The 57,479-nt window shown below is 68.0% G+C and carries 52 protein-coding genes and 3 tRNA genes (1 of these 55 running past the window's edge); 25 read left to right on the top strand and 30 right to left on the bottom strand.

The window, feature by feature from the left end; genetic code table 11:
- Positions 1–80: 80 nt before the first annotated feature.
- Positions 81–163: transfer RNA gene (locus tag ACJH5R_RS19915), tRNA-Leu, on the bottom strand.
- 257 nt (positions 164–420) lie between these two features.
- Here ACJH5R_RS19915 and ACJH5R_RS19920 point away from each other — a divergent pair.
- From ACJH5R_RS19920 to pknB, 7 genes are all read left to right on the top strand, one after another.
- Positions 421–1,905 carry an FhaA domain-containing protein gene (locus tag ACJH5R_RS19920; protein WP_406759464.1) on the top strand — a complete coding sequence of 495 codons (1,485 nt, stop codon included), beginning with the start codon at positions 421–423 and terminating at the stop codon, positions 1,903–1,905.
- Positions 1,906–2,056: 151 nt separating this feature from the next.
- The gene (locus ACJH5R_RS19925; protein WP_406759465.1) at positions 2,057–2,524 is read left to right on the top strand and encodes an FHA domain-containing protein FhaB; all 468 of its coding nucleotides are present in this window, start codon (positions 2,057–2,059) and stop codon (positions 2,522–2,524) included.
- Complete coding sequence (locus ACJH5R_RS19930; RefSeq protein ID WP_406759466.1) at positions 2,521–3,972, top strand: PP2C family protein-serine/threonine phosphatase; 1,452 nt, start codon at positions 2,521–2,523, stop codon at positions 3,970–3,972. The genes ACJH5R_RS19925 and ACJH5R_RS19930 overlap by 4 nt, the downstream gene beginning before the upstream one ends.
- A gap of 50 nt (positions 3,973–4,022) precedes the next feature.
- Positions 4,023–5,432, top strand: a complete 1,410-nt coding sequence (locus tag ACJH5R_RS19935; RefSeq protein ID WP_406782710.1) for an FtsW/RodA/SpoVE family cell cycle protein — start codon at positions 4,023–4,025, stop codon at positions 5,430–5,432.
- Entirely contained in the window at positions 5,429–6,910 is a 1,482-nt protein-coding gene (gene pbpA, locus ACJH5R_RS19940; protein WP_406759467.1) for a D,D-transpeptidase PbpA, read from the top strand. The genes ACJH5R_RS19935 and pbpA overlap by 4 nt, the downstream gene beginning before the upstream one ends.
- Positions 6,907–8,139: a protein kinase domain-containing protein gene (locus tag ACJH5R_RS19945; protein WP_406782668.1), complete on the top strand. Its 1,233-nt coding sequence runs from the start codon at positions 6,907–6,909 to the stop codon at positions 8,137–8,139. The genes pbpA and ACJH5R_RS19945 overlap by 4 nt, the downstream gene beginning before the upstream one ends.
- A complete protein-coding gene (pknB, locus tag ACJH5R_RS19950; protein WP_406759469.1) occupies positions 8,136–10,010 on the top strand; it encodes a Stk1 family PASTA domain-containing Ser/Thr kinase in 1,875 nt (624 codons plus the stop codon). The genes ACJH5R_RS19945 and pknB overlap by 4 nt, the downstream gene beginning before the upstream one ends.
- A 21-nt stretch (positions 10,011–10,031) precedes the next feature.
- Here the strand turns inward: pknB and ACJH5R_RS19955 are convergent, their stop codons facing one another.
- Positions 10,032–10,700, bottom strand: coding sequence for an aminodeoxychorismate/anthranilate synthase component II (locus ACJH5R_RS19955; RefSeq protein ID WP_406759470.1), 669 nt, complete (start codon positions 10,698–10,700; stop codon positions 10,032–10,034).
- A gap of 92 nt (positions 10,701–10,792) precedes the next feature.
- Positions 10,793–11,542: a DUF881 domain-containing protein gene (locus tag ACJH5R_RS19960; protein ID WP_406759471.1), complete on the bottom strand. Its 750-nt coding sequence runs from the start codon at positions 11,540–11,542 to the stop codon at positions 10,793–10,795.
- A 92-nt stretch (positions 11,543–11,634) separates the two neighbouring features.
- On the opposite strand from ACJH5R_RS19960, the gene crgA reads away from it, so the two are divergent.
- On the top strand, positions 11,635–11,919 hold the full coding sequence (crgA, locus tag ACJH5R_RS19965; RefSeq protein WP_406782669.1) for a cell division protein CrgA: 285 nt from the start codon (positions 11,635–11,637) through the stop codon (positions 11,917–11,919).
- A gap of 141 nt (positions 11,920–12,060) precedes the next feature.
- Complete coding sequence (locus ACJH5R_RS19970; RefSeq protein WP_406782670.1) at positions 12,061–12,492, top strand: PH domain-containing protein; 432 nt, start codon at positions 12,061–12,063, stop codon at positions 12,490–12,492.
- Between the two features lie 19 nt (positions 12,493–12,511).
- Here the strand turns inward: ACJH5R_RS19970 and ACJH5R_RS19975 are convergent, their stop codons facing one another.
- Complete coding sequence (locus tag ACJH5R_RS19975; protein WP_406759473.1) at positions 12,512–13,060, bottom strand: peptidylprolyl isomerase; 549 nt, start codon at positions 13,058–13,060, stop codon at positions 12,512–12,514.
- A 40-nt stretch (positions 13,061–13,100) separates the two neighbouring features.
- Between ACJH5R_RS19975 and cwsA the strand changes: the two genes are divergently transcribed.
- Positions 13,101–13,526 carry a cell wall synthesis protein CwsA gene (cwsA, locus tag ACJH5R_RS19980; protein WP_406759474.1) on the top strand — a complete coding sequence of 142 codons (426 nt, stop codon included), beginning with the start codon at positions 13,101–13,103 and terminating at the stop codon, positions 13,524–13,526.
- A gap of 30 nt (positions 13,527–13,556) precedes the next feature.
- Here the strand turns inward: cwsA and ACJH5R_RS19985 are convergent.
- From ACJH5R_RS19985 to dnaA, 9 genes are all read right to left on the bottom strand, one after another.
- Positions 13,557–13,629, bottom strand: a tRNA-Ala gene (locus tag ACJH5R_RS19985).
- A 12-nt stretch (positions 13,630–13,641) separates the two neighbouring features.
- Positions 13,642–13,715: transfer RNA gene (locus ACJH5R_RS19990), tRNA-Ile, on the bottom strand.
- A gap of 84 nt (positions 13,716–13,799) precedes the next feature.
- Positions 13,800–14,627 (bottom strand): DUF3566 domain-containing protein, encoded by an 828-nt coding sequence (locus ACJH5R_RS19995; RefSeq protein ID WP_406759475.1) that lies wholly within the window; start codon positions 14,625–14,627, stop codon positions 13,800–13,802.
- 55 nt (positions 14,628–14,682) lie between these two features.
- A complete protein-coding gene (gene gyrA, locus ACJH5R_RS20000; protein WP_406759476.1) occupies positions 14,683–17,178 on the bottom strand; it encodes a DNA gyrase subunit A in 2,496 nt (831 codons plus the stop codon).
- An 82-nt stretch (positions 17,179–17,260) separates the two neighbouring features.
- Positions 17,261–19,276 carry a DNA topoisomerase (ATP-hydrolyzing) subunit B gene (gene gyrB, locus ACJH5R_RS20005; protein ID WP_406782671.1) on the bottom strand — a complete coding sequence of 672 codons (2,016 nt, stop codon included), beginning with the start codon at positions 19,274–19,276 and terminating at the stop codon, positions 17,261–17,263.
- A 234-nt stretch (positions 19,277–19,510) separates the two neighbouring features.
- Positions 19,511–20,089, bottom strand: a complete 579-nt coding sequence (locus ACJH5R_RS20010; protein ID WP_406782672.1) for a DUF721 family protein — start codon at positions 20,087–20,089, stop codon at positions 19,511–19,513.
- Complete coding sequence (gene recF / locus ACJH5R_RS20015; RefSeq protein WP_406782673.1) at positions 20,086–21,246, bottom strand: DNA replication/repair protein RecF; 1,161 nt, start codon at positions 21,244–21,246, stop codon at positions 20,086–20,088. The genes ACJH5R_RS20010 and recF overlap by 4 nt, the downstream gene beginning before the upstream one ends.
- A gap of 39 nt (positions 21,247–21,285) precedes the next feature.
- Positions 21,286–22,482, bottom strand: coding sequence for a DNA polymerase III subunit beta (gene dnaN, locus ACJH5R_RS20020; RefSeq protein ID WP_406759480.1), 1,197 nt, complete (start codon positions 22,480–22,482; stop codon positions 21,286–21,288).
- A 533-nt stretch (positions 22,483–23,015) separates the two neighbouring features.
- Positions 23,016–24,485, bottom strand: a complete 1,470-nt coding sequence (gene dnaA, locus ACJH5R_RS20025; RefSeq protein ID WP_406759481.1) for a chromosomal replication initiator protein DnaA — start codon at positions 24,483–24,485, stop codon at positions 23,016–23,018.
- A gap of 618 nt (positions 24,486–25,103) precedes the next feature.
- Here dnaA and rpmH point away from each other — a divergent pair.
- The 9 genes from rpmH (at position 25,104) to ACJH5R_RS20070 (ending at position 31,537) form a co-directional block, all read left to right on the top strand.
- Positions 25,104–25,247, top strand: a complete 144-nt coding sequence (rpmH, locus tag ACJH5R_RS20030; protein WP_024442093.1) for a 50S ribosomal protein L34 — start codon at positions 25,104–25,106, stop codon at positions 25,245–25,247.
- 17 nt (positions 25,248–25,264) lie between these two features.
- Positions 25,265–25,663 carry a ribonuclease P protein component gene (gene rnpA, locus ACJH5R_RS20035; protein ID WP_406759482.1) on the top strand — a complete coding sequence of 133 codons (399 nt, stop codon included), beginning with the start codon at positions 25,265–25,267 and terminating at the stop codon, positions 25,661–25,663.
- Positions 25,663–25,986 carry a membrane protein insertion efficiency factor YidD gene (gene yidD, locus ACJH5R_RS20040; protein WP_406759483.1) on the top strand — a complete coding sequence of 108 codons (324 nt, stop codon included), beginning with the start codon at positions 25,663–25,665 and terminating at the stop codon, positions 25,984–25,986. The genes rnpA and yidD overlap by 1 nt, the downstream gene beginning before the upstream one ends.
- Positions 25,987–26,029: 43 nt before the next feature.
- Positions 26,030–27,070, top strand: a complete 1,041-nt coding sequence (gene yidC, locus ACJH5R_RS20045) for a membrane protein insertase YidC (protein ID WP_406782711.1) — start codon at positions 26,030–26,032, stop codon at positions 27,068–27,070.
- A gap of 54 nt (positions 27,071–27,124) precedes the next feature.
- Positions 27,125–27,682 (top strand): protein jag, encoded by a 558-nt coding sequence (locus tag ACJH5R_RS20050; RefSeq protein WP_406759484.1) that lies wholly within the window; start codon positions 27,125–27,127, stop codon positions 27,680–27,682.
- 80 nt (positions 27,683–27,762) lie between these two features.
- Positions 27,763–28,488, top strand: coding sequence for a 16S rRNA (guanine(527)-N(7))-methyltransferase RsmG (gene rsmG / locus ACJH5R_RS20055; protein WP_406759485.1), 726 nt, complete (start codon positions 27,763–27,765; stop codon positions 28,486–28,488).
- The gene (locus tag ACJH5R_RS20060; RefSeq protein ID WP_406759486.1) at positions 28,485–29,483 is read left to right on the top strand and encodes a ParA family protein; all 999 of its coding nucleotides are present in this window, start codon (positions 28,485–28,487) and stop codon (positions 29,481–29,483) included. The genes rsmG and ACJH5R_RS20060 overlap by 4 nt, the downstream gene beginning before the upstream one ends.
- A 43-nt stretch (positions 29,484–29,526) precedes the next feature.
- Positions 29,527–30,525: a ParB/RepB/Spo0J family partition protein gene (locus ACJH5R_RS20065; RefSeq protein WP_406759487.1), complete on the top strand. Its 999-nt coding sequence runs from the start codon at positions 29,527–29,529 to the stop codon at positions 30,523–30,525.
- A gap of 223 nt (positions 30,526–30,748) precedes the next feature.
- Positions 30,749–31,537, top strand: a complete 789-nt coding sequence (locus ACJH5R_RS20070) for an acetyltransferase (protein WP_406782674.1) — start codon at positions 30,749–30,751, stop codon at positions 31,535–31,537.
- An 11-nt stretch (positions 31,538–31,548) separates the two neighbouring features.
- Here the strand turns inward: ACJH5R_RS20070 and ACJH5R_RS20075 are convergent, their stop codons facing one another.
- The 8 genes from ACJH5R_RS20075 to ACJH5R_RS20110 form a co-directional block, all read right to left on the bottom strand.
- A complete protein-coding gene (locus ACJH5R_RS20075; RefSeq protein ID WP_406782675.1) occupies positions 31,549–32,769 on the bottom strand; it encodes an N-acetylmuramoyl-L-alanine amidase in 1,221 nt (406 codons plus the stop codon).
- 167 nt (positions 32,770–32,936) lie between these two features.
- A complete protein-coding gene (gene trxA / locus ACJH5R_RS20080; protein WP_308485036.1) occupies positions 32,937–33,266 on the bottom strand; it encodes a thioredoxin in 330 nt (109 codons plus the stop codon).
- On the bottom strand, positions 33,263–34,264 hold the full coding sequence (trxB, locus tag ACJH5R_RS20085) for a thioredoxin-disulfide reductase (RefSeq protein ID WP_406782676.1): 1,002 nt from the start codon (positions 34,262–34,264) through the stop codon (positions 33,263–33,265). The genes trxA and trxB overlap by 4 nt, the downstream gene beginning before the upstream one ends.
- An 85-nt stretch (positions 34,265–34,349) precedes the next feature.
- Positions 34,350–34,859 carry a hypothetical protein gene (locus ACJH5R_RS20090; RefSeq protein ID WP_406782677.1) on the bottom strand — a complete coding sequence of 170 codons (510 nt, stop codon included), beginning with the start codon at positions 34,857–34,859 and terminating at the stop codon, positions 34,350–34,352.
- A 46-nt stretch (positions 34,860–34,905) separates the two neighbouring features.
- Entirely contained in the window at positions 34,906–35,478 is a 573-nt protein-coding gene (sigM, locus tag ACJH5R_RS20095) for an RNA polymerase sigma factor SigM (protein WP_406782678.1), read from the bottom strand.
- Between the two features lie 86 nt (positions 35,479–35,564).
- A complete protein-coding gene (gene murJ, locus ACJH5R_RS20100) occupies positions 35,565–38,948 on the bottom strand; it encodes a murein biosynthesis integral membrane protein MurJ (RefSeq protein ID WP_406782679.1) in 3,384 nt (1,127 codons plus the stop codon).
- On the bottom strand, positions 38,945–41,221 hold the full coding sequence (locus ACJH5R_RS20105) for a hypothetical protein (RefSeq protein ID WP_406782712.1): 2,277 nt from the start codon (positions 41,219–41,221) through the stop codon (positions 38,945–38,947). The genes murJ and ACJH5R_RS20105 overlap by 4 nt, the downstream gene beginning before the upstream one ends.
- Positions 41,222–41,298: 77 nt before the next feature.
- Complete coding sequence (locus ACJH5R_RS20110) at positions 41,299–42,063, bottom strand: NUDIX hydrolase (protein WP_406759494.1); 765 nt, start codon at positions 42,061–42,063, stop codon at positions 41,299–41,301.
- A 317-nt stretch (positions 42,064–42,380) separates the two neighbouring features.
- Between ACJH5R_RS20110 and ACJH5R_RS20115 the strand changes: the two genes are divergently transcribed.
- The 3 genes from ACJH5R_RS20115 (at position 42,381) to ACJH5R_RS20125 (ending at position 45,372) form a co-directional block, all read left to right on the top strand.
- Positions 42,381–43,838 carry a CCA tRNA nucleotidyltransferase gene (locus ACJH5R_RS20115; protein WP_406759495.1) on the top strand — a complete coding sequence of 486 codons (1,458 nt, stop codon included), beginning with the start codon at positions 42,381–42,383 and terminating at the stop codon, positions 43,836–43,838.
- A 25-nt stretch (positions 43,839–43,863) separates the two neighbouring features.
- Positions 43,864–44,394 carry a pullulanase gene (locus ACJH5R_RS20120; protein WP_406782680.1) on the top strand — a complete coding sequence of 177 codons (531 nt, stop codon included), beginning with the start codon at positions 43,864–43,866 and terminating at the stop codon, positions 44,392–44,394.
- Positions 44,395–44,496: 102 nt separating this feature from the next.
- On the top strand, positions 44,497–45,372 hold the full coding sequence (locus tag ACJH5R_RS20125) for a PE-PPE domain-containing protein (protein ID WP_406782681.1): 876 nt from the start codon (positions 44,497–44,499) through the stop codon (positions 45,370–45,372).
- A gap of 64 nt (positions 45,373–45,436) precedes the next feature.
- Here ACJH5R_RS20125 and ACJH5R_RS20130 read toward each other — a convergent pair whose 3' ends face one another.
- Complete coding sequence (locus ACJH5R_RS20130) at positions 45,437–46,210, bottom strand: TIGR03084 family metal-binding protein (RefSeq protein ID WP_406782682.1); 774 nt, start codon at positions 46,208–46,210, stop codon at positions 45,437–45,439.
- The gene (locus ACJH5R_RS20135; protein ID WP_406782683.1) at positions 46,197–47,501 is read right to left on the bottom strand and encodes an MFS transporter; all 1,305 of its coding nucleotides are present in this window, start codon (positions 47,499–47,501) and stop codon (positions 46,197–46,199) included. The genes ACJH5R_RS20130 and ACJH5R_RS20135 overlap by 14 nt, the downstream gene beginning before the upstream one ends.
- 132 nt (positions 47,502–47,633) lie before the next feature.
- On the opposite strand from ACJH5R_RS20135, the gene ACJH5R_RS20140 reads away from it, so the two are divergent.
- The gene (locus tag ACJH5R_RS20140) at positions 47,634–48,239 is read left to right on the top strand and encodes a YqgE/AlgH family protein (RefSeq protein WP_406759500.1); all 606 of its coding nucleotides are present in this window, start codon (positions 47,634–47,636) and stop codon (positions 48,237–48,239) included.
- Between the two features lie 27 nt (positions 48,240–48,266).
- Here the strand turns inward: ACJH5R_RS20140 and ACJH5R_RS20145 are convergent, their stop codons facing one another.
- The gene (locus tag ACJH5R_RS20145) at positions 48,267–48,716 is read right to left on the bottom strand and encodes a hypothetical protein (protein WP_406782684.1); all 450 of its coding nucleotides are present in this window, start codon (positions 48,714–48,716) and stop codon (positions 48,267–48,269) included.
- 25 nt (positions 48,717–48,741) lie between these two features.
- The gene (locus tag ACJH5R_RS20150; protein WP_406782685.1) at positions 48,742–49,680 is read right to left on the bottom strand and encodes an LpqN/LpqT family lipoprotein; all 939 of its coding nucleotides are present in this window, start codon (positions 49,678–49,680) and stop codon (positions 48,742–48,744) included.
- 183 nt (positions 49,681–49,863) lie between these two features.
- On the opposite strand from ACJH5R_RS20150, the gene leuS reads away from it, so the two are divergent.
- The gene (gene leuS, locus ACJH5R_RS20155) at positions 49,864–52,740 is read left to right on the top strand and encodes a leucine--tRNA ligase (protein WP_406782686.1); all 2,877 of its coding nucleotides are present in this window, start codon (positions 49,864–49,866) and stop codon (positions 52,738–52,740) included.
- A gap of 5 nt (positions 52,741–52,745) precedes the next feature.
- Positions 52,746–54,254 carry a hypothetical protein gene (locus ACJH5R_RS20160; RefSeq protein ID WP_406782713.1) on the top strand — a complete coding sequence of 503 codons (1,509 nt, stop codon included), beginning with the start codon at positions 52,746–52,748 and terminating at the stop codon, positions 54,252–54,254.
- 251 nt (positions 54,255–54,505) lie between these two features.
- Here the strand turns inward: ACJH5R_RS20160 and ACJH5R_RS20165 are convergent, their stop codons facing one another.
- The 5 genes in view from ACJH5R_RS20165 to ACJH5R_RS20185 are tightly spaced (at most 26 nt apart) and all read right to left on the bottom strand, a layout consistent with a single transcriptional unit that may run on beyond the window.
- Positions 54,506–55,099, bottom strand: coding sequence for a hypothetical protein (locus ACJH5R_RS20165; RefSeq protein WP_406759504.1), 594 nt, complete (start codon positions 55,097–55,099; stop codon positions 54,506–54,508).
- On the bottom strand, positions 55,096–55,710 hold the full coding sequence (locus tag ACJH5R_RS20170; RefSeq protein ID WP_406782687.1) for a hypothetical protein: 615 nt from the start codon (positions 55,708–55,710) through the stop codon (positions 55,096–55,098). The genes ACJH5R_RS20165 and ACJH5R_RS20170 overlap by 4 nt, the downstream gene beginning before the upstream one ends.
- Positions 55,711–55,734: 24 nt before the next feature.
- Positions 55,735–56,424: a sensor domain-containing protein gene (locus ACJH5R_RS20175; protein WP_406782688.1), complete on the bottom strand. Its 690-nt coding sequence runs from the start codon at positions 56,422–56,424 to the stop codon at positions 55,735–55,737.
- A gap of 26 nt (positions 56,425–56,450) precedes the next feature.
- Complete coding sequence (locus ACJH5R_RS20180; protein WP_406782689.1) at positions 56,451–57,266, bottom strand: sensor domain-containing protein; 816 nt, start codon at positions 57,264–57,266, stop codon at positions 56,451–56,453.
- Positions 57,263–57,479, bottom strand: partial view of a sensor domain-containing protein gene (locus ACJH5R_RS20185; RefSeq protein WP_406782690.1) — the 3' portion only. It continues 506 nt past the right edge of the window; only the last 217 of its 723 coding nucleotides appear in the window; its start codon lies off the right edge, out of view — the gene reads right to left on this strand; it ends in the stop codon at positions 57,263–57,265. Before ACJH5R_RS20185 ends, ACJH5R_RS20180 begins: the two co-directional genes overlap by 4 nt.

A 57,479-nucleotide genomic window follows, 5' to 3' on the forward strand; every position in this document is an offset into this window, starting at 1 on the left:
AAAAACCCCGGCAAAAGCCGGGGCAATCTGTAACCGATGACGCGACTCATGTGTAACCCATGACCCGACTCATCACACTGTGGGCGAAGGGGGACTTGAACCCCCACGTCCCGAAGGACACTGGCACCTGAAGCCAGCGCGTCTGCCATTCCGCCACTCGCCCGAGCAACCGGGGGAGCGTATCACGGGTCCCCTTACCCCTTAAAAATCGGCTCCGGACCTGCGGCCCAGCACCGCCCGGCTCCCATCTAAGCCGCCGTGATCCCTTCGTGACCTGGTCTTATCCGATTCTCCGCCGTAGAAGGGTGCCGCCGTGGCACCCCGGGTCGATACCATGTCCAGGGCGGATGCAGCTGAGCGACACGCCGCAGCAGCGTCCCGATACGGCTAGTGGCGGCGGAGAGTAAGGCGGGTAGCAGCTTGGACAGCCAGCGTGGGCTGGTTCATCGCATCGAGCGCAAACTCGAATCCGCTGTGGAGGATGCGATGGCCCGGGTCTTCGGAGGGGAAGTTCTCCCCGAGGAAGTCGAGGCTGCGCTGCGCCGCGAAGCCGCCGCCGGGGTGCGCTCACTAGCGGGAAATCAACTTTTGGCACCCAACGAATACGTCATTACCCTCGGTAGAGACGACTACGACAAAATGGGCGCCGACCAGGATCTGACGTCGAAGGCTTTCGCCCGGCACTTGGCCGGCTACATCGGCGAACAGGGGTGGCAAACGTATGGTGATGTGGTTGTCCGGTTCCAGCAGTCGCCGAACCTGCGTACCGGACAGGTCCGCGCACGGGGTGGCGTCAATCCTGACGCCAGCCCCCTCAAGACGCTCAACGAATCCCGCCCGCCACAATCAGTTCATGCGTTTACCGCAGAATCAGGAGTGCCACCGATGACCGATAACCCGAGCTACCGCGGCGCCCACGGGCAGGATCGTCCCGGGGACGACTATTACGACCCCCGCTACGGCCGGCCCGCCGACGATGCTCGCGGCGGTCAGGACCCCCGTGGCCCCTACGGCCCCGAAGGGGACCACTACCAGCAGCATGAGCAGCGCGGCGCCTACCCCGACCAGGGCCAGGGCGGCCCCGGCGGGTACGCCCCGCCCCGCCACCCCGAGCAGGGCGGCTACCCCGAGCAGGGCGGCTACCCCGGCCAGGGCGGCGGCTATGCCCCTCCCGCCCCGCCGGCCCAGCCCTACGAGCAGCGTCCGCCCAGCGGCTACGGCGCGCCCGCCGGTTACGAGCAGGGCTACCCCCAGCACCAGCAGCCCGCGGCACCGGCCTACCCGGCCGGCGGCCAGCCCGGCTACGGCGAATACGACCGCCCGCCGGCCCGCCAGGATGACTACGCCTACCCCGAGGGCCAGTACGAGCAGCGCCCCGCCTACCCGGACCAGGGTGGGTATGACCAGGGTGGCCAGTACGGTCGGCAGGACTACGGCCAGCCCGGCTACGGCTACGGCGAGGCCCCGCCTGCTCCGGCCGGCTACGACTACGGCCAGCCCGCGCCCGGCGGCTACGGCGAGGGTCAAGGCGCCCAAGGGGGCTACGACTACGGCCAGCAGGCTCAAGGCGGTTACGGCGAAGGCCAGGGCGGCTACGGCCAGCGCGCCTACTCCGCACCGGCGTCGGTCACCCTGCAGCTCGACGACGGCAGCGGCCGGACCTACCAGTTGCACGAAGGTGCCAACGTGGTGGGCCGCGGCCAGGACGCCCAGTTCCGGTTGCCGGACACCGGGGTGTCGCGCCGTCACCTCGAGATTCGCTGGGACGGCCGGGTGGCCCTGCTGTCGGACCTGAACTCCACCAACGGCACCACGGTGAACAATGCCCCGGTCCAGGAGTGGCAGCTGGCCGACGGTGATGTCATCCGGCTGGGCCACTCCGAGATCATCGTCCGGGTCCACTAGGCACGGCGGCAGCGTCCACTCGACCGACAATCTGAACTAGCAAAGCGCTGCCGCTTTGCCCTACGGCCCCCCGCGCCCAAGTATCGTGACTTTGCCGAAGTGCTCCGCAAGGAGCACGCCATGGGCTGCGCGACGACGGAGAGGACGCCGGATGCAGGGACTGGTGCTGCAGCTGACGCGAGCCGGTTTTTTGACGTTGTTGTGGCTGTTCATCTGGTCCGTGCTGCGGATATTGCGGACGGACATCTACGCACCCACCGGTGCGGTGATGGTCCGCCGGGGGCTGTCGATCCGCGGGGTGCTGCTGCCGCCGCGCCAGCAACGGACCGGCGCGCGGCACCTGGTGGTGACCGAGGGACCGCTGACCGGGGCACGCATCGCGCTCAGCGATCAGCCGGTTCTGGTGGGCCGCGCCGACGATTCGACACTGGTGCTTACCGACGATTACGCCTCCACCCGGCACGCTCGGCTATCTCAGCGAGGCACGGAATGGTATGTCGAAGATCTGGGTTCGACCAACGGCACCTACCTTGACAGGGTGAAGGTGACCACTGCGGTACGGGTTCCGGTCGGCACGCCGATACGAATCGGCAAGACCGCGATCGAGCTCCGCCGGTGAGCCTGGTTCTGCGGTACGCCGCCCGCAGCGACCGCGGTCTGGTGCGCTCCAACAACGAGGACTCCGTCTACGCCGGAGCCCGGCTGTTGGCGTTGGCCGACGGCATGGGTGGGCACGCGGCCGGTGAAGTCGCCTCCCAGCTGGTGATCGCCGCGCTGGCGCATCTCGACGACGACGAGCCCGGCGGCGACCTGCTGGCGAAGCTGGAAAGCGCCGTGCAAGAGGGCAACTCGGCGATCGCGGCCTATGTCGAAGAGCATCCCGAGCTCGAAGGCATGGGCACCACACTGACCACGATCCTGTTCGCCGGCCCCCGGCTGGGGCTGGCCCACATCGGCGACTCCCGGGGCTACCTGCTGCGCGATGGCGAGCTCACCCAGATCACCAAGGACGACACCTTCGTACAGACCCTGGTCGACGAGGGCCGCATCACCTTGGAGGAGGCGCACAGCCATCCACAGCGCTCCCTGATCATGCGCGCCCTGACCGGCCATGAGGTGGAGCCGACGCTGATCATGCGCGAGGCGCAGGCCGGCGACCGGTATCTGCTGTGCTCTGACGGTCTGTCGGACCCGGTGAGCACCGAGACCATCCACGAGGCGCTGGAGATCCCCGACGTCAACGACTGCGCGCTGCGGCTCATCGAGTTGGCGCTGCGCGGCGGCGGCCCCGACAACGTCACGGTGGTGGTGGCCGACGTCGTCGACGTCGACTACGGCCAAACCCAGCCGATCCTGGCCGGGGCGGTCTCCGACAACGACGACGACCACCTGATCTCCCTGGACACCGCCGCCGGTCGGGCGTCGGCGATCTCCCCGCGCAAGACCGTCGCCAAGCGCGTGCTGCCGCGCATCGAAACCCCGGACCGGCCGCCCCGTTCCCGGCGCCGCAAGTTCCTCGTCGCGGCGCTGCTGCTGGCACTGCTGGGCGCCGGGTTATTGGTCGGGCGCGCGGTCGTCCGCACCAATTACTACGTCACCGCCTACGGCGGCACGGTGGCGATCATGCGCGGTGTGCAGGGTTCGATCCTGGGTGTGCCGCTGCAGGAGCCGTATCTGCTCGGCTGTCTGGACAGCAAGGGCGAGCTGGTGCAGATCAGTTTCAGCCAGTCCGGTGACAAGCTGAGCTGCCGGCTGATGACGTTGCAAGACCTCCGCCCGCCGGCTCGCCAGCAGGTCAGCAACGGCCTGCCCGCCGGCACCCTCGATGACGCGATCACCCAACTGCGCAATCTGGCGCGCGATTCACTGCTGCCGCCGTGCCCGCACGGCACCACCGCCGGTACCAGTTCGACGCCGTCGCGCACCCCGGCCCCGGGGCTGGTGCCGACCGGTCCGCGGCCCGGACCGCCGCCCCCACCGACCTCCGGAAAGTCGCGCCTGCCCACCCTGACCAACCTGCCGCCGGCCCCTCCAGAACCGGGGACCGACTGCCGGGCGGCCTCATGACCCGCGCCGGCGACGATGCCGTGGGGAGCGAGGAGAAGGAGCGGCGCGAGGTGAGCACGGCGCCGCAGCCACCGGTGGCGCTGACCCCGGCGCTGCCGGATCGACGCAACGCCGAACTGCTGCTGCTGTGCTTCGCGACCGTGATCATCGCGGTGGCGATGCTGATCGTCGAGGCCGGTCACGAGCAGGGCCTGCGCTGGGACCTGGTCGGCTACGGGGTGGCGTTTCTGGTGCTGTTCGGCTTCGCGCACCTGGTGATCCGCCGGTCGGCGCGGTACGCCGACCCGCTGCTGTTGCCGGTGGTCGCCCTGCTCAACGGCCTGGGTCTGGTGATGATCCACCGCATCGATCTCGGGGTCGGGATCGACGGCGCCGACGCCCGTCCCGGCGCCAGCGCGCAGATGCTGTGGACACTGGTCGGCGTCGGAGTCTTCGCCCTGGTGCTGGTCGCGCTCAAGGACCACCGCCAGCTCTCCGGCAGCGGCTACGTCTGCGGCCTGGCCGGCCTGGTGCTGCTGGTGATCCCTGCCCTGCTGCCCGCGTCACTGTCCGAGCGCCAGGGTGCCAAGATCTGGATTCGGTTGCCGGGCTTCTCAATTCAGCCCGCCGAGTTCTCCAAGATCTTGCTGCTGATCTTCTTTGCCGCGGTGCTGGTGTCTAAGCGCCGATTGTTCACCAGCGCCGGCAAGCACGTGTTGGGCATGAACCTGCCCCGACCCCGCGACCTGGCACCGCTGCTGGCCGCCTGGGTGATCTCGGTCGGGGTGATGGCGTTCGAGAAGGACCTCGGTACCTCACTGCTGCTGTATGCGTCGTTCCTGGTGGTCGTGTACCTGGCCACCCGCCGGTTCAGCTGGATGGTGATCGGCATGCTGCTGTTCACCGCCGGCAGCGTGGCCGCCTACTTCCTGTTCAGCCACGTCCGGGTGCGGGTGCAGACCTGGCTGGACCCGTTCGCCGACCCCGAAGGCGTCGGCTATCAAATGGTGCAGTCGCTGTTCAGCTTCGCCACCGGCGGCATCTTCGGCACCGGGCTGGGCAACGGGCAGCCCGGTTATGTGCCCGCGGCGTCGACAGACTTCATCATCGCCGCGTTCGGGGAGGAGCTGGGTCTGGTCGGGCTGGCCGGCGTGCTGATCCTGTACACCATCGTGATCGTGCGCGGCATGCGGACGGCGATCGCGGTGCGCGACAGCTTCGGCAAACTGTTGGCCGCCGGATTGGCCGCCACCTTGGGAATCCAGCTGTTCATCGTGGTCGGGGGCGTGACGAAGCTGATTCCGCTGACCGGGCTCACCACCCCGTGGCTGTCCTACGGCGGATCGTCCTTGCTGGCCAACTATGTGCTGCTGGCGATCGTGCTGCGTGTCTCGCACGCCGCCCGCCGGCCGCTGAGCACCCAGCCCGCACGCCCGGCCCCGATCGGTGACACCGGCACGGCGGTGATCGAGCGCGTATGAATACCTCCCTGCGCCGCGTCACGATGACCCTGATGGCGCTGATCGTGCTGCTGTTGGGCAACGCCACCCTGACCCAGGTCTTCGCCGCCGACGGGCTTCGCGCCGACCCGCGCAATCAGCGGGTGCTGCTCGACGAATACTCCCGGCAACGCGGCCAGATCACCGCTGCCGGCCAGCTGCTGGCCTACTCGGTGGCCACCGACGATCGGATCAAATACCAGCGCATCTACCCCGACCCCGCGGTGTACGCGCCGGTCACCGGTTTCTATTCGCTGCGGTATTCCAGCAGCGGCCTGGAGCGCGCCGAGGACACCGTGCTCAACGGTTCGGACCCGCGGCTGTTCGGGCTGCGGTTGGCCGACTTCTTCACCGGCCGCAGCCCGCGTGGCGGCACGGTGGAGACCACCATCCGACCCCGCGTGCAACAAGCCGGCTGGGAGGCGATGCAGAAGGGTTGCACCGGCGGCTGTCGCGGTGCGGTGGTGGCCCTGGAGCCGAGCACCGGCAAGGTCTTGGCGATGGTATCGGCGCCGTCGTATGACCCCAACCTGCTGTCCTCGCACGATTCAGCCCTGCAGGGACAGGCCTGGCAACGGCTGCGCGACGACCCCGCCTCACCGCTGACCAACCGCGCCATCAGCGAGACCTACCCGCCGGGTTCGACGTTCAAGGTCATCACGACGGCCGCCGCGCTGCAGGCCGGAGTCAGTGAGAACGACCAGCTGACCAACGCGGCGCGCATCGCGCTGCCCGACAGCACCGTCACGCTGGAGAACTACGGCGGCAACACCTGCGAGGGCGGCAACGAGCAGACCGTTCCCCTGCGGGTGGCGTTCGCTCGATCGTGTAACACCGCCTTCGTCCAGTTGGGTATTCGTACCGGCGTGGACGCCTTGCGCAGTACCGCCCAGGGGTTCGGTCTGGACATCACCCCCGAACCGATGCCCCTACAGGTCGCGGAGTCCACCATCGGCCGGATCGGCGACGCTGCCGCACTCGGCATGACCAGCATCGGCCAGAAGGATGTCGCGGTGACACCGCTGAAGAACGCGGTCATCGCGGCGACCATCGCAAACGGCGGCCTGACGATGCAGCCATACCTGGTCGGCGGGCTGGAGGGTCCCGACCTGGCGGGCATTGCCACCACCCAACCGCACGAGCAGCGCCGTGCAGTGTCCTCGCAGGTCGCGGCTAAGCTAACTGAACTAATGATCGACGCCGAAAGAGTGACCCAGCAGGAGGGGGCCATCCCGGGCGTACAGATCGCGTCGAAGACCGGCACCGCCGAACACGGTCCCGATCCGCGGAACACCCCGCCGCACGCGTGGTACATCGCCTTTGCCCCGGCCAACGCCCCGAAAGTGGCCGTTGCCGTCCTGGTCGAAGACGGCGGCGATCGCTTGGCCGCCACCGGCGGTGCGCTGGCCGCACCGATCGGACGAGCCGTCATTCAAGCCGCCCTGCAGGGGCGATCATGAGTCCCCAGGTCGGCGCGGCACTGGCCGGGCGTTATCGGTTGCAGCGACTCATCGCCACCGGCGGTATGGGCCAGGTGTGGGAGGCCGTCGACAACCGGTTGGGCCGCCGCGTCGCGGTCAAGGTGCTCAAGCCGGAGTTCTCCTCCGACCCGGAGTTCATCGAGCGGTTCCGGGCCGAGGCCCGCAACACCGCCATGCTCAACCACCCGGGTATCGCCAGCGTGCACGACTACGGTGAGACCGAGCTGGACGGCGAGGGCCGCACCGCGTTCCTGGTGATGGAGCTGGTCAACGGTGAGCCGCTGAACTCGGTGCTCAAGCGGACCGGCCGGTTGTCGCTGCGGCACGCCCTGGACATGCTGGAGCAGACCGGGCGCGCCCTGCAGGTGGCGCACAGCACCGGACTGGTGCACCGCGACGTCAAGCCGGGCAACATCATGATCACGCCCACCGGCCAGGTGAAGATCACCGACTTCGGCATCGCCAAGGCCGTCGACGCCGCGCCGGTCACCCAGACCGGAATGGTGATGGGCACCGCCCAGTACATCGCCCCCGAACAGGCACTCGGCCAGGACGCCACGGCCGCCAGCGACGTGTACTCCCTGGGCGTGGTCGGCTACGAGGTGCTCTCCGGCCGTCGGCCGTTCACCGGCGACGGCGCGCTGACCGTCGCGATGAAGCACATCAAGGAGCCGCCGCCACCGCTGCCGGCCGAGTTGCCGCCGAACGTGCGCGAGCTGATCGAGATCACGCTGGCCAAGAACCCGGGGACGCGCTACCGCAGCGGCGGCCCGTTCGCCGACGCCGTGGCCGCGGTGCGATCCGGCCGGCGTCCCACCCGGCCCAGTCAGGCACTGCCGGCCGGGCGTGCCGCCCCGTCGGCCATCCCATCGGGTGCCGCCACCCGCGCCGCACCGCCGGTGTCGGCCCGGGCCACCGCGGCGCGCCGGGCCCGGCCCAGCACCGGCAACCATCGCACGCCGCCACCCCGACGCACATTCACCGCCGGACAGCGCGCGCTGCTGTGGGCGGCCGGCGTGCTGGGCACGCTGGCGATCATCATCGCGGTGCTGATCGTGGTCAACGCCAAGAGCCCGGGCGGCTCCCTGGCGCCGGCCACCGTCACCGACACCGGGGCGCCACTGACCAGCTCGTCGAGCTCTGAATCGCCGTCGGCGACACCACCCGCGCACCCGTCGGGATGGACCTGGCACAGGACCGCGCAATGACCACGCCGCAGCGGCTCTCCGACCGCTACGAACTCGGCGAGATCCTCGGCTTCGGCGGGATGTCAGAAGTGCACCGCGCCGTCGACACCCGCCTGCACCGCGAGGTCGCCGTGAAGGTGCTGCGCGCCGACCTGGCCCGCGATCCCAGCTTCTACCTGCGCTTCCGGCGGGAGGCGCAGAACGCCGCCGCCTTGAACCACCCGGCGATCGTCGCCGTCTACGACACCGGTGAAGCCGAGACCCCGGCCGGGCCGCTGCCCTACATCGTGATGGAACTCGTCGAGGGCGTCACGCTGCGCGACATCGTGCACAACGACGGCCCGATGCCGCCCATCCGGGCCATCGAGGTGATCGCGGACGCCTGCCAAGCGCTGCACTTCAGCCACCAGCACGGCATCGTCCACCGCGACGTCAAGCCGGCCAACATCATGATCGACACGCACAACGCGGTGAAGGTCATGGATTTCGGCATCGCCCGCGCGGTCGCCGACGCCGGCAACAGCGTCACCCAGACCGCCGCGGTGATCGGCACCGCTCAGTACCTGTCGCCCGAACAGGCTCGCGGCGACACCGTCGATGCGCGCTCCGACGTGTACTCGCTGGGCTGCGTGCTGTATGAAATCCTCACCGGCGACCCACCTTTCGTCGGCGACTCACCGGTGGCGGTGGCCTACCAGCACGTCCGCGAAGACCCGGTACCCCCGTCGCAGCGGCTCCCGAGCCTGCCCGCGGACCTGGACGCCGTGGTGCTCAAGGCGCTGGCGAAGAATCCCGACAATCGCTATCAGACGGCCGCCGAGATGCGCGCCGATCTGGTGCGGGTGCACAACGGGGAGACCCCCGAAGCCCCCCGGGTGCTGACCGCGGCCGACCGTGCCTCGATCATGACGCCGCGGTCCGGCGACAGCATCGGGGCTCAGACCGACCCGCTGCCCCGCCAGGAGCTCGACTTCGGCCACGAGCGGCCGGGCTCGGTGGGCCGCTGGCTGATCGCCGCGATCGTGCTCGCCGTGCTGACCGTCATCGTGACGGTCTCGATCAACACCTTCGGCGGACGCACCCACCAGATCCAGGTTCCCGACGTGAGCGGCCGTGCCTCGGTCGACGCGATCGCCGAACTCCAGAACAAGGGCTTCAAGACCCGCACCGAGCAGCGCGCCGATTCCACCGTCCCGCCGGACCATGTGATCGGCACCGATCCGCCCGCCGGCGCGCCGGCCAACAAGGGCGACAAGATCACCGTCGACGTGTCTTACGGGCCCGAACAGCGCCAGCTTCCCGATGTGGCGACCTTGAGCTACGCCGACGCGGTCAAGAAGCTGACCGCCGCCGGGTTCGGCAAGTTCAAACAGGTCAACTCGCCGTCGACGCCGGAGCTCAAGGACAAGGTGGTCGGCACCAACCCGCCGGCGAATCAGACCACGGCGGTCACCAACGAGATCATCATCGTGATCGGCAGTGGCCCGGCCACCAAGCCCGTTCCGGACGTCACCGGCCAGACCCTGGACCTGGCGCAGAAGAACCTGACCGTCTACGGCTTCACCAAGATCACCGAGGTGACGGTGGACAGTCCGCGGCCGGCCGGTGAGGTGATCGCCACCAGTCCGCCCAGCGGTGAGACGGTGCCCGTCGATGCGGTGATCGAACTGCGGGTGTCGCGGGGCAACCAGTTCGTGATGCCGGATCTGGCCGGCATGTTCTGGACCGACGCCGAACCGCAGCTGCGGGCACTGGGCTGGACCGGGATGTTGGTCAAGGGCGCCGACGTCGACGCCGGCGGTTCCGGCCACAACCGGGTGCTCTACCAGAGCCCGGCGGCAGGTCAGGGTGTGAACACCGACGGCAACATCACGTTGCGCTTCGGCCAGTAGCGCGGCTCTGCCCGCGACCGGCTACACGACGGGCGCGGGTGGGCGGGCCGTCTGCACGGTCGCGGCGATCTCCTCCTCCAGCCGGCGCACCAGGGCGTCGTCGCAGGAGTAACCGCAGTAGCCGAGCCAGTTGGCCAGCATCCGGTGACCGCCCTCGGTGAGGATGGACTCCGGGTGGAACTGCACCCCGTGGATGGGCAACTCGGTGTGCCGGACCGCCATGATGACCCCGCCGCGGGTGCGCGCCGTGGCCTCCAGAACCGGCGGCAGCGTCTCGGGCAGGATCGTCAGCGAGTGGTAGCGGGTGGCCGTGAACGGGTCCGGCAAACCCTTGAGCACCCCGGCATCGGTGTGGAAGACCGTGCTGGTCTTGCCGTGCAGCAGCTCCGGCGCCCGACCCACGGTGCCGCCGAATGCGACGCCGATCGCCTGATGCCCCAGGCACACTCCCAACACCGGGATCCCGGCGGCCGCACACGCACCGACCAGGGCGATCGAGGCGCCGGCGCGTTCCGGCGTGCCCGGTCCGGGGCTGAGCAGCACTCCGTCGAAGTCGGCCACGGCGGCGGCCGGGTCGGCAAGGCGGGCGTCGTCGTTGCGCCAGACGGCAGCCTGCACACCCAACTGGCCCAGATACTGGACCAGGTTGAACACAAAGCTGTCGTAATTGTCGACGACGAGGATCCGCACGCCCAACAGGCTACCGCCGTGTTAATGGCGACGACCCGCTGCGCCCGGCTCCGCCGCGCTGGCGATCGGCGCTTGCGGCGCGGGTACCGGTGTCAGTAGTCGACCGGCCCGGCCGGCACGGCGTAGCGCATCCGGGCGACGGCCGGCGTCTCGGCCACCTCCAGGTCGGTACTGACCTGCTCGCTGTAGCCCAGACCGAAACGGATCACGTACTGCTTGTAGAGGGTGATCAGGGGATCTGCGGCCAAGGCGGCCTGCATCGCGGCCGGGTCACCGATCGCGGTCACCACGTAAGGCGGGCTGTAGGTTCGGCCCTCCAGCAGCAGGGTGTTGCCCACACAGCGCGGTGCCGACGCCGCGGTGATCCGCTGGTCCTGCATCTGCACGGCTTCGGCGCCGGAACTCCACAACGCGTTGAGCACGGCCGAGATGTCCTGCTGGTGCACCACCAGGTCGTCGGGGGAGGCGTCCCGGGGGAACCGGCCATTGGCGTCGCGCTGGGCGTCGGTGAGCGTTACCACCAGGCCCGGTCCGTGCATCGCCTCCAAACCCGCCGCCGCGGCGAGCTGCTCGGTGCGTTTGCGCATCGCCGACAGCGCAACGCCGGAGCCTCGGCCGTGTACGGATCCCACACCGGTTGCCAGCGTGTCGCGCTCGGCGGTGAGTTCTTCCACGGTGGCCTGCGTCGAGCGGACCAGATCGACCAGCCGGGGGGCATCCCCGCGTCGAATCTCTTTGCCGCCGGAGACCCCGTGGGTGGCCGCCAGCAGCAAGCCGGCCAATAGGCAGACCAGCGGAACTCCGACCCGCCACGGGGAGGACGGCGGCCCGTTGCGCTCCATCGGCTCTCCCGTTCTCGGCTGGGTTATCCTGCTGGGCTAATCTCGTACCGACCCATACTCGCAGCTTCACGCCGCACTTTCCCGAGGTACTGATGCCCAAGTCCAAGGTTCGCAAGAAGACCACCAGCTTCACCCCCTCGGCGGTGAGCCGTACCCCGGTCAAGGTCAAAGGTGGCCCATCGAGCACATGGTTCGTCGCACTGTTCCTGGGGCTGATGCTCCTCGGCTTGGTGTGGCTGATGGTGTATCAGCTGGGCGCCACCGGGCTGGACGCTCCCGCGGCACTCAACTGGATGGCTGAGCTGGGCCCGTGGAACTACGCCATCGCGTTTGCCTTCATGATCACCGGGCTGTTGCTCACCATGCGCTGGCACTGAGCTGCGCAGACGCGGTATTTCGGTGATTCCGGGCCGCCGTCGATGCCAGCGAGGCAACCAAGCAATTGCTCAATCACATCGATGTGATTTATCCCCACTGTGGACAACTCCTGTAGATAACTTTGAAACCCGCAGGTAGAAATGACTCAGTACAGGCACGAGCAAACGGAATGGTCGCCGCCGGCCGGCGGAATCGCTGGTTGCGCGCTTATCGGGGCATTGTTAGCTATCAGCACTGTGACGCTCGCCACAGACACGCCCGGACGTGTTCTGGCCGGCATCGCCGGAGTCGGCCTGCTGTTGTTTGCCGGGCTCTCCTGGCGGGCCCGGCCCAAGCTTGCGCTGACATTCGAAGGCCTGGCGGTGCGCGGTTGGTGGAGCACCACAGTGCTGGCCCCGGACAGCCTCACCCGGCTCCGGGTCACGGAGTATCAGCGCATCGGGCGCAAGCACCGGCTCCTGGAGATCGAGACGCGCGATGACCAGATGCTGATCTTGTCGCGGTGGGATCTGGGGACCGACCCGCGCGATGTGTTCGAGGTACTGTCAGCGGCCGGTTACACCGGCCGCTGACAACAGCCGCGCGTCGCTGCTAGGCGACGGTGATCGACTCGATGACGACGGGCTCGGTGGGCCGGTCGGCACGGTCGGTTGCGGTGGTGGCGATGGCGTCCACAACGGCCTGCGAGTCCGCGTCCACGACCTCACCGAAGATGGTGTGCTTGCGGTTCAGGTGCGGGGTCTGGCCCACGGTGATGAAGAACTGCGAGCCATTGGTGGCCGGGCCCGCGTTGGCCATGGCCAGCAGGTAGGGCTTGTCGAACACCAGCTCGGGGTGGAACTCGTCCTCGAACTTGTAGCCGGGGCCGCCGCGACCGGTGCCGGTCGGGTCGCCGCCCTGGATCATGAAGCCGTTGATCACCCGGTGGAACACCGCGCCGTCATAGAACGGCCCCGACGAACCGCCGGAGGCGTTGGTGGTCGAGTACTCCTTGGTGCCCTGGGACAGGCCGACGAAGTTGGCGACGGTCTTGGGGGCGTGGTTGCCGAACAGCGCGATCTTGATGTCGCCGCGGTTGGTGTGCAGCGTGGCAGTTGCGGTGGCAATGGAGCTGGAGGTCATGGGATCACAGTCTGCCATTCGCGGCGTGGTGGGCTACGTCACGGGTAGCGTTGTGCCCATGCGCCTGGCGACCGAGACCCCGCTGACCCACCGAGAGCGCCTGACGCGCGGGCTGGCCCATACCGCTGCCGGGCCGGTGGACGTGGCCCGTGGCGCCGTGGGGCTCAGTGGCGACGCAGTGCGCCGCGGCGCGGTGGAATTGCGTCGACGCTATCGGGAGAGCCAACTGTCCGACCGGGTCGCCGAGGCCGCCGAGGCCGCGGCCCGGGAGCTGGCCGCCGCCCAGGAAGCCGTCGCCGCTTTTCCGGAGCTGTTGGAAGGTAGCGCCCCGCGCCGTCATGTTCGCCGGTCCTGGCTGCTGGTGGCGGCCGCCGGGGCGGCACTGCTGGCGGGCGGGGTGGTGGCGGTGTTGATCCGCCGCTCGAACCGGCCGCAGGAGCCGGGGCCGCGCCCACCGAGCGTGGACGCACAGCACAAGATTTAGTACGCAGGCGACGCTGTCGCGTTCGCATTGTGGAGCCTAGGAGATTCGAACTCCTGACATCTGCCTTGCAAAGGCAGCGCTCTACCAACTGAGCTAAGGCCCCTGGTGGGACTCGTGGGCCTAGGAGGACTCGAACCTCCGACCTCTTCGTTATCAGCGAAGCGCTCTAACCGCCTGAGCTATAGGCCCGTAGTCGTCTGACGACCGAGCGAGATTACCGCACCGAACGCCCCCCGACCAAAATGCCACTAAAAGGCCAGGGCACGCGGCCGGTCAGTCCCGGTCAGCCAGGGTTACCTCCACGCCGCCGACGACGTCGGTGCTGAGGTTGTAGATCACCACCCCGAGGGTCGCCATGGCGGTCAGCACCACGACGTTCACCAGCCCGATCAGCGCGGCGCCGCCGAAAATCGAACCGGCGGAAACCAGTTCGGCGGCACTGTTGTTGGTCAACAGGTCGCCCACGTTGCTGTTCAGCTTGCTCCAGACGCCCATCGCGCCCAGGGCGACGTAGAGCACGGCCACCGCGATCATCCAGACGAAGAACAGCGCAGTCGAGAGCAGCAGCGACACCTTGAGGGCACTCCAGGGGTCGATCCGTCGGATCTGCATGCTGGCCCGCAGCGGACCGCGCGGCCCCGCCGCAACCTGGGGGCGGCGGACCGCGGAGCGCCGCTGCGCCGGCTCGGACAGATCCGGCAGTTCGCTGGCGTAGGCGTCGTCCGCCTGGGCGGGCTTGACCGGCGGCGCGGCCTTGGCTGCCGGCTTGGCCGGTTGGGCCGGGGGCTTGGCCTGAGCAGGACCCTTGGCCGCGGCCTGCTGCGGCGCACCGGGCGCCGGCGGTGTTGTCGGGGCAGCCGTACCGGAGACGAACCGGCGTAGCCGCTCGTCAACGCCGGGGGAGTGCGCACCGGCCTCTCCGGGACGGGCCGCGGCGGGCGGCCTGGGCTGGCCACCGCGTTGCCACGGCGGTGCCTCCCCGGTCTCGGTGATCCGGCCGGGCCGGCCCGGGGGCCGCTGACCTGCGTCGGCCGGACCGTTGCCGGCCGGCTCCGCCTTGCCCCCGTTGCCCGGGTGCCCCGGCTCGTTCGGTGCGCTCACCCACGACTCCTTACCTGCGTGTCCCGACCGCCCCGCGGCCGGATCTGACGTCGGATCAGCTGCCCGAGTCCTCGTCGGCCGCCTCTTCGTCGGCGTTCCGCGCAATCGCTATCAGTGTGTCGCCCTCGCCCAAGTTCATCAACCGAACGCCCTTGGTCTGCCGTCCGGCCTTACGAACCTGCCGTGCGGCGGTACGAATCACTCCGCCGCCGGAGGTGATCGCGTAGAGCTCACTGTCGTCGTCGACGATCAGCGCCCCGACCAGTCGGCCTCGCCGTGAATCGTACTGAATGGTGAGGATTCCCTTGCCGCCACGACCCTGCGCGGTGTACTCCTCGATCGCGGTCCGCTTGGCGTATCCGCCGGCGGTGGCCACCAGCAGATAGGTGTCGTCGCGAACCACGTTGAGCGACAGCAGCCGGTCGTCGGCGTTGAACCGCATGCCCTGCACACCGGAGGTGGCGCGGCCCATCGGCCGCAGCGCCTCGTCGGTCGCCGAGAACCGGATGGACTGACCGTTCGCCGACACCAGCAGCAGGTCCTCCTCCGCCGAGCACAACACGGCGCCCACCAGTTCGTCGCCGTCCCGGAGGTTGATCGCGACAATGCCGCCGGACCGGTTCGAGTCGAAGTCGGTCAGCTTGGACTTCTTGACCAGACCGTTGCGGGTGGCCAACACCAGATACGGCGCGTCTTCGTAGCTCTTGATCTGGATGACCTGGGCGATGCGCTCCTCGGGCTGGAAGGCCAGCAGGTTGGCGACGTGCTGGCCGCGGGCCGTGCGCAGCGCCTCCGGCAGCTCGTAGGCCTTGGCCCGGTACACCCGGCCCTGTGTGGTGAAGAACAGGATCCAGTCGTGCGTCGAGCAGACGAAGAAGTGCGCGACGATGTCGTCCTGCTTGAGGCCGGCGCCCTGCACACCCTTACCGCCGCGCTTCTGGCTGCGGTACAGATCGGTCTTGGTGCGCTTGGCGTAGCCGGTCTCGGTGATCGTGACGACGACGTCCTCGCGGGCGATCAGATCTTCGTCGGCGACGTCGCCGTCGGCGGCAATGATCCGGGTACGCCGGTCATCGCCGAACTTCTCGACGAGCTCAGCCAGCTCGTCGTGCACGATGGCGCGCTGCCGTTCGGGCTTCTCCAGGATGTCCTTGAGATCAGCGATCTCCGCTTCGATCTTGGCCAATTCATCGATGATCTTCTGGCGTTCCAGGGCAGCCAGCCGACGCAGCTGCATGTCCAAGATCGCTTGCGCCTGAATGTCATCGATATCGAGCAGCTCGATCAGGCCCTGGCGAGCGATGTCGACGGTCTGCGATGCCCGGATCAGGGCGATGACCTCGTCGAGGGCATCGAGCGCCTTGACCAGACCTCGCAGGATGTGGGCCCGCTCCTCGGCTTTGCGGAGCCGGTAACGGGTGCGCCGCACGATGACGTCCAGCTGATGCGCCACGTAGTAACGGATCATCTGGTCCAGCCGCAGGGTGCGCGGCACGCCGTCGACGATCGAGAGCATGTTGGCGCCGAAGCTGGTCTGCAGCTGGGTGTGCTTGTAGAGGTTGTTCAGCACCACCTTGGCCACGGCGTCGCGCTTGATCTCCACGACGATGCGCAGGCCCACGCGGTCACTGCTCTGATCCTCAATGTTGGCGATTCCCACCAACTTTCCGTCGCGCACCTGCTCGGCGATCGACGTGATGAAGTTGTCGTGGTTGACCTGATACGGCAGCTCGGTGATGACCAGCAGGGCCCGCCCGCGCGAGTCCTCTTCGATCTCCACCACACCGCGCATCCGAATGGAGCCGCGGCCGGTGCGGTAAGCGTCGCTGATGCCCTGCGAACCGACGATCAGACCGGAAGTGGGGAAGTCCGGGCCCTTGACCCGCTCCATCATCGCTTCGAGCGTGGTCTCTTCGTCGGCGTCGTAGTTTTCCAGGCACCAGAACACGCCCTCGGCCAGTTCGCGAAGGTTGTGCGGCGGGATGTTGGTCGCCATGCCGACGGCGATACCGCCGGAGCCGTTGGCCAGCAGGTTCGGGAACCGGCTGGGCAGCACCGTCGGCTCCTGCACCCGGCCGTCGTAGTTCGGAACGAAATCGACTGTTTCCTCGTCGATTTCGCGAAGCATCTCCATGGCCAGCGGGGTCAGCCGGGCCTCGGTGTAACGCATCGCGGCCGCTGGGTCGTTGCCCGGCGAGCCGAAGTTGCCCTGGCCGTCGACCAGGGGATAGCGCAGCGACCACGGCTGGGCCATCCGGACCAGGGTGTCGTAGATCGAAGCGTCACCGTGCGGGTGGTAGTTGCCCATCGTTTCGGCAACCGAGCGTGCCGATTTCGCGTGGCTGCGGTCCGGCCGGAATCCGGAGTCATACATCGCGTAGAGGACCCGGCGGTGTACCGGCTTGAGACCGTCGCGCACCTCGGGCAGCGCACGGCCCACGATCACGCTCATCGCGTAGTCGATGTAGCTGCGCTGCATCTCGTGCTGGATGTCGACCGGCTCGATCCGGTCCACCGAGTCGTCTCCGGGTGGCAGCGTGGTGTCTGTCATCTATTCCTCGCTCTGTGAAGAAGTCAGTCAGGTCAGATGTCGCGATATCTCGCCGACGTCACTGGAACGCCGGCCTACATCGCTAAACATCGAGGAAGCGAACGTCTTTCGCGTTGCGCGTGATGAAACTGCGCCGGGCCTCCACGTCTTCGCCCATCAGGATCGAGAACAGCTCATCCGCGGCCGCGGCATCGTCGAGGGTGATCTGGCGCAGCACTCGCACGGTCGGATCCATGGTGGTCTCCCACAGCTCCTTGGCGTCCATCTCACCAAGACCCTTGTAGCGCTGGATGCCGTCGTCCATGTTGATCTTCTTGCCGGCGGCCTTGCCGGCTTCCAGCAGACCGTCACGCTCGCGGTCGGAGTAGGCGAATTCGGCGTCGTTTCCGCGCTGCCACTTGAGCTTGTACAGCGGCGGCTGCGCCAAGAACACGTGCCCGTGCTCCACCAGCGGCCGCATGAAACGGAACAGCAGGGTGAGCAGCAACGTGGAGATGTGCTGGCCGTCGACGTCGGCGTCGGCCATCAGCACGATCTTGTGATAGCGCAGCTTGGAGATGTCGAACTCGTCGTGAATACCGGTGCCCAGGGCCGTGATGATCGCCTGGACTTCGTTGTTCTTCAGGACGCGGTCGATGCGTGCCTTCTCGACGTTGATGATCTTGCCGCGCAGCGGCAGGATCGCCTGGAACATCGAGTCGCGGCCACTCTTGGCGGAGCCGCCGGCCGAATCGCCCTCTACCACATACAGTTCGGACTTGGTCGGGTCGTTGGAGCGGCAGTCGGCCAGCTTGCCCGGGAGGCCGCCCAGATCGGTTGCGCTCTTGCGCCGCACCAACTCCCGGGCCTTGCGGGCAGCCATGCGGGCCTGCGCCGACGAGACCGCCTTGTTGATGATGGTCTTGGCTTCGGCGGGGTTGGCCTCGAACCAGTGGCCGAGTTGCTCGTTGCAGACCTTCTGCACGAAGGACTTGACCTCGGTGTTGCCCAACTTGGTCTTGGTCTGGCCTTCGAACTGCGGCTGAGACACCTTCACGGAGATGACCGCGGCCAAACCCTCACGGATGTCGTCGCCGGTGAGGTTGGGATCCTTGTCCTTGAGCAGCTTCTTGTCTTTGGCGTACTTGTTGACGACGCTGGTCAACGCAGACCGGAAGCCCTCTTCGTGAGTACCGCCCTCGGCGGTGTTGATCGTGTTGGCGAAGGTGTGCACCGACTCCGAGTAGCCACCGTTCCACTGCATGGCGATCTCGACTTCGTGTCCGGTTCCCTTGCCGTCGAAGTCGACGATGGTCGGATGAATCGCGGTCTTGCTGCGGTTGATGTGCTGAACGAAATCGCGCAGGCCCCCCGGATAGTGGAAGACACGGTGCTTGACCTTGTGCGGGGCCACGGCCTCGGCGGCTTGTTCCTCGGCGGTCTTGGGTGCTTCGGCGGTGTCGCTGACCACTTCGTCGACGACCTCTTCGACCCGCACCCGCTCATCGGTCAGGTCGATGGTCAGGCCCTTGTTGAGGAACGCCATCTCCTGCAGGCGGCGCGCGACCGTCTCGAAGTCATAGGTGGTGGTCTCAAAGATGTCCGGATCGGCCCAGAATCGGATGGTCGTGCCGGTCTTCTTGCTCTTCTCGCCCTTGCGCAGGGTTCCCGGAACCGACTTGTCGTAGCTCTGGAACCACTCGAAACCATCCCGGAAGATGTCGGCTTCCAGGCGGGTCGACAGCGCGTTGACCACCGAGACACCGACACCGTGCAGACCGCCGGAGACGCTGTAGGCGCCTTCCTCGAACTTTCCGCCGGCGTGCAGCACGGTCATGACGACATCCACCGTGGGTACTCCGGTGGCATGCATCGCGACCGGGATGCCTCGACCGTCATCGGTGACCTCGACACCACCGTCTTCGAGGATGCGGACCGTCACCTTTGAGGCGAATCCGGCCATCGCTTCGTCGACGGCATTGTCGACGACTTCCCAGATCAGGTGGTGCAGACCGCGTTCACCGGTGGAGCCGATGTACATACCGGGTCTTTTACGGACGGCTTCGAGGCCTTCGAGAACCTTGATCGAATCGGCACCATACTTGTTTTCGGCAGCCACGGTCGGGGAGCTCTCCTCAGGTTCGCAAGCCAGCATTCGACGCGCCACAGGGTGCGTACGCGGGATACTGAGTCAGTCTACCTTGGGGTGCCGACGGCGAGCATTTTCTTGGGGTGTTTCTGCCTACCTGATTGCGCCGTGGCGTCGATATCGCGGTTTGCCTCGTGTCCGGCCGCTGGCCGGAGCGATTTTTTTGCTCGTAGCGCCACTCAGGCGTCAGATTCCGGCGCTCGCTCAGCCATAGGTATCGCGCGGGCCCCGGCCCGAGACGTGTAACGGTCCCTTCCGCCACGACGGCGCGGTCGGACCGGTGATCTTCAGCGTCTTGACCACGCCGTCGCCGACGGCGGCGGCGATCTTGGCCAGTAATTGGGCCTGGACCAGGCGCAATTGCGTGGCCCAGGCCGTCGATTCGGCCGCGACGCTCAGTACACCGTCGGACAGTCGGGTAGGAGTCGCGTGCGAAGCGATGTCGTCGCCGACGACCGCGCGCCACTGTCCCAGCACCGTGCCTTCGGCCACTTGCGCCGACCAACCGCGGGACTGCGCCAGGTCGCGGGTGGCCGCACCGAGCGTCTGCGGGTCCCGTCGATCGGGCCCGGGTCCCGACCAGCTGCGGCGCCCGCCACCGGTGCCGGTGGGACGGCGACGCAGCGGCGCACGGCGTCCCTGCCCGACGTCTTTGCCCTGGCTGCGGGCCGCTTCGCGGGCTTCGGCGAGGGTCCGGCGGACGAGATCCATGCCGGTCAAACCGGCCAGATGCGCCGGTGGCTGCCATGGCGGTTCGTCCGGCGAATCGTCGACGCCGGTCATGGCGCAGTGCCGATCAGTTCGGAGACCCTGCCCTCGTCGCCCTCGGTGACGGCGATCCGAATCTGGCGGGCCTGCCAGTCGTCGGGGATGTCCTCCGCGACAGCGGCGGTGATCAAAACCTGCTCTGCGGATGCGGCGACGCCGGCGAGCGCGCGGCGCCGGGCGGCGTCCAATTCGGCGAAAACGTCGTCGAGCAGCAGTACCGGCTCGGCGCCCTCGCTGCTGAGCAGTTCATAGGACGCCAACCGGAGGGACAGTGCCATGGACCACGACTCACCATGGCTGGCAAAGCCTTTCACCGGTCGGTCGCCGAGCCGCAACTCCAACTCGTCGCGATGCGGTCCGACCAGACACACACCACGTTCCAGCTCCGCACTGCGGCGGCGCGCCAACTCCGTGAGCAGAGCTTCCTGTAGTTCGGTCGCGCTCGGATTCTCCTCACCGAAGGCGATCTCCAGCTTCGGCCGATAGGCCACGGCAGCGCTGCGAGTTCCGGGGGCCAGGAGTTGGTAGGCCTTCTCGACTTCCGGCGCCAGCTGATTGACCAGGTCGATTCGGGCGGCCATCAGCTCGGCCCCATGGGTGGCCAGTTGGGCATCCCACACGTCGAGAGTGTCCAGCACGGATCGGTCACCACGATGCAGCGCACCCGGCGCGCTCTTGAGTAGTGCGGTGCGCTGCCGGAGCACCTTGTCGTAATCGGCACGGACTCCCGCGATCCGCGGACGACGCACACTGGCCAATTCGTCGAGGTAACGGCGACGCTCACCGGGATCGCCACGTACCAACGCCAGATCTTCCGGGGCGAACAGCACTGCGCGCAGCACCCCTACGACTTCGCGTGCGTGCCGTACCGGTGAGCGATTGAGACGCACTTTGTTGGCGCGGCCCGCGGCGATCTCCAAATCAACGGCGAGTTCGCGGCCCTCATTGACGACGATCGTGGAGACCACTGCGCGAGTAGCACCCGATCGGATCAACGGAGCGTCAGTGGCCACCCGGTGTGAACCCAATGTGGACGAATACCACAGTGCCTCAACAAGATTGGTCTTCCCGAAGCCATTTGGTCCGACCAGCACCGTCGCGCCCGGTTCCAGTTCCAGATCGACGTGCGCCCAGGACCGGAAATCCCGCAGGCCCACGTGGCGGACATACACCGAGAAACCAACCCCTCCCGTCGTCGCGAGCTGCGCCGATCAGCCGGGCAGGCGGACCGGCATCAACAGGTAGACGTAATCCGACGGAATCGCCGGGAACGGTCCCTCACCGATCAGCGCGGGGTCATCCGCACCGACCGGGCGCAGCACCGCGGGCTTCTTCGGATCAGTGAAGCCCATCGACACCTTCTCGCTGTGCAGCGAACCCAGACCGTCCGTGAGATAGGTCGGGTTGAACGCAATGGTCAACGGCTCACCGACGAAATCGATGGGCAGATCCTCCTCGGCGCGACCGACATCTTCCGCGCCGGCCGAAAGTCGCAGAGTGCCCTCGGACAACTCCATGCGTACCTGGGCACCTCGGTCGGCCACCAAGGCCACACGCTTGATCGCTTCGGTCAGTTCTGCCACACCGATGGTCGCGACGGCCAGGTGCTCGTTGGGCAGCAACTGCCGGAACTTCGGGAATTCGGCATCCAACAGTCGGGTGGTGCTGCGCTTTCCAGCGCTGGTGATTCCCAACAGCCCCTCGTTACCGACCGCGGAACCGGCTCCCAGCGCCAGATGCACCTCGTTGCCGTCGCTGCTGGCCTTGGCCGCCTCGGCCAGGGTCTTGGCCGGGACCAGCACGGCGGCTTCGGTGCCGGGCGCGGCTGTCCAACTCAATTCTCGAACAGCAAGGCGGAAACGGTCGGTAGCAGCCAAAACGACTGTGTTGCCGGAAATTTCGACGCGTATACCGGTCAACATGGGCAACGTGTCGTCGCGGCCGGCCGCTACGGCTACCTGGCCGATGGCCTCGGCGAACACATCTGAGGACAGCACACCGGTCTCGTCGGGCAGTGTCGGCAGGGTGGGGTAATCCTCGACCGTCATGGTCGGCAGCGAGAATCGGGCGTTACCGCAGGTCAAAGAGACCCGGGTGGACTCCACCTGAACTTCGACCGGCTTGGCGGGCAGTGCTCTGGTGATATCCGACAGCAGTCGACCGGAAACCAAAACACTTCCCGGAGAAGCGATCTCAGCAGCAAGCTGAACTTCGGCGGAGACTTCGTAATCGAATCCAGACACGGTCAGGCCGTTGTCGGAACCCGTCAGCAACACCCCGGCCAGCAGCGGCACAGTAGGCCGGGCCGGCAGCGACTTCGCCACCCACGCCACCGCGTCAGCGAAGTCATCCCGGTCCAGGCGGAACTTCAAGTCGGTCAGACCCGCGTTCGTGGTCGCCGCGTCCATAGCGTCCTCTCGTCACCCCGATATCGAGCTCTACTGTGCGGCGACTGGTGAACACCCCCACCCGCGGCCGTGCAACGCCCCACGCCGAAGTGTAAGAGCGGTAGGCCACCAACCGTAGAGCCTGGACGGCCTTCTTGAAAGTTAAACGTCGACACCGAGCGGCTCAGCACGGCCTTGGCCGGTGCCGACACGGGCAGGTTGTGAACAGCCTGGGTGGACCCGAATCCCCAACGACCTGTTTTTAAAGAGAATCAAGGGATAACTCCCAGTATTAGTAGTAAGTCCTGTGGATGCTGGGCATAGCGTGGCATCGTCGCTGCTGAGCGGGCGCGTGGGGTTGGGGACGAGCAGTGAATGACACGCCCGGGTCGGCCGCCGCGGCTGTGTATGAAACCGCCGGTGTGGATCGACTGGTGATTCGTCATCGGATGGTGGACAGGTTGTCCGCAGCGGTATCCACAGGGCTGGACCGTGACGGGTGGTACGAGTGGGTCCAAAGTTTTTTGTAAGAGCGACGGATTACAACCGGCGAATCAGCGCTTGGCGCGCTGCCGGATCCGGGTGGTGAGCTCTTTGACTTGATCGAAGACCTCGCGACGCTCGGCCATCTCGCCACGGATCTTGCGTTCGGCGTACATCACCGTGGTGTGGTCGCGGCCGAATGCCTGGCCGATCTTGGGAAGGGACAGATCGGTCAGTTCGCGACACAGATACATGGCGATCTGGCGGGACTGTGCCAGCGGGCGCGTCTTGCCGGGCCCACGTAGCTCCTCGATGGAGGTGTCGAAGTACTCGGCGATGACGGCCATGATGATCGCCGCGCTGATCTGCATGGTGCTGGCGTCGGCGATCAGGTCACGCAGCACGATCTCGGCCAACGACCGGTCGATCGGGGTCTTGTTGAGCGAGGCGAATGCGGTGACCCGGATCAGCGCACCTTCGAGTTCCCGGATGTTGCGTTCGATGCTGGTGGCGATGAGTTCGAGCACGTCACCCGGCACGTCGAGACGTTCCATCTGCGCCTTCTTGCGCAAGATGGCGATCCGAGTCTCCAGATCCGGCGGCTGGACGTCGGTGATCAAGCCCCATTCGAAACGGGTGCGAAGCCGATCTTCCAGGGTGGCAAGCTGTTTCGGCGCCCGATCGGACGTGATCACGATCTGCTTGTTGGCGTTGTGCAGGGTGTTGAAGGTATGGAAGAACTCTTCCTGGATACCTTCTTTGCCCTCGATGAACTGGATGTCGTCGACCAGCAGCACGTCGATGTCGCGGTAGCTGCGCTTGAACGCCACCTTGCGGTCGTCGCGAAGGGAGTTGATGAAATCGTTGGTGAACTCTTCGGTGGAGACGTACTTGACCCGCATCCCGGGGAAGAGTCGCTGGGTGTAGTTGCCGGCGGCGTGCAGCAGGTGGGTCTTACCCAGGCCGGATTCACCCCAGATGAAGAGTGGGTTGTACGCGCGTGCCGGTGCTTCGGCGATGGCCAGGGCCGCGGCGTGGGCGAACCGGTTGGAGGTTCCGATGACGAAGGTGTCGAAGGTGTAGCGCCGGTTGAGGCTCGCTCCGTCCGCGGTCGACGAGTCATCACTGGGACGTTCGGTGAAATAGTTGGGCCAGTCGTATTCGACGTCGGTGGTGTCGTCGTCTTCTTCGTCGGCGCGGACCTCGGCGACATTGTCGGTGCTGGAGGTGCTGGGTTGGTCTTCGGCGGCCTGTGGTGAGATCCGAACCCCGAGTTCGATGGCGTGGCCGAGGCGCCGGCTGAGCGCATCGGTGATCTGGGTGCGCAGATGCCGTTCGATCTCGTTTTGGACGAAGCTGCTCGGAACCGCCAACAGAGCGAAACCCTCGACGATGGCCAGCGGGTGGACGAGCTTGAGCCAGGCCTTTTGCTGCGGAGTCAGGGTCGGGGCCGAACCGTTGGTCGGCGGGACTTCTCCGTTGAGTTCGGCTACTACCTCGTCCCAGAGACTGAGAAACGCAGTGCCGGGGTCCTCACTCAAAGCCCCATCCCCCTGGTTCGACGCCGTCTGGACTGGCACCGTGGTGCATGGATGCCGTACCCGGACATGCTATCCACACAGTTATCCACAGGTGTGGATGAGGTGCGCATTCCGCGGTGAGGCCCTCTAGGCCGGTTGCTCAGCAACGGTTACTCCAGACAAAAGACGCAATATCTGAAGCGCCAGCCGCTTCGTGATCTTCGGTTCGTGGTCGAGAACCGCTCCGGTTCCGAAACGGCGCTGGCAAGCAAGTTAACAGGTTTCTGGGCGGACGACTACTCATTTCGCCGAGATGAATCGAAAGATAACGAGCGTCTTGAGACCGACGGATACGGGTGTGACCAGTGTGAATAGTGGGCCCGTTTCAGAGGGGGGCGAGTCGAGCACCGGACGGTGATGACGCCGGGGTTTGACCCGGCGAACCTGCGTCAGTACCCTCGAACAGTCGCCCGAACGTTGGCGATACGGCAGCGACCGGCCTCTGGCCGGAGCCCGCGCCGGTTACGAGCAAGACGCAGAAGTTCACCGAGCTTACCGAGTGCGTCGCGTGCGGCAGGCACAACGGGCTTCCGGTGTGTCGGGCTTACGCGACGCGAGATGCAATAAGGAGAGTGTGCCGTGGCCAAGGGCAAGCGGACCTTCCAGCCCAACAACCGTCGTCGGGCCCGTGTGCACGGGTTCCGCCTGCGGATGCGTACCCGTGCCGGTCGTGCCATCGTCACCGCCCGGCGTAGCAAGGGCCGGCGTTCGCTGACCGCCTGAGCACAGGCAGCTCGGCGGTGCTCCCGGCTCAGTACCGGATGAGACGATCGGCCGACTTCGGTGCAACGGTCAAGCATGGCCGAAGGGCAGTGCAGCCGGACGTCATCCTGTACGACCGAGTCCTGTACGACCGACGGACGGACGTTTCCGAGGAGTCGGCGGGTGATTCCGTGACGGCACCTACGCCGCGCGTAGGTCTGATCATCGCCAAGTCGGTTGGGTCTGCGGTGGACCGGCATCGGGTGGCTCGGCGACTGCGCCACGTAGCCCGTGAGGTGTTGGCCGACCTGGAACCTCAAGAGCAACTGGTGATTCGGGCACTGCCTGGCAGCAAGGGCGCGACTTCGGCTGCGCTCGGCACTCAATTGCGTGCGGGTTTGCGGTCGATCCGCCGGGCCGCGGGGGCGGTGCGCTGATGCGCGGAATCGCGGTCGTACCAGTGCGCGGATTGATCTTCGTCATCGAGCTGTACCGACACCTGATCTCTCCACTGCGCTTGCCCAGCTGCCGCTTCATGCCGACCTGCAGCCAATACGCGGTGGACGCATTGACCGAATACGGGTTGATTCGGGGCAGCTGGTTGGCCGCGGTACGGCTGGCGAAGTGTGGGCCGTGGCACGAAGGCGGATGGGACCCCATTCCGGAACGGTCCCAGCGAGCTGCCGAGTGCGGCTGCTCGACCGGAGACGCCCTGAACAAGCGCGACAATCGAGCGGAGGGTCAATACCGTGTCCTTTGATCCGGGCAGCCTGGACTACGTGTACTACCCGGTGTCGGGCATTATGTGGTTGTGGTACAAGGCTTTTGGCCTTCTACTGGGACCGGCGAGCTTCTTCACCTGGGCCCTGTCGGTGGTCTTCCTGGTGTTCACGTTGCGGGCACTGCTCTACAAGCCATTCGTCAAGCAGATCCGGACGACCCGCCAGATGCAGGAGCTGCAGCCGCAGATCAAGGCGTTGCAGAAGAAGTACGGCAAGGACCGCCAGAAGATGGCGCTGGAGATGCAGAAGCTGCAGCGTGAGCACGGGTTCAACCCCATCCTGGGATGTCTGCCGATGCTCGCGCAGGTCCCGGTGTTCCTGGGCTTGTTCCATGTGCTGCGGTCGTTCAACCGGACCAGTACCGGGATCGGCCAGCTGGGCCTGTCGCCGGATCTGAACCGTCAGCTGGGCAACTACTTCTTCAGCGCCGCCGACGTGGGCAACTTCCTGGACGCGAACCTGTTCGGCGCCCCGCTGGGCGCGACGATGATCCAACGGACCGGGTTGGATGCCTTCACCGAGTTCAACCGGGTATCTGTTATCGCGGTCGGGGTGCCGATCATGATCGCGGCCGGTATCGCGACGTACTTCAACAGTCGGGCGTCGGTAGCGCGGCAGAGTCCCGAAGCCGCGGCGAACCCGCAGACCGCGATGATGAACAAGCTGGCGCTGTACGTCTTTCCGCTCGGCGTCGTGGTCGGCGGGCCGTTCCTGCCGCTGGCGATCATCCTGTACTGGTTCTCCAACAACATCTGGACGTTCGCCCAGCAGCACTACGTGTTCGGTCTGATCGCCAAAGAGGAAGAAGCCAAGAAGGACGAAGCGCTGCGCCGCCGCGCCGCCAACGCCCCGGCCCCCGGCGCCAAGCCGAAGCGGGCCGGCCGGGCGGCGACCACGGAAGCTGCAGTCGACGCCGAGGCTGCCGCGGAGGAGTCGAGCGCGACCGAGGCGCAGGCCGGCGAGACCGCGAGCTCTGAGGCCGCCAAACGGAACACGGGCCGACCCGCTGCACGAGGCGGGCGCCCCGGTGCCGGGGCGAAGCCGAAGAAACGCAAGCGGTGACGGGCCGCGACAAGCCAACCGGCGCGTGAGCCGCCGGGCACGGAGGGAGACGACATGACCGACACGACCGATTCGGACACCACGGAGCGCGAGGCTGTGGATTCCGAGGGGGAGACCCAGGAGAGCCAAGCGGCGCCCGGGGTCGACCTGGAAGATCGACTGGTTGCCGAAGGCGAGATCGCCGGCGACTACTTGGAAGAGTTGCTCGACCTGCTGGACTTCGACGGAGACATCGACCTGGATGTCGAAGGCCGTCGCGCGGTGGTCAGTATCGACGGCGGTTCAGACCTGACCAAGTTGGTAGGCCGCAAGGGCGAGGTGCTCGACGCACTGCAGGAGCTGACCCGCTTGGCGGTGCACCAGAAGACCGGTGAGCGCAGCCGGCTGATGCTCGACATCGCCGGTTGGCGCCGTCAGCGTCGCGACGACTTGACCGCCCTGGGCGACGAGGTGGCCCGGCGGGTCTTGGAGAGCGGTTCCGATGAGGAACTGGCCCCGATGAGCCCGTTCGAACGTAAGATCGTCCACGATGCGGTGGCCGCCGTTGCCGGTGTGCACAGCGAGAGTCAAGGTGTCGAGCCGTCGCGTCGAGTAGTGGTTCGGCGGGACTGACGAGACTCAGCGACGGGGAATCACAGCAATGTGATTCCCTGTCTGCGGTCCAATCCCGGGAAGCCGGAGGAATGTTTCACGTGAAACATGTCGAGGGAACACCGGCACCCGAGCCACCCCCGGAGGCGGCGGAAGTATTCGGCGACCGGCTTCCCGCCGCTCAGCGTTATGCGGCCCTGCTGGCGGACGCCGGCGTCGAGCGCGGACTGATCGGCCCCCGCGAAGTGGAACGGCTCTGGGACCGTCACCTGCTCAACTGCGCGGCGGTCGGCGAACTGCTGGAGCCTGCGGAGCGGGCGGCGGACATCGGAAGCGGCGCCGGCCTGCCGGGGATACCAGTGGCGATTGTGCGCCCGGACGTTTCCATGATCCTGGTGGAGCCACTCCTTCGACGCAGCGAGTTCCTGCGTGAAGCGGTCGCCGATCTGCGTCTCGATAACGTGCAAGTGGTGCGTGGGCGGGCCGAAGATCCAGCGGTGCGCGAGGCAGCCGGGGACTGCGATGTCGTGATGTCGCGGGCGGTCGCGAGCCTGGACAAGATCGGCCGGTGGAGCCTGCCGCTGCTACGCACGGGCGGGCGGATGCTGGCGATGAAGGGGGAGCGGGCACAGGCCGAGGTCGATGAGCACCGCGGAGCGCTGGCGAAACTAGGCGCCAACGACGTAAGGGTGGTGAGATGTGGCGTGAACTATTTAACCCCGCCCGCGACCGTGGTGCTGGCACCGCGGGCAGAGCCTCAAGCGAGGCGCCCACGCGGTCGGGCGGCGGGCAGCCAGGCGCGACGGTCGAGCAGGAGGCAGGCATGAGCAGAGCAGTCCCCCCCGGCGTCACGCCCCGGCCAGCGGCCGCCAAGCGTGGAGGTTCCGCGGAGGTGGTTTCACGTGAAACATCCCCCGGGCCGGTTTCACGTGAAACATCGCCAGACTTTGTCGACACCCCGATCGGAGCGGCGGCCGAACGCGCCATGCAAGTGCTGCACACCAATAACCGACTGCCCCGCCCGAAGCGTCGGCGCGTGTTCACCGTGGCCAATCAGAAAGGCGGCGTCGGCAAGACCACGACGGCGGTCAACCTGGCCGCGGCCCTCGCCGTGCAGGGGATCAAGACCCTGGTGATCGATCTGGACCCGCAGGGCAATGCGAGCACGGCGCTGGGTATCGCAGACCGTAAATCGGGGACGCCGTCGTCCTACGAAGTGTTGATCGGGGCCATCCCGGTGACCGACGCCTTGCAGCAGAGCCCGCACAACGAGCGGCTGTACTGCATCCCGGCCACCATCGATCTGGCCGGCGCCGAGATCGAATTGGTCAGCATGGTGGCGCGGGAGAACCGGCTGCGGAATGCCCTGACCGATCTGGACAGCTTCGACTTCGACTACGTCTTCATCGACTGCCCGCCGTCGCTGGGGCTCCTGACCGTCAATGCGTTGGTTGCCGCACCGGAGGTGCTGATCCCGATTCAGTGCGAGTACTACGCACTGGAAGGGGTGTCCCAGTTGATGCGCAACATCGAGATGGTCAAGGCACACCTCAACCCGCGGCTGGAAGTGACCACCGTGCTGCTGACGATGTATGACGGGCGCACCAAGCTCGCGGACCAAGTCGCCGACGAGGTGCGCCGCTACTTCGGCGATCGGGTGCTGCGTACAGTGATCCCGCGCAGCGTCAAGGTCTCGGAAGCACCGGGCTACAGCATGACGATCATCGACTACGACCCCGGCTCGCGCGGGGCGATGAGTTACCTGGACGCCAGTCGGGAGCTCGTCGAGCGCGACCTGGCCGACGGCGGCGGACAACCGTGACCGCCGGTGTACGACGACCCGGAGACGAACAGGAGCGCCACAGATGACCGGACCGTCGCGTAAGAAAGGCGGCTTGGGCCGCGGCCTGGCCTCGCTCATCCCGACGGGTCCCGGTGAGGGCAATGTGGCCCAGGGCGACCGCAGTGCCGACCTGGGCCCGCGCATGGGTGCCGCCGCTGCCGATGTCGTGCTCGGCGGCTTGGGCGGCACACCGCAGGCGGCCACCCCCGACGTGGGCGCGGTGTACCGCGAGATCCGGCCGGCGGACATCGAGCCCAACCCGCGCCAGCCGCGGCAGGTTTTCGACGACGAGGCGCTGGCCGAGCTGGTGCATTCGATCCGGGAATTCGGGCTGATGCAGCCCATCGTGGTCCGGGCCGTGCCCGGCTCGTCGCGCTACCAGTTGGTCATGGGGGAGCGGCGTTGGCGGGCGTCCCAGCAAGCCGGTCTGGAGACCATCCCAGCGATCGTCCGGGAGACCGAGGACGACAACCTGTTGCGCGACGCGCTGCTGGAGAACATCCACCGGGTACAGCTGAACCCGTTGGAAGAGGCGGCCGCCTACCAGCAACTGCTGGACGAGTTCGGGGTGACCCATGACGAACTGGCCACCCGCATCGGCCGGTCCCGCCCCTTGGTGACCAACATGATCCGGCTGTTGCGTCTGCCTATCGCCGTGCAGCGTAGGGTCGCCGCCGGCGTCTTGTCGGCAGGCCATGCCCGGGCGCTGCTCTCCCTGGAGGCCGGATCCGAGGCACAAGAGGAGCTTGCCGCGCGGATCGTGGCCGAGGGTCTGTCGGTACGGGCCACCGAGGAAGCGGTCACTTTGGCCAACCGGGGTGGTGCCTCGACACCGGTCGCTCCGCGGCGCAAGCCCATCCAAATGCCCGGTCTGCAGGACGTCGCGGAGCGGTTGTCGACGACCTTCGACACCCGTGTGACGGTCAGCCTCGGTAAGCGCAAGGGCAAGATCGTGGTCGAATTCGGATCCGTCGACGATTTGCAGCGGATCGTCGCGATGATGGACTCGAAGACCTCCTGAGGCGTTGTAAGCCCAGGTCCAGGGCCACACGGCCGTTACGTCACTGTGACGCTACGGTGACCCCGGGCCGGTGGCGGAACTGAAACATGTTGATTAACAGCAGCTTTCGAAATTTCGAGGGGCCGACTCACCGAATGACGCCGCGGGTGGCATCCGGCGGCTCGACCCTCCTATCCTTAAGGGGCTGCCGTCGGCAGCAGCACGGGTTGAGACCGGGAGTCCAGTGTCTGTCCGAATCGCACCCCTGAAGCTCGAGGGTTTCGAGCAGCTTCCCAAGCACGCGCGCCGCTGCGTCTTCTGGGAGGTGGACCCGGCCACCCTCGGTAGCGACGATCACCTCTCGGACCCCGAGTTCGAGAAGGAAGCCTGGCTCTCGATGGTCATGTTGGAGTGGGGGACCTGTGGTCAGGTCGCCACGCCGTCGGCCGCCGCACGGGGGATCGGGGATCCGCCGTGCCTCGGCTACGTGCTGTACGCGCCACCGCGTGCGGTACCGCGGGCGCACCGATTTCCCACCGGGCCGGTTTCAGCAGACGCAGTGCTACTGACTTCGATCGGTGTCGATCCGGCCCCGATGGCAGACGGCCTGCCCCGGGAATTGATCTCCCGGGTAGTGGAGGAGTTGATGCGGCGCGGGGTACGCGCACTGGAGGCCTTCGGCCGTACGTCCGCAGTCTCCGAACTGCTGGATGTCGGCACCGTGCCGCCCGACGTCGCGCCGGTGTTGGAGGCGGTCGGTGACTGCTCGGTCGAGCATTGCATCATCGCGGCGGACTTCCTGACCGACGTCGGGTTCACCGTGGTGGCGCCGCACCAGTATTTCCCGCGGCTGCGACTGGAACTCGACAAGGGCCTGGGGTGGAAGGCAGAAGTCGAGGCTGCGCTGGAGCGCTTGCTGGAGAGCTCACGGTTGGAGCAACCGATCGGTGCGGGAGCCCCCACGGTGTCCGGCTCGGCGACGGGGTCTATGCGGCGGTCCCAGTTTCGGCTCTCCTGCGTCGAGTCTCGCTGAACCGCCGGGAGTCAGGAACCGCCGAGCTGACCGGTCCGCTCGACCGACAGCTCATGGGCCAGCAATTCGGCGAAGGTGAAGGTTCCGGTCGGCCGGTCGTTCTTGCCGAGCAGATAGAGCCGCTTGACCGCGGCGAGCATTCCCTCGGCGATGGCATCGCGGGTTGCCGGAGAGGCCAGCATCGCACGATCACGTGGGCTGGTGATGTAACCGACGTCGACCTCGACCGTGGGCATGCGGGTCAGGCGCAGCAGGTCCCAGGTCCGGCCATGTGCCCGGCAGTCCTGTAATCCGGTGCGGGCCACGATCTCTCGCTGGATGAAGTCCGCAAGATTGCGACCGATGGTGGACACCGAACCGTGCGAGTTGCCGAAGTGGAATGACGCCACACCGTTGGCCGCCGGGCTGACGTGGGTGGCGCAGCGCAGGCTGATCATCAGATCGGCGCCCACGGCGTTGGCGGTCGCGGCGCGCTCGGCGTCCGACGGATTGCGGCCGCTGGGACGGGACAGGAAGGTGTCCATCCCGATGGCCGTCATCCGGCCTTCCAAGCGACTTGCCAAGTCCCACAAAATATCTGCTTCACTGATCGGACCCGAGGGGGTCTGGGTGATCAGCCCGTGGTCACGACCGCCACGCCCCGGATCGATGACGATCCGCTTGCCGGACAGCCGAGGTCCGGACCGCCGCACCAGCTCCTCCTCGCGGATCGCGTGAGGCGAGCCGCCGGACACCCGCGAGGCCAGGAAGTTCAAGGAGCGCAACGTCTCCGGCCCGCAGATGCCGTCGGCGTACAAGCCGTACTCGCGCTGATAAGACATCAGCGCGTTGTGTGTCTGGATGCCGAAGTAGCCGTCGACCAGACCGGTGTAGAAGCCCAGATCCTGCAGGCGGGCCTGCAGCGTGGCGACGTCGTCGCCGTACATCGGCGCCCCGAACTGATGGTTGAGAATGCGGGCACCCAGGCGGTACGACGCCTCCTTGAGTGCACGGTAGGTGGCCTCGCCGATCACGCCGTCGACGAGCAGGCCACGCTGCTGCTGGAAGGCACGCACCGCCTGGTCCAGGGCGTCGTCGAAGACATCCAATGCCACGTGTTTGCCGGTGCTCAGGTCCGCATCGGGGCTGTCCACCAGCCCCAGCGCGGCCAACGCTGCCCGGATCTCCACCACGGCACCGCTGCGGTCGCCACGACGCAGGCCCTGCTCGGTGCCGCGATGCCGACCCGACATTACTGAGCCCCTCCGGTTGTCGCTGTTGGCAATGGACCGTCGCTGGTGGTTGCCAGCAGATTAGCCAGAATTGTCTCAGATCCCCGGCCAATTTTCGAAAACGGCAAGGCAACAAACGGCACCTAAGAGCCCAGGCTCACAAGCGCGTCGGACGGTGCCCGGAATCGCTAGGTGGCGTCGGCGAGCTCGCGCAGCAGGGCCGCCTTGCCCTTGGCGCCCACGATCCGCTTCACCGGCTGACCGTCCTTGAACAGGATCAGGGTGGGGATGGAGACCACGTTGAAATCCCGCGCGGTGTCCGGGTTGGCGTCCACGTCGAGCTTGGCGACGGTGAGCTGGTCCGCCTGCTCCGCGGCGATCTCTTCCAGGACTGGGGCCACCATCTTGCAGGGGCCGCACCAGGTCGCCCAGAAGTCCACCAGCACGGGCTTGCTGCTGGCCAGGACATCGGCGGCGAAAGTGGCGTCGGAGACGTTCACCGTGGCGTGGTCGGTCATCGAGGTGCTCCCATCAAGGTTTCGGTACCGGTTTCGTGGGCGTCGGCCGTATCGGCCGCGTCTTCGGATTCTGCCAGCCAGCGTTCGGCGTCGATGGCGGCCGCACAGCCGGTCCCGGCGGCGGTGATCGCCTGCCGGTAGGTGCGGTCCACCAGGTCGCCGGCCGCGAACACCCCCTCCAGGGAGGTCCGGGAGCCCGGCTGCTGGACCAGCACGTAGCCGTCCGGGTCCAGGTCGACGGCTCCACGCACCAGCGCCGAGCGGGGGTCGTGGCCGATCGCGACGAACACGCCGGTCACCGGCAGGGTGGTCTCCTCGCCGGTCTCGGTGTCGCGCACCCGCAGCCCGGTCACGGTCGCCTCACCCTCCACGGCCACCGGGACGCTGTTGGTGAGGAACCGGATCTTGTCGTTCTCGCGGGCCCGGTTGAGCATGATCTTCGAGGCCCGGAACTCTTCGCGGCGGTGCACCAGGGTCACGCTGCGGGCGAAGCGGGTCAAGAAGGTGGCCTCCTCCATCGCGGAGTCGCCGCCGCCGATCACGGCGATGTCCTGGTCGCGGAAGAAGAATCCGTCGCAGGTGGCACACGAGCTCACCCCGCGGCCGAGCAGTTCCTGCTCACCGGGGATGTTCAGGTAGCGGGCCGCAGCGCCCATGGCCAAGATGACCGCTCGGGCCCGGTGCGTCTCGCCGTCGGCGGTGACCACGGTCTTGATCGGTCCGTCCAGATCCACCGATTCGACGTCCTCCATACGCAGGTCAGCGCCGAAGCGCAGCGCCTGCTCGCGCATCTCGTCCATCAGCTCCGGGCCCATGATCCCGTTGCGGAAGCCGGGGAAGTTCTCCACCTCGGTGGTGGTCATCAGCGCACCGCCGAAGGCGGTTCCCTCGAAGACCAGCGGGGCCAGTTGTGCCCGGGCGGCGTAGATCGCGGCGGTATACCCGGCCGGGCCGGAGCCGATGATGATCACATCGTGGGTGGATGGTGTCTCAGACATCGAGGGCCTTTCCGCGGGGATCTGGTTACTGGGGCTAGCAACGTCAGCGTAGGCGGCGATTGTTCCCGAACCTCGACGGACGGGTCTAGGGCCGCCGGATGGTCGTGTCGGCCAGCAGTCCGGTGTCGGCGGAACTGCAGTGCGGAGCCACCGCCAAGGCGATGATTGTGCCCTCTGGCGTGCCCGGCACCAGCAGCACGACCCCGGGGTGACCGTTGATCGTGATCTCACGGGCCCCCAGCACGTGCGTCGAGGCCGGGTAGCCCAGCCCGGCCAGGCAACCGGTCCGGCGTGCCGGATCGGCCAGCGGGCCGTATTCAGGGCGTTGGTCCAGCAGCTCGAGGAGCTCCGGTTCGGACAGCGGCAGCGCCGCCGTCGGCGCGGACGCCACCGTTATGGCGTCCAACGAACGGGGGCCGCTGGGAGTGTCGCCGGGGAACCGGATCAACGCGGTCGTGCCGACCCCGATCGCGATCACCGCGGCCGCGCCGCCGGCCCAGGCGGCGATCCGATTCAACCGGGGTAGCGGCCGGCTCGAGTGCGCCGGTGGACCGCTGGGGGCCCGGGATTGTTCGTCGCCCGCATCGATTGGCATGCCGCCGCTTCCGCTCGCTCTGGTAACCCGCCCTCCGGCGCCAAGGCTATCCGGCGCGGGCCGGCCGGGCCGCAGCGCCGGGCCCGGGGTGCAGGGATCGTCCGAGCAGTACGGCCAGCCGGGCACGGCCGCGGGCGCAACGACTCTTGACGGTGCCCGGGGCCACGCCGAACGCGTGGGCCGCGTCGGCCACCGAATATCCCTGCATGTCGACGGCGACCACCGCGGCGCGCTGCGCGACCGGCAACCGGTGTAACGCGGCGCGCACCTCCAGCGCGGTCTCGATCTCAGCGGTGCGATCACCGACGACGGCGTGCGTGACGAGCAGCTCGGTGTGGGCAACCTTGTTGCGGCGCAAGCGATCCAGGCAGGCGTTGATCACGATGCGATGCAGCCAGCTGCCGACGGCGGCGTTGTGGCGAAACGATCCCGCCGCCCGATGCGCCGACAACATCGCCTCCTGCAGGGCGTCCTCGGCCTCGTGTGGACAGCCGGTGGTGAGCCGTGCCAGCCGGCGAAGCCGGCGGTGGTGGCGGCCGTAGAGCTCGCCGAACGCGTAGCGGTCCCCGGCGACATGCGCGGCCAGCAGTTCGGCGTCGCTGCGGTCCCGGTGCCCCATGGGCGGACAGTAACCAGCGGTGGCGCCGTCGGCACTTCACCCAAACGAGCTGTGCACAGGAGGGCTAGGCGGTATCGGCGATCCGCTTAGGAGGACGCCCCCTGCACGGTGATCTCAGAGATCTGGGTACGGCTTTCGCCACCGGTGTTGCCCATCGTGGAGATCCACACCAGCAGGTTCGACGTCGCAGACGACGAGTCGGCGGTGATCTTGTTGGAGCCGGGCTGCAGCGCCTTCGCGGGGGCCAGCAAGGTGGTGTCCTCCAGACGCGACGGCTTCGGTGTCGGGGCGGAGCGCAGCTCCACTCGAGTGCCGGTGCTGGACACGTTGAGCGTGACGGTGCCGATCACCGTGGGCTTGGGCAGTTGCAGCATCAGCCCGACGCCGTTCTTGAAATTCGGGAAGGGCACCGGATCGGAGTAGGTGTCCGTCGACCAGGCGGTGGCCGGATTTCCGTCGATCGCCAGGCCGGCGTCCTGGGGCCGGTCTGCCTCACCACCGGGGGAGAAGACCGTCACCTGGACGGGCTTGACGATGCCACTGGGCCCGGTCGTGCCCGGCTGCGACGACGCTGACGGACTGCTCAAGCCCAGTTCAGTCTTGTCCAACCCGTTGACGTCACCGAAGATCCGGTTGAGCACCGAGGCCAACACCAGCAGCGCGACCAGGATGACGGCCCCGCCAATGCCCAGGCCGATCAGCACCCGGCGGCGCCGCTCGGCCCGCGTCTCGTCGTCCGGTGGTGGGGGCGCCGGACGCGGCGCGGGCTGCTCCTCGCCGACCGTGCCCAACAGCTCGGTCTGCTCGTGCAGGGCGGTCGCCTGCTGCAGCAGGTTCGACAGCGTCGACGCACCGCGGATCCCGCCGTCGGGCTGGATCGCGTGGCTGGCCGCCGCCGAGATCTGGAACGGGATGTCGGGGTTGATCGAGTCGGGCTTGACCGGGTTGCCGGCCTCGTCCCGATCCGCCGGTTCCAGTCCGCCGTCGGCCCCGGCATCGGTCAGCGGCCACCGGTTGACCAGCAGCGCGTACAGGGTGGCACCGATCCCGCGGATGTCGTCCTCGGGCTTGGTGTCGGGCAGCGTGGCGGGGAAGGCCAGCGTGACGTCGCCGTCGATGCTGACCCGGACCCGGGCCGGGTGGTCGATCGACAGGGCCACGCCGCTGTGGTGGGCGGACTCGGCCGCGGTGGCCAGCGACCGGATCGCCCGGGCGGCGCCGATCGGTGACGGCGACGTGCCGGCCACCTCCTGCAGCGAGGCACCGCGCACCCATTCGGAGACCACCAGTCCGCCCGCACCGACACGCACCACGTCAAGCACGCGGGCGATACCGGGCAGGTTGATCTGGCTGAGCCGCTGGGTGCGCGACAGGACGCCGGTGAGCTGGTCATCGGCCATGGTCTGATTCGGGTCGACGAACGTCAGCGCGACCTGTCGATCCAGCGCGGTGTCCAGTGCCTGCCAGAACTGCAGCACCGCAGTGCCGCCGTGGCGTACCAGCAGCCGGTAGCGGCCACCGGCGATGCTCAGGCCGGGTGTCAGCAAGCTGTCATTGCCGGCTGACTCGGGGGCCTCGGCGGCCCGCTGAGACTGCTGCGGAGCAACGGTCCGCGACGCGGCCCGAGACCCGGCGCCCTCGGAAGGAATGTCGGCCACCTCCGCGCCTTTCGGTGTCCGGCCACCGGCGATGTGCTCCGGCGGCGTATGCGCGGCGGGATCGTTGGGCACGTCCCCGCCGGTTGTGGGCAAACGGTTGTGCTCAGCGTACGGGACGGCGAGATCGGGAGAAGGCGGGTTCGGCATGCTGATTGAGGCTCCTCGGGCACCTATTGTTCGGCGCACCGCGGCCAGGGCGGCAACGGCCTCGGGCACCTGCGCGCGGACCATGACCGCCCCGATGATCGGCAACATCACCAGCGCCATGACCAGCAGACGCAACATCGATCCCGCGGCGCCGTGGTCGGTCAGCATCCGCAGGCCCAGCACTCGATCCAGCACCTCGGCGACCAGCCCGGCCAGCAGCGACGCCGTCAGCGTCACCAGCACGGTGCGGATCACGTCCGGCCTCACCAGATGCCCACTGACCGGGCGCAGGGAGCGCCGCAGCAGCACATGCCCGAGGACCGCCCCGGCAAGAAAGCCCAGACCGTTGGCCAGGCCGAGATAGGCGGCCACCAGATCCGGGTTGTCGGTCAGGTGCGGGGCCGCCACCGACGCGACGATCTTCACCGCGGTGATCACCACGATGATGGCGATGGGAGTCCACGGTTGTTCCCGGGCGTAGAACACCCGCAGCTGCAGCAGCACCATGGCGTAGGGGATCAAGGTGAAGGCGGACATGGCGACCGCGGCGCCGAGGTAGCCCGCGTCCACGTTGCCGAAGTTGCCGTAGGCGAACAGCGCGCTGCCGATCGCCGGACCGCCGACGGTCATCAGCGCCACGATCGGAATAAGGGTGATCATCATCAACCGGGTGGCCAGCGACAGGTCGGCCAGCACCGCGGGGTCGTCGCCGGCGGCGGCGTTGCGGCTCAGCCGGGGCATCACGACGGTCAGGACCGTTACGCCGATCATGCCGAACGGCAGCTGCAGGAGCAGCCAGGCGTAGTAGTAGATCGCCGGGCCGGACGCGGCAGCGGTGCTGGCGATCTGATTGGTCACCACCAGGCCGACCTGGCTGATCAAGACGTAGAGCACCATCGCCGAGGCCATCGTGCCGAAACGCTTGAGCCGGTCGTCGATTCCCCACAGCGGACGCAGGCTGATCCGCTCGCGGCGGATCGCCACCAGCAGCACCGCGGTCTGGGCGACGACACCCGCCGTGGTGCCCAGGCCGAGTACCAGCAACTTGGCGTTGCCCATCCGCACCGGGTCGACCGACAGTTCCCCCGGCACCAGCAGGTAGGCCACCAGGGTGGCGATCGCGACGACGTTGTTGACCACCGGTGCCCACGCCGGTGCACCGAAGATGTTGCGGGTGTTGAGGATTGCCATGAACACCGAGGACAGCCCGTAGCAGATCACCTGCGGTAGCAGCAGATAGGCGAAGGCGATGGTCAGTGGCTCGTTGACCTGGGGGTCGCCGCCCAGCATCAACCGCACCAGCAGCGGTGCCGCCGCCACCGACATCACCGTGGTGGCCAGCAGCAGCGCGGTGGCCAGCGTGACCAGCCGTCGTACGAACGCGGCACCGCCGTCGGCGTCGTCGCGTTCGGCGCGGGCCAGTACCGGCACGAAGATCGCGGTGAATGTCGCCTCCAGCACCAGGGCGGCGATCTGATTCGGCAGCTGGTTGGCCACCGAGAAGGCGCTCGAGAGCGCCGCGCCCAGAATTGCTGCCAACAGCACCACCCGGATGAACCCGGTGATCCGACTGACCAGCGTGGCCAAGGCCATTCCCCAGGAGCGCGACACCACCGCGGCGTCGGTCAGCTCGGCGCGCGCGGGTTGCTGCGCCGGCGTGCTCATCGGTCGCCGCCTGGGTTGGATGGGGGCGCGGGCAAGTCGGCGCGGTCGGGTTGCCCGCGGAAGCGGTGCCAGAGCCGACGCCCGGTCAGCACCGTCAGCGCCGCGGCGGCGGTCATGGTGATCAAGAACAGCACCATGCCGTAGGCGTTGGAATGCACCGACAGCCGTACGGACTCACCCAGCGGTAGACCGTCGGGAGTCTGCAGCGCCGCATCGACGACGAAGTGCTGGTTGACGCGCACCTCGACCGGAACCCGCAGCGGCAGATACCCCGGCGGCAGTTCCAGTTCCCCGACATCGGTCACCGTCATTCCGGGTGGGGCGTCGACATGCAGCCGTACTCGGATCGGTACCGCCAGATCGTTGCGCAGCGCCAGCGGCAGCGGGCTGTGCTCGGTGGCCAGCGTGTAGGAGTCGGCGGGGTTGACGATGGTGACCGCACCGATCAGGTCGGTGACGGTGTTGCCGATGATCGCCAGCCGCTGCGCCGCCAGGCCGTTGCGGACATCGACCGGCTCGGACTGGGTCAGCGCGCGCAGCATGCCCTCGGCCAGCGGCGCCGTGTACGCCTCGCCGGTCAGGCCGGTGCGGGCGTCGGTGGTCAGCGCCGAGGTCAGGCCCGACAGCCGGCCGATGTCGTTGGCCACCGCGCCGATGACGTCGGGGCTGAAGCCGCCGGCCGGTTGTTGGGGCGGCAGCGGATGTTCGGGCGGGGCTGTGACGCCACGTGATTCGGCGATCACCGCGGTCAGCGGCCGGGCCACGGCCAGCCCGGAGCGCAGCGCGGTGGCCAAGGTGGTCAGCACGGCTTGGGCGTCGTCGGCGCGGGGTTTCCAGTACGCCGGCGGCATCAGAATCTCGTCGCGTGGCGCGCCGGGATCCTCCGGGGACTCCAGTCCGCGCCACAGCATGGAGCCCAGGGCGTCCTGGCGCCGGGCCAGCGCCGAGTCGTGACGAAGCCGGACGGCCAGCGAGCCGTCCTGGTAGCTGGGTGCGACCGGATCGGTGCCCATCGCTGCCAGCGCGGCGCCGACGGCGGGGTCATAGGGCACGGCCACCAGCTGTGGGGACAGCCGCCGCGGGGTGAGGTCGGCGGTGGCGGAGGCGCCGGCCGCGGTGTCCTGGGCCGCGCAGTCACCGGCGGTGATCACCACCGTGTCGCCCTGCGCACCGATCAGGTCCGCGGCGCCGGCCGTGAGCCGGCCGTCGCCGAGCAGGACCGCACCCCGGGTCGAGGTCACCTCGAGGATGCGGTCGACGATGTCGGCGGGCTTGTGCACCGCGATCTCGTCGAGCCGCGCGTCGCCCACCCGCGCCAGCGCGTCCAGGTCGGCCTGCGCGTAGGGGGTTGCCGTGACACAGGTGTGGTGCGCCAATCGGCGCAGCCGTTCCAGCCAGGTCCGGGCGGCGTCGCGGCCGGTGCCCGGGTGCGAGGTGGCGCTGTCGGGGGAGTCGGCGACGACGTACCCGCTGGTCATCGCGTTGACGGTGACCACCAGGTCGGGGTCGACGGCCAGACACAGTGCTTGGTTGACCACGCCGTTGGCGTCGACCGCGGGGCTGGTGGCGAATTCGGCGGCGGACAGCAGCGCATCGAGGCGCCCACCGGGGGCCAGCGATGTCGCCAGGTCATCGTCGGTGAGCTGAACCGGCAGGGTGCCGCCGGGCGCCCCGGGGGTCAGCCGGGGCCGATCGGCCAGCGGCCAGAACATGGTGAGCCGCACCGGCTGGGAGATGTCGGGTGCGACGGCGCCGGCGGACAGGTCGGAGTCCGCGTCGGGCTTGGGCAGCCCGGTCACCGGGAGCAGGAAGCGGGCGTCGTCGAGCCGGGTCGGCTCGCCGTAGTCGGGCGTGCCGTTGACGTTGACCAGCACCGGATAGATGCCGGGGTGGTCGACGTTCAAGGCCGGCTCGCTCGCCGAGCGCAGCGGCGCCGACAGCGTGAAGCGGGCTTCCTGACCGCGCTGCAGCTCGGTCGCCACCGTGCTGAACGTGCCCACCGGGCGGTACTGGTCGTTGGCCCCGCGCAGGTTGGTGCGCAAGCCGGCCGAGGAGGCGACGGCGCCGGCCTGCTCGAGGCGCACCATCACATCGCGGACCGGTCGGTCCCCGACATTGCTCACCGTGCCGGCGACGGTGACCAGGGGGACGCTCGAGGTGGTGACAACCTCCGGGGTGACGCGGTCGATCCGGATCTGAACGAACGGAGCCACGTCGGGTTCGCCGGCGGGAACGTGCGGGGCGGCGCCGCCGAGCGCTGTGCCGAGGGTCATCAGGAGGGCGGCCACCACCGCCGGGAGGGCCGCCAACCGCCTCGGCGAGGGACCCTCACCGCTTCGTCGCGTGCGGGTCACGGGTCTAGCCTGCGACCGTTCTTCCGGTCCGGCGAGTTCTCGCCTGTGCGAGTACGGCGGGCGCGGGAATGCGTCTGTGGTCGTCGCCAGGGTGCGGTCACCGGAAGGGGCGGCAGGGCGGCCGGGCCGTCGGCCTGCAGCCGGTCGATCAATTCGTCGGCGACCAGCGCCAAGCGTCGTTCGTCGGCGTAAGCCAAGCGGGACGGCAGCTCCCGGATGGGCACCCACGCCACCTCGGCGACTTCCACGTCGTCGTCGCACAGTTCCCCGCTGGAGAACCGCAACAAATAGTGGTGCACGGTCTTGTGCACCCGGCGACCGTCGGTGACGAACCAGTAGTCGATGCTGCCCAGGGCGGCCAGCACGCTGCCCTGCACGCCGGTTTCTTCGGCGACTTCGCGGATGGCGGTCTGCTCGGCGGTCTCACCGACTTCGATATGTCCTTTGGGCAGTGACCACAGCATCCTGCCGCGCCGGTCGACGCGCCCGATCAGTGCCGCGACCTGTCCGTCCCGCGGACCGTCGATGCCGTCGACGACAAGTCCGCCCGCGGACGTCTCGTGCACGGTGCGCAACCGTTCCGGCCCGTGCCGCGCGGTGCGGGGCCGGCGCTGGGCCGCCCGACTGGGCGTCGCGCTCGGGCTGGGGCTGGCATCGGTGGCGGGGGATTCGGCGTGGTTGATTTTCGGACCAGACGTGCGTCGACCACGGCGCCGCCTGCGGCGCCGTCCCGAATTGGCTTCTCCGCCGTCGGCCGACACCCATGCGATAGTAGCTGGCACGCTGGGGCCGACCTGCCTCCCTCGCCGGTGTCCCACGCCGCCCGGTTTCGGTGTGTTCAGTCCGCCCAGTGTGCGGAATCGTCGGCGCGGCCCGCGAAAAACCTACGAAACCGCACACTCGGCAGCGGGTGGGTGACGACTTGGCCGGCTTCGCCGTCCTCGCGACCACCGCTGGGTTGTGGGCGGTGGCCCGCTTCGCCCGGCTTCGCCGTCCTCGCGACCACCGCTGGGTTGACGGCGGTGGCCCGCTTCGCCCGGCTTCGCCGTCCTCGCGACCACCGCTAAGCTCATCGAACGTGCCTGATGCCCATCGCGACGACGCCGACCTGCTGACCACGGCGGCCGTGGAGCTGAACCGGCACGCCGAGTTGCTGCGCAGCCTCGGCGCGATGTTCGCCGAAGCCGGTCAGGAGATCTACCTGGTCGGGGGATCGGTCCGCGATGCGCTGTTGGGCCGGCCGAGCCCGGATCTGGATTTCACCACCGACGCACGCCCCGAACAGGTGCTGCGCATTCTGCGGGGCCGGACCGAGGCGATGTGGGACACCGGTATCGACTTCGGCACCGTGGGCGCAACGCTGGGCGGCCAACGCGTGGAGATCACCACTTTTCGGGCCGACAAATACGACCAGGTGTCCCGCAATCCCGAGGTGCGCTTCGGCGACTCGCTCGACCAGGACCTGGTGCGCCGCGACTTCACGGCCAACGCGATGGCGGTCCGCATCACCCCGGCCGGACCGGGGGAGTTCCTCGACCCGCTCGGCGGCCTGGCGGCCCTGCGGGATCGTGTGCTCGACACCCCGACCGCACCGCAGGATTCCTTTGGCGACGACCCGCTCCGGATGCTGCGCGCCGCGCGGTTCGTCTCCCAACTCGGGTTCACGGTGGCGCCGCGGGTGCGGGCCGCGATCGAGGACATGGCGCCGCAGCTCGCGCGCATCACCGCTGAACGCGTGGCCGCCGAGTTGGACAAGTTGCTGGTGGGTGCCGACCCGGTGGCCGGCCTGGATCTGATGGTGGCCACCGGGATGGGCGATGTGGTGCTGCCCGAGGTCGGCGGCATGCGGATGGCGATCGACGAGCATCACCAGCACAAGGACGTCTACCAGCACTCGCTGACCGTGCTGCGTCAGGCGATCGACCTCGAGGACCCAGGGCCCGAAGGTGGTCCCGATCTGGTGCTGCGCTGGGCGGCGTTGCTGCACGACATCGGCAAGCCGGCCACCCGCCGGCACGAAACTGACGGAGGCGTCAGTTTCCACCACCACGAGGTGGTGGGCGCGAAGATGGCCCGGAAACGGATGCGTGCGCTGCGCTACTCCAAGCAGATGATCGACGATGTCTCCCAGCTGGTCTATCTGCACCTGCGGTTCCACGGTTACGGCGACGGCAAGTGGACCGACTCGGCCGTGCGGCGCTACGTCACCGATGCCGGACCGCTGTTGGGACGGCTGCACAAACTGGTCCGGGCGGACTGCACCACCCGCAACAAGCGGCGCGCGGCGCGCCTGCAGGCCAGCTACGACCAGCTCGAAGAGCGGATCGCCGTCCTGGCCGAGCAGGAGGATCTGCAGCGGGTGCGGCCGGACCTGGACGGCAACGAGATCATGGCGCTGCTCGACATCCCGGCAGGTCCGCAGGTGGGCCGCGCGTGGAGCTATCTCAAGGAGCTGCGCCTGGAGCGCGGGCCGTTGACGCGCGAAGAGGCGACCGCCGAGCTGCTGTCGTGGTGGCAGACCCAGGGGAACCGATAGCGGGAGCTGCGCGTCTGAGCAGGGTATGGACTACTGCCTGGGCGACGGTGAGGGCGCGGCCACGATGTGGACCGGTGCTGCGGACTTGGATCTTGACGGGGACGGGTTAGCCGACGCCATCAGTCTCGATTTCGACGGCGACGGACTGCGCGACGACGCGCTGGTGGATCTTGACGGGGACGGGTTGGCCGATCATCTCCTGCTGGACCTCGACGACGACGGCATCCCGGAGGCTTCCTTCATCGACGACGGCTCCGGTACCTGGGGACACGGCGCGGTTGCGGGGTCGGCGGATCGATCGGGCGGGCTGCGCTGGCTGGGGCTCGACGACGTCGAGCACACCGGCGGTCCGCTGGTGGATTTCGATGGCGACGGGCGTGTCAACGACCGGTTGCTGGACTCCGATGGCGACGGACGGGCCGATCGGGTGCTGATCGGCAGCGAGGCGGGTCGCTATGGGGCGGCCTACGTCGACACCGACGGGGACGGGAGGTGGAACGTCAAGCTCACTGACGCCGATGGTGACGGTGCCGCCGACGGCGCCACCGTGCTGTGAGATTGCCAGGCAACTAGGGGTACCGGCGAGCGGCAAATCTGGAAATACTGAACGCGGCGACATCTTTGCCTCGGGTAGAACGCCCCTTGGGGGGAGGCACCAATGAAAAAGATGCGGGTGGGCGCCCTCCTGGGGGCGCCGCTGGTGGCCGCGCCGACGGTGATCGGAGCGGTCGGTGGCGCGGGCGTGGCCGCGGGTGCGGAGCACCGGATCCTCGAGTACTGCCTGACCGCAGAAGCCCTGGTCATGATCCCGGCGATGAACCAGGATTGGCTCGACCTGAGCAAAGAGCTCTACCTGGTGCCGAACGGATTCGCCCCCGACGGGACGGCGACGTTTCTGCAGGTGCCGGAGACCAACGACCTGAACGCCAGCCTGGCCGGTGCCACCGGCATCCTGACGGCCGCGATCGAGGAACGCTGGGACGCCGGCGATTTCAGTGCCGCAGACCCGCTGTACGTTTTCGGCTACTCCCAGGCGTCGGTCGCGGCGGGGCAGGCTCAGTTACAGCTCGCCGCGTACGGGATACCCACGGATGCACTGCATTTCGTGTTGGTGGGTGACAGTGCCGCGGAGGGCGGGTTCTTGAGCGGGTTCATGGACACGCTGCTCAGCTGGTTTCCGGAGTCCTGGCATGACGGCGTGACGGCGATGGCCACGCAGATCTTCACCTGGCTTCAGATCGACGACGCGATGGGCCTCACCACCCCGAGCGACCTGTACCCGACTGACGTCTACAGCCTGTCAAGCGACGGATTCGCCAATTGGGATGGCGGACAGAACTTCTTAGGCATGTTCGTCGACCACCTGGCATACCTGGGCTTGTCGCCGGAGGAGATCGCCAGTGCTCAACTCGACCCCGACCTCGGCTCGGCGCTGACCCAATACTTCATGATCGACGGCGCCAACGTGGACATGTTCCAAGCCCTGATGAACTCGTTCGTGATGATCATGGACGGCTTGGTGGGGCTGCTGTAGCGCGCTCAGCGCCCCTGCGGTGCTTTTGCGGCTGATTCGGCTCCGGCTCTCTTCGCGCAAGCGCTCATCGACCGGAGCCGGGAGGTCCCGCGAAGGCTTGGGCGATCTCCAACCAGCGCTGCGCGTCGTCGCCGTGTGCCGTGACGTCCAGGTCAGCCAGCGCGCGCCGTTGCGTGACCAAAAAGCAGAAGTCCTCGGCAGTGCCGGTCACCCGCTGGGCAGCGTTCACCGGGCCCCATGCCCACACCCCGCCCTCGGGCGCGTGTAGTTCCACGTGAAACGGTTCGGCCGGTGGCGTCAGGTTGTGCACGCTGAAGGCGAAATCCCGGGTCCGCACGCCCAGATGTGCGATCGACCGCAACCGCGCCGTGGGGCGGCGCCGCACCCCAAGGGCGTCGGCCACGTCCAGACCGTGCGCCCAGGTCTCCATCAGCCGGGCGGTAGCCATCGAGGCGGCGCTCATCGGCGGGCCGAACCACGGCAGCTTGCGCCCGTCGGCCACTCCGAGCAGCGCCCCGTGCAGCTTCGCGCGCGTGGAGCGCCAGTCCGCCAGCAGTTCGGCCGGCGGCAGCTGGGCCAGTTCGGCGGCGCCGGCGTCGACGAATCCGGCCGGATCCTTCATCGCTTCGGTGAGTGCGGCAGCAAAACCCGCCTCGTCGGTGATGGCGGTCAACGACACCCGGTCGGTCCACAGCAGATGACCGATCTGATGGGCAATCGTCCAACCGGCCGCCGGTGTGGGCGTACCCCACTGACTGTCGACAAGCGGGGCCACCAGGGCGTCGAGCTCGTCGCTTTCGGCACTCAGGTCGGCGACAATCGATTCAGTTTCGGCCATGTTCGTACTTTAGGCCCACCGGTTCGCGGCGCCGCCCGACGAACGCGTGCCCGGCCAAACCGGCCAGATACAGCAGAGTGCCGGCCACGATCAGCGACGGAGCCTGTCCATCGGGGGGAATCAGCGCCGCGGCCCCGGCCACGGCGATGATGAACGACAGCCAGAACAGCGAATCCTGCACCGCGAAAACATGTCCGCGCAGGGCGTCGTCGACGTCGATCTGCATCGCGGTGTCGGCGCACAGTTTGACCACCTGCCCGGCCACTCCGAGCAGGAAACCGCACGACACCAGCACCGGCAGGTACAACCCGACGGCGGCGAGCTGGATGACCGCAGCCGCCGCCAGGGCACCGTTGGTGGTGGCGTAGCGGCCCCAGCGGTGCACCGCGGGCGGGGTCAGCAGCGTCGCCAGAAACGACCCGGCGCCCGCCGAGGCGACGAACAAGGCCGTGGTTCCCAGGCCGGACACCGTGTGCTCGCCGACGTGCCGGACCAGCACCAACACCAGCAGGGTGTTGATGCCGAAGGCCATCCGGTGCGCGGCCAGCCCGCACAGGGTGGCGGCCACGGTGGGACGGTCGCGCACGGTGCGGATGCCGTGCATCCAACCCGTCGTCACCGCATAGAGCACCGAACCGTGGATCGCGCGCTTGGTGTCGTCGGGTCCGAGCACATGGGCCTCGAAGCGCACCGAGAGCACCAGAGCGATCGCGACCGGGAGGGCCACCGCGGCGATGATCGACGCCGCACCGCGATCGTCGGTGCCCACCAGCCAGCGCGGCAGCAGCATGAAGTTGGCGCCCAGAAAAGCGGCCACCGCACCGATCGCGATCGCCAGCGCGTTCATCGTCACGACCTGGTCGCGCGGCACCACGTGCGGCAGCGCCGCCGACAGCCCGGAGGCGATGAACCGGGTGAAGCCGTTGGCGATCAGGGCCGCGCACAGCACCGGCAGATCACCGGCGCCGACGGCCAGCAGCGCCGCGATCCCGAGTACCAGCACCAGCCGGGCGACGTTGGCCACCACCATCACCTGGCGGCGGTCCCAGCGGTCCAGCAGAGCGCCGGCGAACGGCCCCAGCACCGAATACGGCAGGAACAGCACGGCGAAAGCGCCCGCGATCGCCCACGGGGAGGCGGCCCGGTCCGGGTTGAACAGCAGTGCTCCGGCCAACCCGGCTTGGAACAGACCGTCGCCGAATTGGCTGGCGGCGCGCAGTTCCAGCAGGCGGCGGAACTCCGGCAGGCCACGCGCCGACCGCCACAGTGATGCGGGTGCGCGGTTGTCCACCACAGAACCTCTTCCAGACTCGGGCGGCTGTCACTGCGGCGCCGGCCCCAAACCAGCCTACAAATATTGCGGGTCGGCCGATGTTCGGCACAGCACAACACGAATGACGGCGGCGGGTGCCATGATGGAAAAATGGCCCAACCCGAAGACCCCGAGGACTATGTCGCGCCCGCTGCGCATCGGGTCCGGGCCGGCACGCTGCTGTTGGCCAACACCGATCTGCTCGAACCCACCTTTCGCCGCACGGTGATCTACGTGGTCGAGCACAACGACGGTGGAACTTTGGGCGTGGTGCTCAACCGCCCCAGTGAAACCGCCGTCTACAACGTGCTGCCGCAGTGGTCGGAGCTGGCCGCCAAACCCAAAACCATGTTCATCGGCGGCCCGGTGAAACGCGATGCCGCCCTGTGCGTCGGGCTGTTACGGGTCGGCGCCGAACCCCACGGGGTGCCCGGCCTACGCCACATCGATGGCCGCCTGGTGATGGTCGACCTCGACGCGGACCCGGAGACCGTCGCGCCGCATGTGGAGGGCGTGCGGATCTTCGCCGGCTACGCCGGCTGGACCATCGGCCAGCTCGAGGGAGAGATCGAGCGCGACGACTGGATCGTGCTGTCGGCGCTGCCGTCGGATGTGATGGTGCCGCCCCGAGTCGACCTGTGGGGGCGGGCCCTGCGACGGCAGCCCTGGCCCACCGCGCTGTTGGCCACCCACCCGATCGACATCAGCCGCAACTGAGCCGGCGGTGAGCGCCGCTCGAGCGACCTAGCCGCAGCCGCAGCCGCTGCCACACCCGGAGGCCGGCTCCGGCGGAGCGCTGTCGGAGCAGCCGCAGCCCGCGCCGCAACCCGTCTCCTCGACGGGCGCGCTGTCGCCGCAGCAACCGCCGGACCCGCAACAGCCGGCATCGGCCGCCGCGGTGGCCTGTGCCGACAGCCGAGTCGCGTAGCGGGCGCCCTGCCAGGCCCCGGCGGCCAGGGTGGCCAGTGCCCCGGTGATCGAGATGATCAGCGCCAGCAGTGCCATCGATGACGGGCCGGCCAGCACCAGCAGGCCGCCCGCCCCCAGGATCACCCCGATCGCGACCTGGGCGGGCGCGACGGCCCGCAGCACCAGTTGCTCGGGGTCACCGGTGAGGGGCCGCACCAGGGTCCGAACCCCGAAACCCAGCGACACCAGGGCCGCAACCAGGCACAACACACCCATGATCAGCATGGGCTACACAATACGAGTCGGGCGATCAGCCCGTGGTGCCCACCTGGTGGTGAATCGTGCCCGATTCCACCGGAGGGTGGGGGGCATCAGATGGCGGGACGGTGCCCACCTGGTGCCGGACCGTGCCCGATTGCACCGGACCACTAGGGGCGGGGGGCGGGGGGTTGGTACCGGGTCGCTCGACGCGGAAGCCGTTGATGATCCCGTCGGTCGCCGGAGCGGTGCCGATCGCCCGGCCGGCGCCGGTAGTCACCGTCAGCGACACCAGGTAGGCCGCGTCGTCCGCCGGCACGATCACGTGCCGGCGCGAGGTGTTCAGCGTCATGTCGGCGTCGCGATAGGTCCCCTCGATGATCGAGGAGGGGAACCCGTTGAAGTCGTCGAGGGAGGCGTTGGTGGTCTGCCAGGCCATCAGCGTCTGGCTGTCGACGAACCCGTGGGTGATCGCTTCCTTCGGGTCGAACTGCCCGCCCAACCGGTACACCACGACCTGGGCGTTGGGGGTGTAGAGCGATCCACTGCGCCGGTCGGCGATCACGGCGAACGCATCGGGAACGTTGGGGTCGGGCACGTGGGACCAGCCCGCCGGCATCGGCAGGGTGATGTTGAACGCGTTGAACCCGGCGGGCTGCTGCGGCTCCAGCTGCACCTTCTTGGCCGCGAAGTAGTCGCGCAGGGTGCCAGAGGTCGCCGGCACCAGGCCGCTCGGCGGCGCCGGCGGTGCTGCGGCGGCCGGAGCAGCCGGGATGCCCGCGGGTGCCGGGAGGGCGGGCGCCGCCGGCCGCGGCGCCGCCGCAAGCGGCCCGGTCACGGGCGCTGCTGCCGGCTGGGCGGGTGGGCTGTAGGGGTTCGGCTGCGCCGGGACCAGCGGATCGGCCGCCACGGCGGGCATACCGGCCAAGCCCGCCGCCATGACAGCGGCGCAGCCGAAGAGGAGTCGCCAACGGTGCGCGGTGTTCGTCATCTCCAGGGTCCTTCCGGGGCGGGCCGGGCAGCGATGCCCTGGCCGTGAAATGACGGTAGCCAGCCGCTGACAGGGTCGCCAGGGCCGCAACCGACCTGGAACTAAGCCCTCACCGGGTCGCAATCCAACTGATACCAAGCTGTGGCGATCAGACCGGCAGACGCCGCCCTTTACCCTGTTGAGGTGAACGAAGCCCCGACCACCCAGGGATCCAGCGACCAGGCGCCCCGGCACCGCTACAACGCGACGCTGGCCGGGCGTATCGAAGACACCTGGCAGCAGCACTGGGAGCAGGCCGGGACCTTCAACGTCGCCAACCCGGTCGGTTCGCTCGCGCCGACGGACGGCTCGACCGTGCCCGCCGACAAGATGTTCGTCCAGGACATGTTCCCCTACCCCTCCGGGGACGGACTGCACGTCGGGCACCCGCTGGGCTACATCGCCACCGACGTCTACGCCCGCTACTTCCGGATGACCGGCCACAACGTGCTGCACGCCCTGGGCTTCGACGCGTTCGGCCTGCCCGCCGAGCAGTACGCGGTGCAGACCGGTACCCACCCGCGCATCCGCACCGAGGCCAACGTCGAGAACTTCCGCCGGCAACTGCGGCGCCTCGGCCTGGGGCACGACAGCCGGCGCAGCTTCTCCACCACCGACGTCGACTTCTACAAATGGACGCAGTGGATCTTCCTGCAGATCTACAACGCCTGGTTCGACACCAGCGCGAACAAGGCGCGCCCGATCTCCGAGCTGATCGCCGAGTTCGACTCCGGCTCACGCATCCTCGACGACGGGCGGGACTGGGCGCAGCTGTCGGCCGGTGAGCGCGCCGACGTCATCGACGGTCACCGGCTGGTCTACCGCACGGACTCGATGGTCAACTGGTGTCCGGGGCTGGGCACCGTGCTGGCCAACGAAGAGGTCACCGCTGACGGGCGAAGCGACCGCGGCAATTTCCCGGTTTTCCGGAAGCGGTTGCGGCAGTGGATGATGCGGATCACCGCGTACTCCGACCGACTGCTTGACGATCTCGAATTGCTGGACTGGCCGGAGAAGGTCAAGACCATGCAGCGCAACTGGATCGGGCGTTCCACCGGTGCGGCGGCGTTGTTCGCCGCTCCCACAGTCGACGGTGACCTGGTGGGCATCGAGGTGTTCACCACGCGCCCGGACACGCTTTTCGGTGCCAGCTACCTGGTGCTCGCCCCCGAGCATGAGCTGGTCGACCGGCTGACCGTCGCCGCATGGCCGGACGGGACAGATCAACGCTGGACCTTCGGCGCCGGCACCCCGGCGGCGGCCGTCGCCGACTACCGTAAGGCGATCGCGGCGAAGTCCGATCTGGAGCGCCAGGAGAACAAGACCAAAACCGGTGTGTTCCTGGGCAGTTACGCAACCAACCCCGCTAACGGGCAGCAGGTGCCGATCTTCATCGCCGACTATGTGCTGGCCGGCTACGGCACCGGCGCCATCATGGCGGTTCCCGGACACGACCAGCGAGACTGGGAGTTCGCCGCCGAATTCGGCCTTCCGGTAGTCGAAGTCATTGCCGGCGGCGATATTGCGGAAGCCGCTTACGCGGGCGACGGCACTCTGGTCAATTCCGGCCCGCTGGACGGCATGAGCGTCGCCGACGCCAAGAAGGCCATGACCCAACAGCTGGAGGCGCAAGGCCACGGCTGGGCGCGCATCGAATACAAGCTGCGGGACTGGCTTTTCGCCCGGCAGCGGTACTGGGGCGAGCCGTTCCCGATCGTCTTCGACGCCGACGGCCGAGCGCACCCGCTGGACTCCGCGGCCCTGCCGGTCGAGTTGCCCGACGTCGCCGACTACTCACCGGTGCTGTTCGACCCGGACGACGCCTCCAGTGAACCCTCACCGCCGCTGGCCAAGGCGACCGACTGGGTGCATGTCGAGCTGGACCTCGGAGACGGACTGCAGACCTACACCCGTGACACCAATGTCATGCCGCAGTGGGCCGGAAGCTCCTGGTACGAGTTGCGTTACGCCGACCCGCGCAACGCCGATCAGTTCTGCGCGCCCGAGAACGAGGCCTACTGGATGGGGCCGCGGCCGGCCGAGCACGGTCCCGATGATCCGGGCGGCGTGGACCTCTACGTCGGAGGTGCCGAGCACGCGGTACTGCACCTGCTGTACTGCCGTTTCTGGCACAAGGTGCTGTTCGACCTCGGGCACGTCAGCTCGCGGGAGCCCTACCGTCGCCTGGTCAACCAGGGCTACATCCAGGCTGCCGCCTACACCGATGCCCGGGGGTCCTACGTGCCGGCCTCCGATGTCGTGGAGCGCGACGGAAAGTTCTACCTGCCGGGCGCCGACGGCGACACCGAGGTTTTCGCCGAATACGGCAAAATGGGTAAGAGCCTGAAGAATTCGGTGTCTCCCGACGAGATCTGCGACAGCTACGGCGCCGACACCCTGCGGGTCTACGAGATGTCGATGGGACCGCTGGATATGTCGCGGCCGTGGGCCACCAAGGACGTGGTGGGTGCGCATCGTTTCCTGCAGCGGGTGTGGCGGTTGGTCGTCGACGAGGAGACCGGCCAGACCCGGGTGCTTGACTGCGAACCGGACACCGAGACCCTGCGCCTGCTGCACCGCACCATCGTCGGGGTGTCAGAAGACTATGCGGCACTGCGCAATAACACCGCGGTCGCCAAGCTGATCGAATACACCAACCACCTCACCAAGGAGCATCGCGACGGGGCTCCGCGCTCGGCCGTCGAGCCGCTCGCCCTGCTGCTGGCACCGCTGGCTCCGCACCTGGCCGAAGAGCTGTGGCGGCGACTGGGCCACGATGCCTCGCTGGCACACGGGCCGTTCCCGGTGGCCGACCCGGCCTACCTGGTGACCGACACCGTCGACTACCCGGTACAGGTCAACGGTAAGAAGCGCGGGCTGGTCACCGTGCCCACCGATGCGGACGGCGACGCGATCAAGGCCGCCGCCCTGGCCGACGAGAAGGTGCAGGCGTTCCTGTCCGGTGCCACCCCGAAGAAGGTGATCGTGGTGCCCGGCCGATTGGTGAATCTGGTGGTGTGACAACGATGCCGGTGCTGCGGAACCTAACGACGCCATTCGTCCTGTGGTGGCGGTACTGGCCGCAGCTGGCAGCGTGCTACCTCGCTGGACTGGTCGTCCGCCGGGTGGTGATCGCCGCGGCCGCCTGGGCCGGGCACAGCAATCCGTTGTGGGCGGCGCTGATCATGCCCGGTGCGGGGCTGGCGCAGCTCGGTTCCTACGTGGCGATGTTCCTGGTGCTGCGCCGCGGGCTCCCGGAGGTGGCCGCGCTGCCGCGCCGGTCGCTGCGCAGTGTCGATTTGTTCACCAGTGTGATCGTGCCGTTCTTCGCCATCTACCTGGCCTGGCAGATGTTCAAGGAAGACTGGCTGGCCTACCAACGTCTGGCGCTCAATTACCGGGTTGCCGACGCGATGAACGGCATCAACACCGAGATGCTGCCGATCTCCCGAATCACCTGGGTGATTGTCGGCGCCGCGCTGGTGGCCCGCTACGTGTTGGGGCACTTCAGTAGTCGGTTGCCGACTGCACTGATCGCGCTGCGGGTTTATATCGACGCACTCTGGGTCTTCCTGGTGCTGACCTTCTCGCTCGCGGCGGGCATCACCGTGTTGATCAAACCCGGAGATTGGCTCAGTCATCGTCGGCTTGTGGTGTGGTTCAACACCGTTCGCGCCGACGCATTCTCGCACGTCCAACCGCTGCAGACGGCTTGGCAGGGATTCATGTGGCTGGTGCGGACGGCCTTCGGAGGCGCCGCGGTACCGCTGATGTGGCTGGCCGCGGCCGGAATCGTCTACGGGGTGTCTGCCCAGATCGACTGGCCGACTGTCCTGCGGCGGACCGGCGCGCCGGGGGAGACGGCGGCCGGAGTCACCGAGCGTTGGCGACAGACGCCCGAACAGCTGCGGACCCGGGCCACTGAGTATGCGAAGTCCAAGACGGGGCGGTTCGGCCCGATCGTCGATGCGGCCCGGCTGATCCTGCACGGCGGCGTGGTGGGCCTCTCGGGTTATGTGCTGGCGTATCTGGTGTTGGCGTGGCTGGACATGCGGGGCAGCTTCTACCGCACTCAGTTGACCGAGGGCTACCTGTACCGGGGAATGGCAAAGGTTCTCGGACCGCACGGCCCGGAGTTCTGGTCGGCGTTCGGTGGGACCATGAGCCTGGCCTCGCAGCTGATCGTGCAGCCGTTGCGGATCGCCCTGGTCGCGGCGATGTTCGCCTACTGCGTGCGCCGGGCCAACCTGGCAGCCGTCACTACTGTCGCGGGAAGCCCGGGCTCACAAGGCGATTCGCAGCATGATGCCGCCGTCGGTGTTGATCAGGTCGACCGCGGTGGGCACGGCGTCCGACGGGAGCAGGAAGCTCAGCTGCAGCGGCCCGGCCTTGGTGCACCGGTCGGTGGCGTCGCCGACCAGTGGCGCGGCGTTTCCGATGGCCGCGGTCTGCCAGCGACGCCGCCCGTCGGTGATGACCGCGGTGCACTCCCCGGCGGGTGGCGTCCCGGTCCGCTCGAGGGTGACCACGGTTAGCGCCGTGTGGGCCGGCAAGGTGTTCGTTGGCGCGTGCGGTACCGCGTTGAGGTGGTGGATCGAGCCCAGCCGCCAGGTCTGCGCGTAGGCCGTGACGGAGTCGCCCTTGGCGACCAGCACGGCCGGGGTGATGCGTGCGCGATAGGCCGACCAGTCCGGGTACAGCTCGGTGATCCCGAGGACCCCCGCAGCGACCGCAGCCACCGCGAGGCCGATCACGTTGCGCTGCCAGAGGCGCAGCGTACGGTTGGTCATCCGGTCACCTCGGGCGCCACCACCAGGACGGTGCCGTCGGCGGAATCCAGGTGGCCGCGCAGGTTGATCACCAACCGGTCATCGAGGCGGTCGTCGAGGCCCGGCCAAACCCTCAGCTCGAACGGGTCGGCGCCGGGCGGGTCGAACAGTTCGGGTGGCACGTCGAAGACCCAGGCGCCGCGCTGGGTGATGCCGGGATCGGCCCGGTAGCCCAGCGTGTAACTGGGGAATCGGTCGGATGGCCGATAGGTGTTGGGGCCCACCCGAAGTTCGACGCTGGGCATCACCGTCCGCTCCGTCGCGGACACACTCGCGCGCACCACCACCCACGCGCCGGCGGCGGTCACCGGTGGCGGATTCGCCCACCGCGCCGAACCCTGCACCTCCCGTGTCAGCTGAACGCCGTCGACGGTGACGGTCAGCGAACGCCCACTGGTCTGCACGCCGAACCGGCCGGGTACATCGAACGGTCCATAGACGCGGGTGCTGTCCGGAAGGTGTTGCCACAGCAGCGCGGCGGCCACCAGGATCGGCGCCGCGGCCAGGGCCGCCGTCAGTGCGGGATGGGATCGGTGCAGGGGTGTACTCATTTGACGGTCACCGGCAGGGTGATCTCGGCATAGTCGGAGCCGTCCACCCAGTCCCGGCCGTAGGTGACCAGCAACTCGGTGAAGCGCTTCTGGGCGACCCGCAACGTCACGGTGAGATCAGGATGAATCGCACTGTCTGGAATGCGCCACACGAACACGAGCTGCTCCTCGAGTCCCGGTCCCAGCTGGGTGATGGGGGAGCCGTCGATGAGACGAAATACCCCGACGGAGCTGCTCTGCGGCTGGTCGCGCAGCTGCAGTTCGCCCATCAGCCGGCCGGGGATGGTTCCATCGTTGCGGACGGTGCTCACCACACCGAGGTAGCGATGGCCGGGTTGGGCCGGCGCGATGATCCGCCGTCCGGCGCGCAGCTCGTTGACCACCGAAGCGCGAGCAACGGTCAGGGTGAATTCGCCGTCGCTGTGCGCTTCGTCGGCCGCGAACACGGTGGGGCCGGAGTCCACGGTGTCCAGGCCGCCGAACAGGCCGGCAACGGCCAGGATCAGGCCGGCCGTGAAGGTTCGCAGTTGACGCAGCTTGCGACGCTTGAGCTCACCGCGCAGCCACGGGCCCAGCGCTGCGACGCGTTGCGACACCTTGTTCGGAGTCATGGATGTTTTGAGTCGCCGTGCGAATCAGGCACGCACGCCGGCGACCTGACTGGTGATCCGCTCGGCGATGGTGGCGGCGGCGGGTCCGCCGTTGCCGTACTGACACACCTTGATGCTGTAGAGCACGTTGCGCGTCACCCCGGCAACGTCCGAGCAGCTGTAGCCGATGGGCTGCTGGTCGGACAGTTGGTCCTCCACCCACCGTGCCGAAGTCGGGGCGACCGTCTGAATCCGGAACCGCCACTGCGCATCCGTGTTGTCCTTGATGCTGGCGATGACGCCGTTGCACTTGGCCATCGCGGCCTTGGTGAACACCTTCTGGAAGGTCTGCGTGGCCGTGGCGGCGTCGGCGTAGGTCGCCACTCGCTGCTGGACGGTGAACTCCCAGTTCTCGGCGTCGTCGCGGTCGGCGCGGAACCGGTAACCGGTGTAGTCGCGGCCGAAGGTTTCGACGTCGGGACCGGTCAGCATGGCGCACGCCGAGTGCTCGCCGAGGTCGTCGGACTTATAGGGCCGCCGGTTGGCCTTCTCCCAATCGAACGTGACCCCGACGATGTCGCCGACCGCGGCCGGGGTCAACAACAGTGACTCGACCTTGCCCGCAGGCACAGTGGCCTCGCCCGAGTCGGCCGCGGCGACCGGAAGGGGTCCGGCGATCAGCGTGCCCAGGCACACGACGCCTATTCCGAAAAGCAGTCCCTGCGGTGCTTTCATCGCTGCCGCCTTTCCTCGCATGCCGGTCACGGGTGGGGGATCCAGTCGTTGATCTGATTGCCGATCGCTGTCGCAGCCGGTGCGGCGGTGCCGAATTGGCATACGGTGACAGTGAATTCGACGTTGCTGCGGGTGCGCGCCTCATGGGCGCAGGTCCAGTCGTTGGGCTTGCCGTCGGCGTACTGGTCCAGCGTCCATCGGGCGGTGTCGGCGGTGATGCCGGCCAGGTTGAGCCGCCACGTGATGCGGTCGTCGTCACCCTGGCGGTGCACCACGGCGCCGTCGCATCCGGCCAGGGCCTTCTTGTCGAAGGTCTTGCCGAAATTCGCCGTCGCGGTGGCGACGTCGGCAAAGGTGGCCACTTCCTGGGCGACGAAATGTTGCGAGCTGTCCTCGCCGTCCCGCACGCTCTGGCGCCGGAAGGCGGTGTACTCGCTGGCGTAGCTGTCGGTGTTGGAGCCGAACAACACCGCACAGCCCGCTTTGTCGCCCAGGCCACCTGCCGGCGCGCCGGGCCTGGTGAACACCGTCTCGAATCCCAGTTTGGCGCCGACCAGGTCGTTGAGCTCCTCGATCGGAACCAGCAGTGCGCCAAGCTTGCCCGGCGTCACCAAACGCGGCCTGGCGGCCGGCGCCGGAACCGGAGCCGTTGCGCGCTGCCCGCCGGACTCACCGGCCGGGGCGGCGGGCGCGGCTGGGTCTTGTTGGACGCTGGGCGGCGCGGCGGCCGCGGCCGGCGCAACCGTGGCAGCGCTGTCCTGGTCGGGGTCGTCACCGGCGCAGCCGGCGAGGGTCAGCGCGGCCAGCCCGACACAGCAGCCGGCGATAAGTCGGCGGGTCACGGCAGCTTGACCAGCATCTTGTTGGCCAGCTGAAGGCTCTGCTTGACCAGACCGATGTTGGATCGGCATGCCGACACCTCGACCACGACGTTGCCCTGCGACGTCATGGCGTGCGAGCAGGCGCCGCCGTCGTCGGTGATGTTGTTGACCAGGTAGATGTCGTCGGTGGTGGAGACCACGTTGTTGACGGTCCGGGTCTGGGTGGACCCGCTG

The sequence above is a fragment of the Mycobacterium sp. SMC-19 genome, assembly GCF_045310815.1.
Lineage (GTDB): Bacteria > Actinomycetota > Actinomycetes > Mycobacteriales > Mycobacteriaceae > Mycobacterium.

Excerpts from the sequence above, each read along its gene's own strand:
- ACJH5R_RS20145 (WP_406782684.1), bottom strand. The coding sequence starts at position 48,716 with ATGCTGATCATGGGTGTGTTGTGCCTGGTTGCGGCCCTGGTGTCGCTG.
- ACJH5R_RS20150 (WP_406782685.1), bottom strand. The coding sequence starts at position 49,680 with ATGACGAACACCGCGCACCGTTGGCGACTCCTCTTCGGCTGCGCCGCT.
- ACJH5R_RS20105 (WP_406782712.1), bottom strand. The coding sequence starts at position 41,221 with ATGACCCTCGGCACAGCGCTCGGCGGCGCCGCCCCGCACGTTCCCGCC.
- ACJH5R_RS20130 (WP_406782682.1), bottom strand. The coding sequence starts at position 46,210 with ATGGCCGAAACTGAATCGATTGTCGCCGACCTGAGTGCCGAAAGCGAC.
- ACJH5R_RS20120 (WP_406782680.1), top strand. The coding sequence starts at position 43,864 with ATGGACTACTGCCTGGGCGACGGTGAGGGCGCGGCCACGATGTGGACC.
- ACJH5R_RS20175 (WP_406782688.1), bottom strand. The coding sequence starts at position 56,424 with ATGAAAGCACCGCAGGGACTGCTTTTCGGAATAGGCGTCGTGTGCCTG.
- crgA (WP_406782669.1), top strand. The coding sequence starts at position 11,635 with ATGCCCAAGTCCAAGGTTCGCAAGAAGACCACCAGCTTCACCCCCTCG.
- ACJH5R_RS20090 (WP_406782677.1), bottom strand. The coding sequence starts at position 34,859 with ATGCCAATCGATGCGGGCGACGAACAATCCCGGGCCCCCAGCGGTCCA.
- ACJH5R_RS20140 (WP_406759500.1), top strand. The coding sequence starts at position 47,634 with ATGGCCCAACCCGAAGACCCCGAGGACTATGTCGCGCCCGCTGCGCAT.
- murJ (WP_406782679.1), bottom strand. The coding sequence starts at position 38,948 with ATGAGCACGCCGGCGCAGCAACCCGCGCGCGCCGAGCTGACCGACGCC.
- ACJH5R_RS20170 (WP_406782687.1), bottom strand. The coding sequence starts at position 55,710 with ATGACTCCGAACAAGGTGTCGCAACGCGTCGCAGCGCTGGGCCCGTGG.
- ACJH5R_RS19960 (WP_406759471.1), bottom strand. The coding sequence starts at position 11,542 with ATGGAGCGCAACGGGCCGCCGTCCTCCCCGTGGCGGGTCGGAGTTCCG.
- pbpA (WP_406759467.1), top strand. The coding sequence starts at position 5,429 with ATGAATACCTCCCTGCGCCGCGTCACGATGACCCTGATGGCGCTGATC.
- trxB (WP_406782676.1), bottom strand. The coding sequence starts at position 34,264 with ATGTCTGAGACACCATCCACCCACGATGTGATCATCATCGGCTCCGGC.
- dnaN (WP_406759480.1), bottom strand. The coding sequence starts at position 22,482 with ATGGACGCGGCGACCACGAACGCGGGTCTGACCGACTTGAAGTTCCGC.
- ACJH5R_RS20075 (WP_406782675.1), bottom strand. The coding sequence starts at position 32,769 with ATGTCGGGTCGGCATCGCGGCACCGAGCAGGGCCTGCGTCGTGGCGAC.
- ACJH5R_RS20160 (WP_406782713.1), top strand. The coding sequence starts at position 52,746 with ATGCCGGTGCTGCGGAACCTAACGACGCCATTCGTCCTGTGGTGGCGG.
- ACJH5R_RS19945 (WP_406782668.1), top strand. The coding sequence starts at position 6,907 with ATGAGTCCCCAGGTCGGCGCGGCACTGGCCGGGCGTTATCGGTTGCAG.
- ACJH5R_RS19970 (WP_406782670.1), top strand. The coding sequence starts at position 12,061 with ATGACTCAGTACAGGCACGAGCAAACGGAATGGTCGCCGCCGGCCGGC.
- cwsA (WP_406759474.1), top strand. The coding sequence starts at position 13,101 with ATGCGCCTGGCGACCGAGACCCCGCTGACCCACCGAGAGCGCCTGACG.
- ACJH5R_RS20010 (WP_406782672.1), bottom strand. The coding sequence starts at position 20,089 with ATGACCGGCGTCGACGATTCGCCGGACGAACCGCCATGGCAGCCACCG.
- ACJH5R_RS20165 (WP_406759504.1), bottom strand. The coding sequence starts at position 55,099 with ATGAGTACACCCCTGCACCGATCCCATCCCGCACTGACGGCGGCCCTG.
- yidD (WP_406759483.1), top strand. The coding sequence starts at position 25,663 with ATGCGCGGAATCGCGGTCGTACCAGTGCGCGGATTGATCTTCGTCATC.
- ACJH5R_RS20125 (WP_406782681.1), top strand. The coding sequence starts at position 44,497 with ATGAAAAAGATGCGGGTGGGCGCCCTCCTGGGGGCGCCGCTGGTGGCC.
- ACJH5R_RS20060 (WP_406759486.1), top strand. The coding sequence starts at position 28,485 with ATGAGCAGAGCAGTCCCCCCCGGCGTCACGCCCCGGCCAGCGGCCGCC.
- gyrA (WP_406759476.1), bottom strand. The coding sequence starts at position 17,178 with ATGACAGACACCACGCTGCCACCCGGAGACGACTCGGTGGACCGGATC.
- sigM (WP_406782678.1), bottom strand. The coding sequence starts at position 35,478 with ATGGGGCACCGGGACCGCAGCGACGCCGAACTGCTGGCCGCGCATGTC.
- ACJH5R_RS20050 (WP_406759484.1), top strand. The coding sequence starts at position 27,125 with ATGACCGACACGACCGATTCGGACACCACGGAGCGCGAGGCTGTGGAT.
- trxA (WP_308485036.1), bottom strand. The coding sequence starts at position 33,266 with ATGACCGACCACGCCACGGTGAACGTCTCCGACGCCACTTTCGCCGCC.
- yidC (WP_406782711.1), top strand. The coding sequence starts at position 26,030 with ATGTGGTTGTGGTACAAGGCTTTTGGCCTTCTACTGGGACCGGCGAGC.
- pknB (WP_406759469.1), top strand. The coding sequence starts at position 8,136 with ATGACCACGCCGCAGCGGCTCTCCGACCGCTACGAACTCGGCGAGATC.
- ACJH5R_RS20065 (WP_406759487.1), top strand. The coding sequence starts at position 29,527 with ATGACCGGACCGTCGCGTAAGAAAGGCGGCTTGGGCCGCGGCCTGGCC.
- ACJH5R_RS19975 (WP_406759473.1), bottom strand. The coding sequence starts at position 13,060 with ATGGCAGACTGTGATCCCATGACCTCCAGCTCCATTGCCACCGCAACT.
- ACJH5R_RS19925 (WP_406759465.1), top strand. The coding sequence starts at position 2,057 with ATGCAGGGACTGGTGCTGCAGCTGACGCGAGCCGGTTTTTTGACGTTG.